This is a genomic window from Streptomyces sp. NPDC052036 (assembly GCF_040680495.1).
GTDB lineage: Bacteria > Actinomycetota > Actinomycetes > Streptomycetales > Streptomycetaceae > Streptomyces.
In genome coordinates, this window is record NZ_JBFAWW010000024.1 from 57,672 (window position 1) to 113,148 (window position 55,477).

The 55,477-nt window shown below is 70.4% G+C and carries 54 protein-coding genes and 1 pseudogene (1 of these 55 running past the window's edge); 27 read left to right on the plus strand and 28 right to left on the minus strand.

Features of this window, described 5'->3' with window-relative positions:
• Nucleotides 1-299, minus strand: the 5' portion of a protein-coding gene (locus tag AB0L95_RS28235) for an MFS transporter (protein ID WP_365166149.1). The gene continues 997 nt to the left of window position 1, outside the view; 299 of the gene's 1,296 nt are visible here — the first part of the coding sequence; it begins with the start codon at nt 297-299; the stop codon falls past the left edge of the window.
• Between the two features lie 243 nt (nt 300-542).
• Nucleotides 543-1,325, minus strand: coding sequence for an IclR family transcriptional regulator (locus AB0L95_RS28240; protein WP_365166029.1), 783 nt, complete (start codon nt 1,323-1,325; stop codon nt 543-545).
• A gap of 209 nt (nt 1,326-1,534) precedes the next feature.
• On the opposite strand from AB0L95_RS28240, the gene AB0L95_RS28245 reads away from it, so the two are divergent.
• Both AB0L95_RS28245 and AB0L95_RS28250 read left to right on the plus strand, forming a co-directional pair.
• Entirely contained in the window at nt 1,535-2,830 is a 1,296-nt protein-coding gene (locus AB0L95_RS28245) for a glucarate dehydratase family protein (protein WP_365166151.1), read from the plus strand.
• Nucleotides 2,831-3,075: 245 nt separating this feature from the next.
• Nucleotides 3,076-4,176: a PfkB family carbohydrate kinase gene (locus AB0L95_RS28250; protein ID WP_365166154.1), complete on the plus strand. Its 1,101-nt coding sequence runs from the start codon at nt 3,076-3,078 to the stop codon at nt 4,174-4,176.
• A 73-nt stretch (nt 4,177-4,249) separates the two neighbouring features.
• On the opposite strand, the gene era is transcribed toward AB0L95_RS28250, so the two are convergent.
• Nucleotides 4,250-5,209 carry a GTPase Era gene (gene era, locus AB0L95_RS28255; protein WP_365166031.1) on the minus strand — a complete coding sequence of 320 codons (960 nt, stop codon included), beginning with the start codon at nt 5,207-5,209 and terminating at the stop codon, nt 4,250-4,252.
• Nucleotides 5,210-5,377: 168 nt separating this feature from the next.
• Here era and AB0L95_RS28260 point away from each other — a divergent pair, with 168 nt between their 5' ends.
• Complete coding sequence (locus AB0L95_RS28260; protein WP_365166034.1) at nt 5,378-6,697, plus strand: ammonium transporter; 1,320 nt, start codon at nt 5,378-5,380, stop codon at nt 6,695-6,697.
• On the plus strand, nt 6,694-7,032 hold the full coding sequence (locus AB0L95_RS28265) for a P-II family nitrogen regulator (RefSeq protein ID WP_365166037.1): 339 nt from the start codon (nt 6,694-6,696) through the stop codon (nt 7,030-7,032). The genes AB0L95_RS28260 and AB0L95_RS28265 overlap by 4 nt, the downstream gene beginning before the upstream one ends.
• Nucleotides 7,033-7,075: 43 nt before the next feature.
• Here AB0L95_RS28265 and AB0L95_RS28270 read toward each other — a convergent pair whose 3' ends face one another.
• The 9 genes and pseudogenes from AB0L95_RS28270 to AB0L95_RS28310 form a co-directional block, all read right to left on the minus strand.
• The gene (locus AB0L95_RS28270) at nt 7,076-7,429 is read right to left on the minus strand and encodes a cytidine deaminase (protein ID WP_365166039.1); all 354 of its coding nucleotides are present in this window, start codon (nt 7,427-7,429) and stop codon (nt 7,076-7,078) included.
• Between the two features lie 103 nt (nt 7,430-7,532).
• Nucleotides 7,533-8,840, minus strand: coding sequence for a hemolysin family protein (locus AB0L95_RS28275; protein ID WP_365166042.1), 1,308 nt, complete (start codon nt 8,838-8,840; stop codon nt 7,533-7,535).
• Complete coding sequence (gene ybeY / locus AB0L95_RS28280) at nt 8,837-9,334, minus strand: rRNA maturation RNase YbeY (RefSeq protein WP_311698420.1); 498 nt, start codon at nt 9,332-9,334, stop codon at nt 8,837-8,839. Before ybeY ends, AB0L95_RS28275 begins: the two co-directional genes overlap by 4 nt.
• 12 nt (nt 9,335-9,346) lie before the next feature.
• Nucleotides 9,347-10,423: a PhoH family protein gene (locus AB0L95_RS28285; protein ID WP_365166044.1), complete on the minus strand. Its 1,077-nt coding sequence runs from the start codon at nt 10,421-10,423 to the stop codon at nt 9,347-9,349.
• Nucleotides 10,424-10,565: 142 nt separating this feature from the next.
• Nucleotides 10,566-10,965: pseudogene (locus tag AB0L95_RS28290) on the minus strand (DNA-binding protein).
• 109 nt (nt 10,966-11,074) lie between these two features.
• The gene (locus AB0L95_RS28295; RefSeq protein WP_365166046.1) at nt 11,075-12,373 is read right to left on the minus strand and encodes an MFS transporter; all 1,299 of its coding nucleotides are present in this window, start codon (nt 12,371-12,373) and stop codon (nt 11,075-11,077) included.
• The gene (locus tag AB0L95_RS28300; protein ID WP_365166049.1) at nt 12,370-13,683 is read right to left on the minus strand and encodes a GH1 family beta-glucosidase; all 1,314 of its coding nucleotides are present in this window, start codon (nt 13,681-13,683) and stop codon (nt 12,370-12,372) included. The genes AB0L95_RS28295 and AB0L95_RS28300 overlap by 4 nt, the downstream gene beginning before the upstream one ends.
• A 77-nt stretch (nt 13,684-13,760) precedes the next feature.
• On the minus strand, nt 13,761-14,027 hold the full coding sequence (locus AB0L95_RS28305; protein WP_365166051.1) for a protealysin inhibitor emfourin: 267 nt from the start codon (nt 14,025-14,027) through the stop codon (nt 13,761-13,763).
• 32 nt (nt 14,028-14,059) lie between these two features.
• Nucleotides 14,060-15,127, minus strand: coding sequence for a M4 family metallopeptidase (locus AB0L95_RS28310; RefSeq protein WP_365166053.1), 1,068 nt, complete (start codon nt 15,125-15,127; stop codon nt 14,060-14,062).
• A 354-nt stretch (nt 15,128-15,481) separates the two neighbouring features.
• Here AB0L95_RS28310 and leuA point away from each other — a divergent pair, with 354 nt between their 5' ends.
• From leuA to AB0L95_RS28325, 3 genes are all read left to right on the plus strand, one after another.
• Nucleotides 15,482-17,203 carry a 2-isopropylmalate synthase gene (gene leuA, locus AB0L95_RS28315; RefSeq protein WP_365166055.1) on the plus strand — a complete coding sequence of 574 codons (1,722 nt, stop codon included), beginning with the start codon at nt 15,482-15,484 and terminating at the stop codon, nt 17,201-17,203.
• Between the two features lie 182 nt (nt 17,204-17,385).
• A complete protein-coding gene (locus tag AB0L95_RS28320) occupies nt 17,386-18,090 on the plus strand; it encodes a TerB family tellurite resistance protein (protein ID WP_365166057.1) in 705 nt (234 codons plus the stop codon).
• A 196-nt stretch (nt 18,091-18,286) separates the two neighbouring features.
• Nucleotides 18,287-19,519: a sialidase family protein gene (locus AB0L95_RS28325; protein ID WP_365166059.1), complete on the plus strand. Its 1,233-nt coding sequence runs from the start codon at nt 18,287-18,289 to the stop codon at nt 19,517-19,519.
• A 3-nt stretch (nt 19,520-19,522) separates the two neighbouring features.
• On the opposite strand, the gene AB0L95_RS28330 is transcribed toward AB0L95_RS28325, so the two are convergent.
• The 5 genes from AB0L95_RS28330 to AB0L95_RS28350 are packed head-to-tail and all read right to left on the minus strand — an operon-like array spanning nt 19,523 to nt 26,153.
• Complete coding sequence (locus tag AB0L95_RS28330; RefSeq protein ID WP_365166061.1) at nt 19,523-20,458, minus strand: dihydrodipicolinate synthase family protein; 936 nt, start codon at nt 20,456-20,458, stop codon at nt 19,523-19,525.
• Nucleotides 20,458-21,570 (minus strand): ABC transporter ATP-binding protein, encoded by a 1,113-nt coding sequence (locus AB0L95_RS28335; RefSeq protein WP_365166063.1) that lies wholly within the window; start codon nt 21,568-21,570, stop codon nt 20,458-20,460. Before AB0L95_RS28335 ends, AB0L95_RS28330 begins: the two co-directional genes overlap by 1 nt.
• Complete coding sequence (locus AB0L95_RS28340) at nt 21,567-23,543, minus strand: dipeptide/oligopeptide/nickel ABC transporter permease/ATP-binding protein (protein WP_365166156.1); 1,977 nt, start codon at nt 23,541-23,543, stop codon at nt 21,567-21,569. The genes AB0L95_RS28335 and AB0L95_RS28340 overlap by 4 nt, the downstream gene beginning before the upstream one ends.
• Complete coding sequence (locus AB0L95_RS28345) at nt 23,543-24,505, minus strand: ABC transporter permease (protein ID WP_365166065.1); 963 nt, start codon at nt 24,503-24,505, stop codon at nt 23,543-23,545. Before AB0L95_RS28345 ends, AB0L95_RS28340 begins: the two co-directional genes overlap by 1 nt.
• A gap of 19 nt (nt 24,506-24,524) precedes the next feature.
• Nucleotides 24,525-26,153 carry an ABC transporter substrate-binding protein gene (locus AB0L95_RS28350; RefSeq protein WP_365166067.1) on the minus strand — a complete coding sequence of 543 codons (1,629 nt, stop codon included), beginning with the start codon at nt 26,151-26,153 and terminating at the stop codon, nt 24,525-24,527.
• Nucleotides 26,154-26,391: 238 nt separating this feature from the next.
• Here AB0L95_RS28350 and AB0L95_RS28355 point away from each other — a divergent pair, with 238 nt between their 5' ends.
• A complete protein-coding gene (locus tag AB0L95_RS28355; RefSeq protein ID WP_365166069.1) occupies nt 26,392-27,141 on the plus strand; it encodes a FadR/GntR family transcriptional regulator in 750 nt (249 codons plus the stop codon).
• A 131-nt stretch (nt 27,142-27,272) separates the two neighbouring features.
• On the opposite strand, the gene AB0L95_RS28360 is transcribed toward AB0L95_RS28355, so the two are convergent.
• On the minus strand, nt 27,273-27,809 hold the full coding sequence (locus AB0L95_RS28360) for a GNAT family N-acetyltransferase (RefSeq protein ID WP_365166071.1): 537 nt from the start codon (nt 27,807-27,809) through the stop codon (nt 27,273-27,275).
• Nucleotides 27,810-28,056: 247 nt separating this feature from the next.
• Here AB0L95_RS28360 and AB0L95_RS28365 point away from each other — a divergent pair, with 247 nt between their 5' ends.
• Genes AB0L95_RS28365 through AB0L95_RS28390 form a run of 6 tightly spaced genes read left to right on the plus strand, consistent with a single transcriptional unit; the run spans nt 28,057 to nt 34,674 of the window.
• Entirely contained in the window at nt 28,057-28,842 is a 786-nt protein-coding gene (locus AB0L95_RS28365) for an SCO2525 family SAM-dependent methyltransferase (protein WP_365166073.1), read from the plus strand.
• Nucleotides 28,843-28,891: 49 nt separating this feature from the next.
• Entirely contained in the window at nt 28,892-30,733 is a 1,842-nt protein-coding gene (locus AB0L95_RS28370) for an SCO2524 family protein (RefSeq protein ID WP_365166075.1), read from the plus strand.
• Between the two features lie 4 nt (nt 30,734-30,737).
• The gene (locus AB0L95_RS28375; protein WP_365166077.1) at nt 30,738-31,652 is read left to right on the plus strand and encodes an SCO2523 family variant P-loop protein; all 915 of its coding nucleotides are present in this window, start codon (nt 30,738-30,740) and stop codon (nt 31,650-31,652) included.
• Complete coding sequence (locus tag AB0L95_RS28380; RefSeq protein WP_365166079.1) at nt 31,649-32,632, plus strand: SCO2522 family protein; 984 nt, start codon at nt 31,649-31,651, stop codon at nt 32,630-32,632. The genes AB0L95_RS28375 and AB0L95_RS28380 overlap by 4 nt, the downstream gene beginning before the upstream one ends.
• A 1-nt stretch (nt 32,633) precedes the next feature.
• Nucleotides 32,634-33,599 carry an SCO2521 family protein gene (locus tag AB0L95_RS28385; RefSeq protein WP_365166081.1) on the plus strand — a complete coding sequence of 322 codons (966 nt, stop codon included), beginning with the start codon at nt 32,634-32,636 and terminating at the stop codon, nt 33,597-33,599.
• Nucleotides 33,600-33,657: 58 nt separating this feature from the next.
• Complete coding sequence (locus tag AB0L95_RS28390; RefSeq protein ID WP_365166083.1) at nt 33,658-34,674, plus strand: DUF6879 family protein; 1,017 nt, start codon at nt 33,658-33,660, stop codon at nt 34,672-34,674.
• Nucleotides 34,675-34,719: 45 nt separating this feature from the next.
• Here the strand turns inward: AB0L95_RS28390 and AB0L95_RS28395 are convergent, their stop codons facing one another.
• Together AB0L95_RS28395 and AB0L95_RS28400 are read right to left on the minus strand one after the other, a co-directional pair.
• The gene (locus AB0L95_RS28395) at nt 34,720-35,064 is read right to left on the minus strand and encodes an N-acetyltransferase (RefSeq protein ID WP_365166085.1); all 345 of its coding nucleotides are present in this window, start codon (nt 35,062-35,064) and stop codon (nt 34,720-34,722) included.
• Between the two features lie 268 nt (nt 35,065-35,332).
• Nucleotides 35,333-36,253 (minus strand): helix-turn-helix transcriptional regulator, encoded by a 921-nt coding sequence (locus tag AB0L95_RS28400; protein ID WP_365166087.1) that lies wholly within the window; start codon nt 36,251-36,253, stop codon nt 35,333-35,335.
• A gap of 145 nt (nt 36,254-36,398) precedes the next feature.
• Here AB0L95_RS28400 and AB0L95_RS28405 point away from each other — a divergent pair, with 145 nt between their 5' ends.
• The 6 genes from AB0L95_RS28405 to AB0L95_RS28430 all read left to right on the plus strand — a co-directional run bounded on the left by AB0L95_RS28405 (nt 36,399) and on the right by AB0L95_RS28430 (nt 42,090).
• Complete coding sequence (locus AB0L95_RS28405) at nt 36,399-36,686, plus strand: hypothetical protein (RefSeq protein ID WP_365166089.1); 288 nt, start codon at nt 36,399-36,401, stop codon at nt 36,684-36,686.
• Nucleotides 36,625-37,788: an aminotransferase class I/II-fold pyridoxal phosphate-dependent enzyme gene (locus AB0L95_RS28410; protein ID WP_365166091.1), complete on the plus strand. Its 1,164-nt coding sequence runs from the start codon at nt 36,625-36,627 to the stop codon at nt 37,786-37,788. Before AB0L95_RS28405 ends, AB0L95_RS28410 begins: the two co-directional genes overlap by 62 nt.
• Nucleotides 37,785-38,723: an NAD(P)-dependent oxidoreductase gene (locus AB0L95_RS28415; RefSeq protein WP_365166093.1), complete on the plus strand. Its 939-nt coding sequence runs from the start codon at nt 37,785-37,787 to the stop codon at nt 38,721-38,723. Before AB0L95_RS28410 ends, AB0L95_RS28415 begins: the two co-directional genes overlap by 4 nt.
• A 399-nt stretch (nt 38,724-39,122) precedes the next feature.
• Complete coding sequence (locus AB0L95_RS28420) at nt 39,123-39,659, plus strand: GTP cyclohydrolase I (protein ID WP_365166095.1); 537 nt, start codon at nt 39,123-39,125, stop codon at nt 39,657-39,659.
• A 113-nt stretch (nt 39,660-39,772) separates the two neighbouring features.
• Entirely contained in the window at nt 39,773-40,402 is a 630-nt protein-coding gene (locus AB0L95_RS28425; RefSeq protein WP_365166097.1) for an NUDIX hydrolase, read from the plus strand.
• Between the two features lie 5 nt (nt 40,403-40,407).
• Nucleotides 40,408-42,090 carry an MFS transporter gene (locus AB0L95_RS28430; protein ID WP_365166100.1) on the plus strand — a complete coding sequence of 561 codons (1,683 nt, stop codon included), beginning with the start codon at nt 40,408-40,410 and terminating at the stop codon, nt 42,088-42,090.
• A 205-nt stretch (nt 42,091-42,295) separates the two neighbouring features.
• Here AB0L95_RS28430 and AB0L95_RS28435 read toward each other — a convergent pair whose 3' ends face one another.
• Entirely contained in the window at nt 42,296-43,255 is a 960-nt protein-coding gene (locus AB0L95_RS28435) for a TIGR01777 family oxidoreductase (protein WP_365166103.1), read from the minus strand.
• A 569-nt stretch (nt 43,256-43,824) separates the two neighbouring features.
• Between AB0L95_RS28435 and AB0L95_RS28440 the strand changes: the two genes are divergently transcribed.
• The 4 genes from AB0L95_RS28440 (at nt 43,825) to AB0L95_RS28455 (ending at nt 46,712) form a co-directional block, all read left to right on the plus strand.
• A complete protein-coding gene (locus tag AB0L95_RS28440; protein WP_365166106.1) occupies nt 43,825-44,040 on the plus strand; it encodes a hypothetical protein in 216 nt (71 codons plus the stop codon).
• A gap of 71 nt (nt 44,041-44,111) precedes the next feature.
• Nucleotides 44,112-44,858: a DNA repair protein RecO gene (gene recO / locus AB0L95_RS28445; protein ID WP_365166108.1), complete on the plus strand. Its 747-nt coding sequence runs from the start codon at nt 44,112-44,114 to the stop codon at nt 44,856-44,858.
• Between the two features lie 38 nt (nt 44,859-44,896).
• Nucleotides 44,897-45,748, plus strand: a complete 852-nt coding sequence (locus AB0L95_RS28450) for an isoprenyl transferase (protein ID WP_365166111.1) — start codon at nt 44,897-44,899, stop codon at nt 45,746-45,748.
• A gap of 88 nt (nt 45,749-45,836) precedes the next feature.
• The gene (locus tag AB0L95_RS28455) at nt 45,837-46,712 is read left to right on the plus strand and encodes a glycosyltransferase (RefSeq protein WP_365166113.1); all 876 of its coding nucleotides are present in this window, start codon (nt 45,837-45,839) and stop codon (nt 46,710-46,712) included.
• 62 nt (nt 46,713-46,774) lie between these two features.
• On the opposite strand, the gene AB0L95_RS28460 is transcribed toward AB0L95_RS28455, so the two are convergent.
• The 4 genes from AB0L95_RS28460 to AB0L95_RS28475 form a co-directional block, all read right to left on the minus strand.
• Complete coding sequence (locus AB0L95_RS28460; RefSeq protein ID WP_365166115.1) at nt 46,775-47,185, minus strand: transcriptional repressor; 411 nt, start codon at nt 47,183-47,185, stop codon at nt 46,775-46,777.
• A gap of 131 nt (nt 47,186-47,316) precedes the next feature.
• Complete coding sequence (locus AB0L95_RS28465; protein ID WP_365166117.1) at nt 47,317-48,219, minus strand: metal ABC transporter permease; 903 nt, start codon at nt 48,217-48,219, stop codon at nt 47,317-47,319.
• Entirely contained in the window at nt 48,219-48,986 is a 768-nt protein-coding gene (locus tag AB0L95_RS28470; RefSeq protein WP_365166119.1) for a metal ABC transporter ATP-binding protein, read from the minus strand. Before AB0L95_RS28470 ends, AB0L95_RS28465 begins: the two co-directional genes overlap by 1 nt.
• A 17-nt stretch (nt 48,987-49,003) precedes the next feature.
• Entirely contained in the window at nt 49,004-49,960 is a 957-nt protein-coding gene (locus AB0L95_RS28475; protein ID WP_365166121.1) for a zinc ABC transporter substrate-binding protein, read from the minus strand.
• Nucleotides 49,961-50,156: 196 nt separating this feature from the next.
• On the opposite strand from AB0L95_RS28475, the gene AB0L95_RS28480 reads away from it, so the two are divergent.
• Nucleotides 50,157-51,539 (plus strand): glycine--tRNA ligase, encoded by a 1,383-nt coding sequence (locus AB0L95_RS28480; protein WP_365166124.1) that lies wholly within the window; start codon nt 50,157-50,159, stop codon nt 51,537-51,539.
• Between the two features lie 122 nt (nt 51,540-51,661).
• On the opposite strand, the gene AB0L95_RS28485 is transcribed toward AB0L95_RS28480, so the two are convergent.
• The gene (locus AB0L95_RS28485) at nt 51,662-52,714 is read right to left on the minus strand and encodes a chitinase (protein ID WP_365166126.1); all 1,053 of its coding nucleotides are present in this window, start codon (nt 52,712-52,714) and stop codon (nt 51,662-51,664) included.
• Between the two features lie 222 nt (nt 52,715-52,936).
• Here AB0L95_RS28485 and AB0L95_RS28490 point away from each other — a divergent pair, with 222 nt between their 5' ends.
• Entirely contained in the window at nt 52,937-53,980 is a 1,044-nt protein-coding gene (locus AB0L95_RS28490) for an aldo/keto reductase (protein ID WP_365166129.1), read from the plus strand.
• 26 nt (nt 53,981-54,006) lie between these two features.
• Complete coding sequence (locus tag AB0L95_RS28495) at nt 54,007-54,615, plus strand: TetR family transcriptional regulator (protein ID WP_365166132.1); 609 nt, start codon at nt 54,007-54,009, stop codon at nt 54,613-54,615.
• Between the two features lie 23 nt (nt 54,616-54,638).
• Here AB0L95_RS28495 and AB0L95_RS28500 read toward each other — a convergent pair whose 3' ends face one another.
• Together AB0L95_RS28500 and AB0L95_RS28505 are read right to left on the minus strand one after the other, a co-directional pair.
• Nucleotides 54,639-55,097, minus strand: a complete 459-nt coding sequence (locus AB0L95_RS28500; protein WP_365166135.1) for a VOC family protein — start codon at nt 55,095-55,097, stop codon at nt 54,639-54,641.
• A gap of 10 nt (nt 55,098-55,107) precedes the next feature.
• Nucleotides 55,108-55,308 (minus strand): hypothetical protein, encoded by a 201-nt coding sequence (locus tag AB0L95_RS28505; RefSeq protein WP_365166138.1) that lies wholly within the window; start codon nt 55,306-55,308, stop codon nt 55,108-55,110.
• Between the last annotated feature and the right edge of the window lie 169 nt (nt 55,309-55,477).

Sequence of the window (55,477 nt, forward strand, 5' to 3'; positions counted from 1 at the left end):
GCGACCGTGGTGGCCGTCCCCGACCCGAAGCCGCCGGCGACCGCTCCCGCGACGACCACGGGGATGCTGTGGCTGACGGCCGCCGTGCCGTATCCGGCGGCGGCGAGCAGCAGCCCGATGCGGGCCAGCCGCCGGGGGCCGACGCGATGGACGTGGGCGGCCAGCAGAAAGCCCGCGGCGGCCGAACTCAGCAGCAGGGCACTGCCGATGGAGCCGGCCTCGGTGGCGGAGAGCGGCAGACCCGCGTCGAGCCTGCCGACGGTGGTGGGCAGGAGGTACGCGGCGAGATACCCGGCCATGAAAAGGGCGACGAGGGGCCAGGGCGGGGCGGTGCGCGAGGACACGGGCGTTCCAGGGCGTGCGAAAGGACGGCTCAGAAAAAGGGGGTTGGGCGCCGCCCGTCGACCGACAGGAACGCGCGGGCAATTTGTATCAAGCACGCGGTTCGAGAAAAAGCTCGGGATGTGTGATCTGGGTCACTATAAGGTTTATGGCTGGTGAGCTCGGGTAAACGAGCGCTTTTCCGGTGGCTGGGCCGGGTTTCAGCGCCAGTGCGGCGCCCCCGCTAGGCCCGGCGCCGCCCCCTCGATCCCGGCCCGTACCTCCCGCATCACCGCCACGATCCGTTCCTCGTGCCCCGGTGTCAGCCGGGCCACCGGCACCGAGCAGCTGATCGCGTCCTGTGCCGGGGTGTCGTAGCGCAGGGCGAAGCCGAAGCCGACGATGCCGATGACGCTCTCCTCGCGGTCGACCGCGTGGCCGCGCTCGCGGGTCGCGGCCAGGTCCGCCGCCAGGGACGCCCGGGTCGTGCGGGTGTTCGGGGTGAGTGCCGCGTAGGGGCCCGGGGGCAGTGCCTCGCCGGGCCGTTCGGCCAGCAGCGCCTTGCCGAGCGCGCCCGCATGGGCGGGCAGCCGCCGGCCGACCCGGCTGATCGTACGCAGATAGGCGTGCGACTCACGGGTCGCCAGATAGGCCACGTCCATGCCGTCCAGGCGGCCCAGATGGATCGTCTCGCCCAGCGCCTCGGACGCCTGGTCCAGGAACGGGCGCACCGTGCGGACGCGCGGGTCGGAGTCCAGATAGCCCGTGCCCGTCAGCAGGGCGCTGATGCCGATCCCGTAGAGCGAGCCCGTGACGTCCGTGCGGACCCAGCCCCGCGAGATCAGGGTCTGCAGCAGGGCGTACATCGAACTGCGCGGCACCGAGAGCTGGTCGGCCAGCTCCTGCAGCCGTGCCGGACGGTCGCCGCGGGCCGCGAGCACCTCCAGCAGTTCGACCGTGCGCGCGGCCGACTTCACCTCGCGGACGCCCCCTGTGTCTGACATGCGCCGATCGTAATCCGGGCGCGGGAGGGCGCCGCCCGGCGCGCGTGGAGCCATTGACGGGTCCTGTTCACCTACCTAGGCTTCATCTTCATACATAGATACTGTCTCCATAGGGAGACGGCCGGAGGAGGGCAGTCAGGGGAAGACCGGCTCATGCCCCTGCTCACCGCCGCACCCGACCTCGTAGGAGCCGCCCCGTGACCGCCGCGATCCGCCCCGACCTCACCATCGACGAGGTGCGTCTGACGCCGATCCTGGTCGCCGACCCGCCGCTGCTCAACACCCAGGGCGTGCACCAGCCGTACACGCCCCGGCTGATCGTGGAGGTGGTGACCGCGGACGGGACCACGGGGGTCGGCGAGACCTACGGCGACACGAAGTACCTCGATCTCGCCCGGCCCTTCGCCCAGCGAGTGATCGGCCGCCAGGTGACCGACACCACCGGCCTGTTCGCCCTCGCCGACGAGATCGGCGTCGACGGCTCCCCGGCCGGCGACCGGCTCGACGTGGGCGGGCTGCGCGGGGTCCAGACCGCCGACAAACTCCGGCTGTCCGTCGTCTCCGCCTTCGAGGTCGCCTGCCTCGACGCCCTCGGCAAGGCATTCGGGCTGCCCGTGCACGCCCTGCTCGGCGGCAAGGTGCGGGACGAGGTCGAGTACAGCGCGTATCTGTTCTACCGATGGGCCGGCCACCCCGAGGGCGTGGCCGCCGAACAGGACGACTGGGGTGCCGCCCTCGACCCGGCGGGCGTGGTCGCCCAGGCCCGGACCTTCAAGGAGCGGTACGGCTTCGGCTCCTTCAAGCTCAAGGGCGGGGTGTTCCCGCCCGACGAGGAGGTCGCCGCGATCCGCGCCCTCGCCGAGGCGTTCCCCGGGCATCCGCTGCGCCTGGACCCCAACGGGGCCTGGACCGTCGCGACCTCGCTGAAGGTCGCCCGGGAGCTCGGCGGCCTGCTCGAGTACCTGGAGGACCCCGCCCTCGGGACGGACGCGATGGCCGAGGTCGCCGCGGGCACCGGCATACCGCTCGCCACCAATATGTGCGTGACCACCTTCCCGGAGATCGAGAAGGCGTTCACCCGCGGCGCCGTCCAGGTCCTGCTGTCCGACCACCACTACTGGGGCGGGCTGCGCAACACCCGGGAACTGGCCGCCGTCTGCAGGACGTTCGGGGTCGCGCTGTCCATGCACTCCAACACGCACCTCGGCATCTCCCTCGCCGCGATGACCCATGTCGCCTCGACCGTGCCCGACCTCCGCCACGCCTGCGACACCCACTACCCCTGGCAGTCCGAGGACGTCATCACCGAGCGCCTCACCTTCGAGGGCGGCAGGATCGCCGTACCGGACGCGCCCGGTCTCGGCGTCACGCTGGACCGCGACCGGCTGGCCGCCCTGCACGCGCGCTGGCTCGCCGACGACGGCACCCTGCGCGAGCGCGACGACGACGCGGCGATGCGCGTCGCGGATCCCGGCTGGGTCACTCCGGTGGTGCCCCGCTGGTAGGCGCACGGCCCCGCATGACGATCGCGGCTGACGGCTGACGGCTGACGGCTGACGGCTGTGGGGCATGGCCGTGGGTGTCGGCCGTGGGTATCGGCTGCGGCCAACCGCCGCCGCGCACTGTGACGATTGGTGCACACTGGCTGGATCCGCACCACGTCAGGGAGCCCACCGTGACCACCACCACCGGAGAGGGACCGCCGCACCGCCACCCCGGCACGCAGGAGAAGCCGCACCCCCATCCCCATATCGGGGACGGGCCGCACCACCCCTCCCAGGTCGACCCCCTGGCCGCCCTGCGCACGCCGGGGGACCCGCCCCGGGACGTGTACCTCACCGGGACGGTCTTCCTCGACATCATCTTCACCGGCCTGGAATCCGCCCCCGTGCGCGGCACCGAGTCCTGGGCGCGCGGGATGGGGTCGAGCCCCGGCGGTGTCGCCAACATGGCCACCGCGCTGGCCCGGCTCGGTCTGAAGACCTCCCTGGCCGCGGCCTTCGGCGACGACCACTACGGCGAGTACTGCTGGGATGAGCTGGAACAGGGCGAGGGCATCGACCTCTCGCCGTCCCGGCGGGTCCCCGGCTGGCACTCCCCGGTCACCGTCTCCATGGCGTACGAGGGCGAGCGGACCATGGTCTCCCACGGCCACGAGCCGCCGCCGGAACAGCCCGCACCCGCCTGCCCGCCCCGTGCCCGGGCCGCCGTCGCCGCGCTGACCCCGGGCCGGCGCGCCCCCTGGATCGCCGAGGCCGCGAAGCGGGGCACCCGTATCTTCGCCGACGTCGGCTGGGACGAGACCGGGGCCTGGGATCTCGCGGGCCTGGCCGACCTCGAACACTGCGAGGCGTTCCTGCCGAACGCCGAGGAGGCCATGCGGTACACGCGCACCGACTGCCCGCGCGCCGCCGCGCACGCGCTGAGCGCCCATGTGCCGCTGGCCGTGGTCACCCTCGGCGCGGAGGGCGCGTACGCCGTGGACGGGCGCACCGGCGACACGGCCGCCGTGCCCGCGATCGCCGTCGAGGCGCTGGACCCGACGGGCGCGGGGGATGTCTTCGTCGCGGGCTTCGTCACCGGCACGCTGGCCGAGTGGCCGCTCGCCGACCGCCTCGCCTTCGCGGGCCTGACGGCCGCGCTCTCGGTGCAGGAGTTCGGCGGATCGCTGTCGGCGCCCGGATGGTCCGAGGTCGCCGCGTGGTGGCGCCGGGTCCAGTCCTACGAGGACCAGGACCCGGCGGCCCTCACCCGGTACGCGTTCCTCGACCGGCTGGTCCCGGAGGGGCGTGTGGAGCCCTGGCCGCGGCGGCGCGCCGTACCGACGATCGGGTTCCGCCGATCGGCGTGAGCGCTTCCGGCGATCGACGTGCGCACGTTGGGCGATCGGCGTGCGCACGACCGCCGTCGCCGGGTGCGGGCCGCTAGAAGCCCAGCCGGCGCAGCTGCTTCGGGTCCCGCTGCCAGTCCTTGGCCACCTTCACATGGAGGTCCAGGAACACCGGGGTCCCGAGCAGCGCCTCGATGTGCTTGCGGGACTTGATGCCGACCTCCTTCAGCCGCTTGCCCTTGGGGCCGATGATGATCCCCTTCTGGCTGGGACGCTCGATGTAGACGTTCGCGTGGATGTCGAGGAGCGGCTTGTCCGCCGGACGGTCCTCGCGCGGCAGCATCTCCTCCACCACCACCGCGATGGAGTGCGGCAGTTCGTCCCGCACGCCCTCCAGCGCCGCCTCCCGGATCAGCTCGGCCACCATGACCTGCTCCGGCTCGTCCGTCAGATCGCCCTCGGGGTAGAGCGCGGGCCCCTCGGGCAGCAGCGGGATCAGCAGGTCGGCCAGCAGCTCCACCTGCTTGTCCCCGACCGCCGACACGGGCACGATCTCCGCCCACTCGATCCCCAGCTCCTTGCCCAGCTGGTCGATCGCGATCAGCTGCTCGGCCAGGGCCTTGGAGTCCACGAGGTCCGTCTTGGTGACGATCGCGACCTTCGGGGTCTTCCTGATCCCCGCCAGCTCCTTGGCGATGAAGCGGTCACCGGGACCGATCTTCTGGTCGGCGGGCAGACAGAAGCCGATCACGTCCACCTCGGCCCAGGTCGTCCGCACCACGTCGTTGAGCCGCTCGCCGAGCAGCGTCCGCGGCTTGTGCAGACCGGGGGTGTCGACCAGGATCAGCTGCGCGTCCGGCCGGTGCACGATGCCCCGTACCGTGTGCCGGGTCGTCTGCGGCCGGTTCGAGGTGATCGCCACCTTCTGCCCGACCAGAGCGTTCGTGAGGGTGGACTTGCCCGCGTTGGGACGGCCCACGAAACAGGCGAAGCCCGCCCGGTGGACGGCCTCGGTCGGCTCGGATGACTGACTGCGCACGCTCATGGCGCCCATTGTCCCTGATCCACGGAGCCCCACCGCACGCTCGTGCGCCCGCCGGGGTGCCGGTGAGGTCCCGGAAACACCGACGCAACACGAAACGTCACGGAAACACACCCGTACGCGACCGGAAACGCGCGGCGGTGACCCTCGGACGAGCCCGCACACCGAGGAGACCCGCCTGTGGAGATCGTCCGCCTGGCCGCCGGAAAGGCCCCCGCCCTCGACACCGGCGACACCGCCTGGCTGCTCGCCGCCACCGCCCTCGTCCTGCTGATGACCCCGGGTCTGGCCCTCTTCTACGGCGGCATGGTCCGCACGAAGAGCGTGCTCAACATGCTGATGATGAGCTTCGTGTCGATCGCCCTGGTCACCGTGGTGTGGCTGGCCGCCGGATACTCCCTGGCCTTCGGCGACGACAGCGCGGGCGGGCTGATCGGCGGCCTGGCGCACGCCGGCATGGCGGGCCTCGGCCCCCGGAGTCTGCACGGCAGCGTCCCCACGCTGCTCTTCGCCACCTTCCAGCTCACCTTCGCGATCATCACGGCGGCGCTCGTCAGCGGCGCGGTCGCGGACCGGGCGAAGTTCGGTGCGTGGCTGGTGTTCGTACCGGTGTGGGCCCTGCTCGTGTACGTCCCGGTCGCGCACTGGGTGTGGGGTCCGGGCGGCTGGATCCTCGCCCGCCTCGGGGCCCTCGACTTCGCCGGCGGACTGCCCGTGGAGATCACCTCCGGCGCCTCCGGGCTCGCCCTGTGCCTGGTCCTCGGTCCCCGCCTCGGCTTCAAGAGGGACGCCATGCGCCCGCACAACCTGCCGATGGTGGTGCTCGGGGCCGGGCTCCTGTGGTTCGGCTGGTTCGGCTTCAACGCGGGCTCGGCGCTCGGCGCCAACGGCCTCGCGGCGGCCGTCTTCCTCAACACCCTCGCCGCCGGGTGCACCGGCCTGCTCGGCTGGCTCTTCGTCGAGCAGAAGCGCGACGGCCACCCCACCACGCTCGGCGCGGCCTCCGGCGCGGTCGCGGGCCTGGTCGCCGTCACCCCGTCCTGCGGCACGGTGTCCCTGCTCGGCGCGCTGGTGGTGGGCCTCGCCGCCGGGGTCGTCTGCTCGTACGCCGTGAGCTGGAAGTTCAAACTGAACTACGACGACTCGCTCGACGTCGTCGGGGTCCACCTGGTCGGCGGTGTCATCGGCACCCTGCTCATCGGCCTGTTCGCGGCGCGGGAGATGACCGGCGGCACGAAGGGCCTGCTGTACGGAGGCGGGCCCGCCCTGCTCGGCAAGCAGCTGCTGGCCGTGGTCGTGGTGGCCGTCTACGCCTTCGCGGTGACGTACGCCCTCGGCAAGGCGATCGACAGGGTGCTGGGCTTCCGTGCGAGTGAGGAGCAGGAGCACACCGGCCTGGACCTTACGGTGCACGCCGAGACCGCCTACGATCACGGAGTCCTGGGGCATGGCGCCCCGGTCGCCCACTCCGCCGCCCAGAAGGTCACCTCCCAGGCATGAAGCTCATCACCGCGATCGTCAAGCCCTTCCGCCTCGACGCGGTCAAGACGGCTCTGCAGGAACTCGGTGTGCACGGCCTCACCGTGACCGAGGCCAGCGGCTACGGCCGCCAGCGCGGCCACACCGAGGTCTACCGCGGCGCCGAGTACCAGGTCGACCTCGTGCCCAAGGTCCGCATCGAGGTGGTGGTCGAGGACGCCGACGCCGACGCGGTGATCGACGCGGTGGTGAGCGCCGCGCAGACCGGGAAGATCGGCGACGGCAAGGTCTGGGCGGTGCCCGTGGACACGGTCGTACGGGTGCGGACGGGCGAGCGCGGCCCCGACGCCCTCTGACCCGAAGGGCCGCGCCCGTCCGGGGGAACGGCCCTACGCTTCCTCAGCCCGCCGTCACGCTCGCGCGGACCGTGCCGTCCGGGCCCGCCACCAGCACCGGCGTCTCGGGGCCGCCGAGGTCCCGCACCGCCGCCCGGTCCTTTGCCGACGCGGACTCGGCCTCCGTGACCACGGCCGCCGCCTCCAGCGACTGCGCGCCCGACGCCACCGCCATCGCCACCGCCGTCTGCAGGGCGCTCAGCTTCAGCGACTCCAGCGCGACGGTTCCGGCCACATACGTGCGCCCGGTCTCGTCGCGCACGGCGGCACCCTCCGGCACGCCGTTGCGGGCCCGCGCCGAGCGGGCCAGGGTGACGATCTTGCGGTCCTCGGGGTCGAGCGCGCTGTTGTCGGTCATGATCCGAGCATACGGATGCGACCGGACCGGACGGTCCGCAGGGGCGCACGTCCGGGCGGGCCGGGAGGCCGGGCTCCGCCCGCGCTTCCCGGCCGCCGAGGACTCACTCCGGCTGCGGCTCCCGCGCTGCGGGCCCGGTCCCGCCCACCGGCTCCACCAGCACGGTCACGATCTTGTTCCTGCGGCCCGCCGCGGCCTCCGCGGTCAGCCGCAGCTCCCGGCCGTCCGGGAGCTCGACCACGGACGACGCCCCGGCGATCGGCACCCGGCCGAGCGCCTTCGCGAGCAGTCCGCCGACCGTCTCCACGTCCTCGTCGTCGTACGCCTCCAGCCCGTACAGCTCGCCGAGGTCGCCGATGTCGAGACGGGCGGTGACGCGATAGCGGTCGTCGCCCAGGTTCGCCACCGGGGGCAGCTCACGGTCGTACTCGTCGGTGATCTCGCCGACGATCTCCTCCAGGATGTCCTCGATGGTGACGATCCCGGCCGTGCCGCCGTACTCGTCGATGACGACGGCGACGTGGTTGCGGTCCTTCTGCATCTCCCGCAGCAGGTCGCCCGCGTTCTTGGTGTCGGGCACGAACGTGGCCGGCCGCATGGCGGTGGACACCAGCTCCGACTCGGCGTCCCGGCTGATGTGCGTCTTGCGGGCCAGGTCCTTCAGATACACGATCCCGACGATGTCGTCCTCGCTCTCCCCGGTGACGGGGATCCGCGAGAAGCCCGACCGCAGGGCCAGGGTCAGCGCCTGGCGGATGGTCTTGTAACGCTCGATGACCACCAGGTCCGTCCGCGGGACCATCACCTCCCGCACCAGGGTGTCGCCCAGCTCGAACACCGAGTGCACCATGCGGCGCTCCTCGGCCTCGATCAGGGACTCCTTCTCCGCCAGGTCGACCAGGGCGCGCAGCTCCGCCTCGGAGGCGAAGGGGCCCCGACGGAAGCCCCTGCCGGGGGTGAGGGCGTTACCGATGAGGATCAGGAGGGAGGGGATCGGGCCCATGATCCGGGCCAGGGGCACCAGGACGTACGCTGCCGCCGTCGCCGTGTTCAGCGGGTGCTGGCGGCCGATCGTGCGCGGAGAGACGCCGACGGCGACGTAGGACACGAGGACCATGACCGCGATGGCGACCAGCAGGGCCTCGGCCGTCCCGGGGAACTCCCGCAGACAGGCGTAGGTGACCAGCGCGGCGGCGGCCATCTCACAGGTGACCCGGACGAGCAGCGCCACATTGAGATAGCGCGTCGGGTCCGCCGCGATCTGGGCGAGCCTGGCGCTGCCGCGCCGGCCGCTGCGCACGGCCTCCTCGGCGCGGAAGCTGGAGACGCGCGCGAGGCCCGCCTCCGCGCAGGCGGCGAGCCAGGCGACGACGACCAGTGCGACGGCGCCGACGACGAGCTGGGGGCTCATGACACGGTGGGGGCCGGGGACGGCCCGGTGAGGCCCTTCTCCGCACGCCAGCCGTCCACGATGGCGGCCTGCAGGCCGAACATCTCGGCCTTCTCGTCGGGCTCCTCGTGGTCGTAGCCGAGCAGGTGCAGCACTCCATGGACGGTCAGGAGCTGGAGCTCCTCGTCCATGGAGTGCTGCGTCGGTGCCTCGGCGCCCTGCCGGGCGGCGACCTCCGGGCAGAGCACGATGTCACCGAGCAGCCCCTGCGGGGGCTCGTCCTCGTCCTTGGCCGGGGGCCGCAGTTCGTCCATCGGGAAGGACATGACATCCGTCGGTCCCGGCAGGTCCATCCACTGGACGTGCAGCTGCTCCATGGCGTCGGCGTCCACGACGATCACCGAGAGCTCGGAGAGCGGGTGGATGCGCATCCGCGCGAGCGCATAGCGGGCGATGTCGAGGATCGCCTGCTCGTCGACCTCGGTGCCGGACTCGTTGTTGACGTCGATCGACATGGTGCTGCTGGTCTACTTCCCCTTGTGCGCGTGCCCGGCCTTGCCGCGGCCGGGCTTGTGCGTGCCGTTCTCGGTGTCGTTCTTGATGTCGTACTTCTCGTAGGCATCGACGATACGGCCGACGAGCTTGTGCCGTACGACATCGTGGGACGACAGACGGGAGAAGTGGACGTCCTCGACGCCTTCCAGGATGTCCTGGACCTGCCGCAGACCGCTCTTGGTTCCGTTGGGCAGGTCCACCTGGGTCACATCACCCGTGATCACGATCTTCGAGTCGAAGCCGAGGCGGGTGAGGAACATCTTCATCTGCTCGGGGCTCGTGTTCTGGGCCTCGTCCAGGATGATGAAGGCGTCGTTCAGGGTGCGGCCGCGCATGTACGCGAGCGGAGCGACCTCGATGGTCCCGGCGGCCATCAGCCGCGGAATGGAATCGGGGTCGAGCATGTCGTGCAGCGCGTCGTAGAGCGGGCGCAGATAGGGGTCGATCTTCTCGTACAGCGTGCCGGGCAGGAAGCCGAGGCGCTCGCCCGCCTCGACCGCCGGACGGGTCAGGATGATCCGGTTGACCTGCTTGGACTGCAGGGCCTGGACCGCCTTGGCCATGGCGAGATACGTCTTGCCGGTACCGGCGGGGCCGATGCCGAAGACGATCGTGTGCTTGTCGATCGCGTCGACGTACCGCTTCTGGTTGAGCGTCTTGGGGCGGATCGTCCGGCCGCGCGAGGACAGGATGTTCTGCGTCAGCACCTCGGCCGGGGTCTCCGGTCCGTCACCCTCGCCGTTCTCGCTCGCCCGGAGCATGGCGATCGAGCGTTCCACTGCGTCCTCCGTCATCGGCTGCCCGGTGCGGAGCACGAGCATCATCTCTGCGAACAGGCGCTGCAACAGGGCGACGTCCGCCGGGTCGCCCACTGCGCTGATCTCATTGCCCCGGACATGGATGTCGACCCCCGGGAAGGCCGTCTCGATCACGCGCAACAGGGAGTCACCGGAACCCAGCACCATCACCATCGGGTGCTGGGCAGGGACGGTGATCTGCGTTTTCGCCTGCCCCTGCGCGGGGGTGTGAGCTGTGGGTGTCTGCGTCATGGGCCGGCTCGTAGGCCTGCGATTCCTCCTCCGTACGGCCGCGTAGCTGAGGGCGGCCTCGCGGTTTCAAGAGTACGACGCGGCACTGACAGAGCCGTAGGACTTTTTTGTGCGCTTGTACGACACCAGGGCGGGACAGTACTCAGAGCGCGACGACCCTGACCCGGCTCCCGCACAGCTTCCGCATGTCGTCGGCATCGGAGGTGAGGACGGCCGCGGGGCCGGACTGACGGAGAGCGGCCTTACGCGACCGAGGCGCCGATCGCGTACTTGTGGCCGTGCAGGCCGGCTTCCTTGACGAGCTCGGCGGCGGTCTTCGCGGCCTGCTCGGTGACGGGTTCGACCTTCATGCGGGAAAGTGCCCAGTTCGGGCGGGGCATGCTGGTGCCTACGTGGGTGACTTCGATGATGGTGTTGGCCGAGACGACCAGGTTCGCCTCTGTGAGGGCCAGCGCCTTGAACAGTGCGACTGTCTTGCGGTCCTGAGCTATCCAGGCGGAGAGGCCTTCGCAGTCGAGGACGAGGGTGGCGATCGGTGTCACACGGCTTCCTGGTGCGAGGGGGCGGCGCCGTTCAGACGGGCGAAGGCTTCGGTCATCTCCTCCTCTGTGAACGCGCCATGCTCCTCTTCGTAACGCCGTGTCCGGGCTTTCACTCCACTCCCCGGATCCGCCCCACCAGCAGCGCCCCGGCCAGTCCGATCACCGCCGCGACCAGGTACAGCACCCGGTAGCCGCCCAGGTGCGTGACGATCGGAGCCGCCAGGACCGGGGCCGCGACCTGGGGGAGGGCGTTGGCGATGTTGATCACTCCCAGGTCCTTGCCGCGGTCCAGGGCCTTCGGCAGGACGTCCGTCATCAGCGCGAAGTCCACCGAGGTGAACACCCCGAAACCGACACCGAGGACCGCCGCCGCGACGACCGTGCCCGTCCAGGTCTGCCAGCCCGCCAGGGCCGCCGTCGCCACCGCCATCAGCACCCCCGACCAGACCACGAACGGCTTGCGGCGCCCCACCCGGTCCGACCAGAGCCCGCCGACGACGACCGTGGCGAGCAGGGTGACGCCGTTGACCGAGGTGAGGACGAGGACGCCCTGCTCGGGGTCGTGCACCGGAATCCCTCCTGACCCGGAGCCCCGGGGAAGGATGCGGTCCCGCAGGTAGTACAGGAGATACAGCAGCACCAGCGCGTTGCTGAGGTTGATCAGGAAGCGGGTCAGCCAGGCCCACCCGAGGTCGGGATGGCGCCGCGGACTGAGCCGGAACCCGGCCAGGAAGCCCCGCCACGACCAGGGCGGCCGGTCCGCCGCCGGCAGCCGCGGATCCGCGTGGCACAGGACGTACGGCGCCACGCCCACCACCGTGAACACCGCGCACGCCGCATAGCCCGCCCCGATGCCCCCGGCCGCCGTCGCCAGGCCCGTCCCGCCGACCACCCCGAGGATCTGCGCCGCCCCCAGCCAGCCGCCCACCGAGCCCCGCTGGAGCCTCGGCACCCGGTCCGGCACCGCCGCCGTCACCGCCGCGAAGGCCGCGTTCAGCGTCAGCTGCACCAGGCACCAGCCCAGCGCCATGGTCCAGGGACCGTCCGCCCCGGCCAGCAGCAGCAGCGACAGCGCCCCGCCTGCCGTCCCCGCCACGATCCACGGGGTGCGGCGGCCCCAGCGGCCCGTGGTGCGGTCCGAGAGCGCGCCGAAGAACGGGTTCGCGACCAGGGACACCACCGCGCCCGCGCCCGTGACCCAGGCCAGCATCGTCTCCTTGGACACCCCGGAGCCGGGCGCGAAGTCCTTCGCCTGCGAGGCCAGCAGGATCTGCAACGGGCCGTACCAGCCCACCCAGATCGCCCCGTTGGCCAGCGACAGGGCCGAGGTCCAGCCCCGGCCGACCCGCTCGACGGGCTCGGCGAGGGCGTCCACGGGCCGGCCGGCGGGCCGCTTCGCCGTCGTCATCCCCGCGCCCGCAGCAGCTCCCGCAGCCAGGCGTACGACGCCTTCGGGGTCCGCTGAAGCGTCGTGTAGTCCACATGCACGAGGCCGAAGCGGCGCGCGTACCCCTCGGCCCACTCGAAGTTGTCCAGCAGCGACCACACGAAGTAGCCGCGCACATCGACCCCGGCCTCCGTCGCCCGGTGCAGTGCCCGGATGTGACCGTCCAGATAGGCGATGCGCTCCTGGTCGTCGATGCCCTCGTAGGAGCAGCCGTTCTCGGTGATGACGACGGGCGGGAGCCGGTCGCCGTAGCGCTCGCGGAAGCCGGTCAGCAGCTCGGTCAGCGCCCCGGGGACCACCGGCCAGCCGAAGTCGGTGACCGGGTGGCCCTCGATCTCCCGGACGGAGAAGGGGAGTTCGGCGGGCAGGGAGACGCCGCCGAACTCGATGTCCTCGCCCTGCGGGGCGCCCACCCGCGCCGGCGCGTAGTAGTTGATCCCGTACCAGTCGAGAGGCTCGGAGATGACCTTCAGATCGGACTCCACGCCCTCGGGGCCTTCGGGCATCAACGCCTCGATGCCGTCCGGGTAGCTGCCGAGCAGCAGCGGGTCGGCGAACAGCCGGTTGAGCAGGATGTCGTAGAAGTCCGCGGCCGCCACGTCCTCCTGTCCTTCGGAGGCGGGCCGGACCGGACCGTGCGAGTTGGCGATCCCGATGTCGCCCGCCCCGGCCACGCGCAGCGCCCGTACCGCCAGGCCATGGGCCAGCAGCTGGTGGTGGGCCACCGGCAGCGCGTCGAACATCAGCCGTCTGCCCGGCGCGTGGACGCCGAGCGCATGGCCCAGCAGGGTGTGCTCGGCGGGCTCGTTGAGGGTGATCCACTTGGCCACGCGGTCGCCGAGCCGCTCGGCGACGACCGACACGTACTCGGCGAACCGGAACGCCGTGTCCCGCTTCAGCCAGTCCCGCGTGACCGGCAGATCCCAGTGGAAGAGGGTCACGACCGGGCGTACGCCTGCCGCGCACAGCTCGTCCACCAGCCGGTCGTAGAAGTCCAGTCCGCCGGGGGAGTTCACCCGGGGCCAGGAGACCGAGAAGCGGTACGCGTCCACGCCGAGGTCCGCGAGAAGGGCCACGTCCTCGCGGTAGCGGTGGTAGTGGTCGCAGGCCACCGCCGCGGTCGAGCCGTCCTTCACCCGGCCCGGCTCGGCGGTGAACACGTCCCACACGGAGGGTTCGCGCACATCGGCCGCGCCCTCGATCTGGTGGGCCGAGGTGGACACGCCCCACAGAAAGCCGGCGGGGAACGGGGGTATGGGGTTCGTCGCCATGCGCCGGATCATCCTTACCGACGGTAAGGCGCGTCAACGGGCAGGGACGAACTGCCCGTTGACGCATGGCTGACGGCTCACGCACCTTCCTTCAGCACCCGGGAGACCAGCGTCCGCTGGTCCTCTGTGAGCCGGGGATCCGCGCAGTACACGGTCCTGCCGTCCACGGTGATCTCGTAGCTGAAGCCGTCCGGTACACCGGCCGGCGGCGTGTCCCGGCCGGCGGCCAGCACACGCTCGGCCAGGGCGTGCCACTCCTGGGCGTCGGCCCGTCCCGAGGTCTCCACCTCGGCCCGGCGCTCGATGCCCGCGAACCCGCCCGTACGCCTCACCCGAATATGCATGGCACCTGTCTAGTGCAGGACGGGCGTCCGGGCTACGAGGTCTGGACCCCGACCTGCTCCCAGGCCTTGAGAACGGCCTCCTGCTCCGCGCCCTCGTGGTAGCGGGACACCGCCGCCGTCACCGTGAGCCTCGCGAAGTCCTCGAAGGTCGCCTGCGAGTCCAGCTCCCCGCCGGTCAGCACGTCGTACCAGATCTGTCCGGCCCGTTCCCAGGCGTGCCCGCCGAGTTCGGTGGCGACCAGGTAGAACGCGTGGTTGGGGATGCCGGAGTTGATGTGCACCCCGCCGTTGTCCTGACCGGTGCGCACATAGCCGTCCATGGTCCCCGGCTGCGGGTCCTTGCCGAGCACGTCGTCGTCGTACGCGCTGCCCGGCTCCTTCATCGAGCGCAGCGCCTTGCCGTTGACGCGCGGGGCGAGCAGCCCGGCGCCGATCAGCCAGTCGGCCGCGGCGGCGGTCTGGCCGAGCGTGTACTGCTTGATCAGCGAGCCGAACACGTCCGACATCGACTCGTTGAGGGCGCCCGACTGGCCGAAGTAGGCGAGGTTCGCGGTGTACTGGGTGACGCCGTGGGTGAGTTCGTGGCCGATGACGTCGACCGGGGTGGTGAAGTCGAGGAAGACCTCCCCGTCCCCGTCGCCGAACACCATCTGCTCGCCGTTCCAGAAGGCGTTGTCGTAGTTCTCGCCGAAGTGGACGCTCGCGTCCAGCGGCAGGCCCTTGCCGTCGATGGAGTCGCGGCCGTACGCCCGCAGATACAGCTCGAAGGTGGCGCCGAGGCCCGCGTACGCCCGGTTGACCGTGGCGTCCTCGCCGGGCTGGTCGCCCTCGCCGCGTACCTTGGTGCCGGGCAGGGTCTGCTGGTGCCCGGCGTCGTAGACCGTGCGCTGCGGTGTGCCGGTACCGGCGGCGGGCGGGGCGGCCGCGGGTGCGCCGATGACGGTGGTCAGCCGGCGGCGGGTGCGCTCCATGGCGTCCCGCTCCAGGGTGCGGCGGGCGGGAGTGGCGAGCGCGGCGTCCTCGTGCTGGGCGAGTTTGTCGAGGACATGCGGTGGCACGATGGTGCAGAAGACGGGCTCAGAGTCCCCGTTGGTGTTCATGTCGGGCACCATTGCACTGTGTGACCAATCTGTCACTACCCGCAACCATGATTGGTGAAAAGCCACGCCATGGAGCTATCCGCGCCACGGTGAGGTGACATGGGGCGGATGCGGGGGCGGTGCCCGGCTGTGAGGTGCCGCACTTTTTGTCCGAATTGTCGCCGCGGTCCCGCATACTGATACGGACCCTCGCATCCGGTGCGGCTGGACTAACATGCGGAGCATCATGCGTATCGGGCTGCTCCTCCTTAGCTGCCGCGGCGAGGGCCTGTAGTCGAGGCCGACCCCCTCCCCGCGGAGTTTGGCGTTGCGCCGTCGGCCGCCCTCCGGGACACCTTGAGGAGCCCACGCACCATGGCCAACCGCCAGCAGCCCACGTCCATGCCGGTCCACAAGTACCGCCCGTACGACCAGGTCGACATCCCCGACCGCACCTGGCCGGACCAGCGCATCAGCCGCGCCCCGCGCTGGCTCTCCACCGACCTGCGCGACGGCAACCAGGCCCTGATCGACCCGATGTCCCCGGCGCGCAAGCGGGCGATGTTCGACCTGCTGGTGAAGATGGGCTACAAGGAGATCGAGATCGGCTTCCCGGCCTCCGGCCAGACCGACTTCGACTTCGTGCGCTCGATCATCGAGGAAGAGGGCGCGATCCCGGACGACGTGACGATCTCCGTGCTGACCCAGGCCCGCGAGGACCTGATCGAGCGGACCGTCGAGTCCCTGAAGGGCGCGCGGCGGGCGAACGTCCACCTCTACAACGCGACCGCCCCCGTCTTCCGCCGGGTCGTCTTCCGCGGCTCCAAGGACGACATCAAGCAGATCGCCGTCGACGGCACGCGGCTGGTGATGGAGTACGCCGAGAAGCTGCTGGGCCCCGAAACCGAGTTCGGCTACCAGTACAGCCCCGAGATCTTCACCGACACCGAGCTGGACTTCGCCCTGGAGATCTGCGAGGCGGTCATGGACGTCTGGCAGCCCGGCCCGGGCCGCGAGATCATCCTCAACCTGCCCGCCACCGTGGAGCGCTCGGCCCCCTCCACCCACGCGGACCGCTTCGAGTGGATGCACCGCAACCTCTCCCGCCGCGAGTACGTCTGTCTGTCGGCCCACCCGCACAACGACCGCGGCACCGCCGTGGCCGCCGCCGAGCTGGCCGTGATGGCCGGCGCGGACCGCGTCGAGGGCTGCCTGTTCGGCCAGGGCGAGCGCACCGGCAACGTCGACCTGGTCACCCTGGGCATGAACCTCTTCTCCCAGGGCGTCGACCCGCAGATCGACTTCTCCCACATCGACGAGATCCGCCGTACCTGGGAGTACTGCAACCAGATGGAGGTCCACCCCCGCCACCCGTACATCGGGGACCTCGTCTACACCTCCTTCTCCGGCTCCCACCAGGACGCCATCAAGAAGGGCTTCGACGCCATGGAGGCCGATGCGGCCGCCCGGGGCAAGACCGTCGACGACATCGAGTGGGCGGTGCCGTACCTGCCGATCGACCCGAAGGACGTCGGCCGCTCCTACGAGGCGGTCATCCGGGTGAACTCGCAGTCCGGCAAGGGCGGCATCGCCTACGTCCTGAAGAACGACCACAAGCTGGACCTGCCGCGCCGGATGCAGATCGAGTTCTCGAGGATCATCCAGGCGAAGACGGACGCCGAGGGCGGCGAGGTCACGCCGACGGAGATCTGGAGCGTCTTCCGGGACGAGTACCTGCCGAACCCGGACAACCCCTGGGGCCGCATCCAGGTGAGGGCGGGCCAGACCACCACCGACAAGGACGGCGTCGACACCCTGACGGTCGAGGCCACGGTCGACGGCCGGGACACCGTCCTCACCGGCTCCGGCAACGGTCCGATCTCGGCCTTCTTCGACGCGCTGCAGTCCCTCGGCGTCGACGTGCGCCTGCTGGACTACCAGGAGCACACGATGAGCGAGGGAGCCTCCGCGCAGGCGGCCTCGTACATCGAGTGCGCGATCGACGGCAAGGTCCTGTGGGGCATCGGCATCGACGCGAATACGACACGTGCCTCGCTGAAGGCCGTCGTCTCCGCGGTCAACCGCGCCGACCGCTGACCCTCTGACCGGCACGTTTCCGGCCCCGTCCGCCCTTCAGGGCGGACGGGGCCGCGTCGTGGACCAGCCATTTCGGCCGAAGATCACGGAGAGGTCTCGTCCGGGGTACTGACTCCGCATCAACAATGTGGCTAACATCACGCCAGCGCGGCGATGTTGCCGTGGGGTTACGGAGGTGCGACGTGCTGCCAGGACGGGGACGCAACGGCCGTGGAGTCCGCAGGGCCCGTGCCGCGCAGGTTCTGGGCTTCCGTACCGCATGGACCGCCGTGGGCGACGGCGAGTTCTTCTGCCCCGGCTGCGGGGGCGACCGCAACTACCAGCGCCTCACCGGGCGCCGCCGCCTCGCCCTCGTGGGCATCCCGGTCCTGCCACGCGGTGAGACGGGCCCGGTCGTGGAGTGCGCGGCCTGCGGCCACCACTACGGCACGGACGTCCTGGACCACCCCACCACGACTCGCTTCTCCGCGATGCTCCGCGACGCCGTCCACACGGTGGCCCTCGCGGTCCTCGCCGCGGGCGGCACCTGCACCCGTACGGCCCTGGAGACGGCCGCCACCGCGGTCCGCTCCGCCGGCTTCGAGGACTGCACGGTGGACGGGCTCGGCGCCCTGGTCGAGGCCCTGATCGCCGACACCGGCCGGGTCTGCGGCGAACCGGGCGGCGCGAGCCTCGCCATAGAGCTCCACGAGGCGCTGGACCCCCTGGCCCCTCACCTCGCCTCCGCCGGCCGTGAGTCGATCCTGCTCCAGGGGGCCCGCATCGCCCTCGCGGACGGTCCCTACACCCCCGCCGAGCGCGAGGTGCTCACCACGGTCGGCGCGGCCCTGACGATCTGCTCGGACGACGTGACCCGGCTGCTGGCGGCGGCGCGCACACCGTCGTAGCCGACCCGGACCGGGGACACCGGCGTGGTCACCCGGACCGCCTGCGCCGTCGTAGTCACTCGTATCAGGGACACGCCACCGTCACCCGGACCGGTGAGACACCCGGGCTCCAGGGGTGACGGGTAGCGGCCATGGGGAGCATGAGACCGTCAGCGGTCACCGTCCCGCACAGGGACGACACCCCCAAGGGAGAGGGATGACACTCCTGACCCGCGCCCTTCTCACCGCCACGGCACTCCTCACCCCGCTCGCAGCCGCGATCCCCGCCTCGGTCAGTCCCGCGTCCCTCGGCTCCGCCTCCGCGACCCCCGCCCTGCCGGCCCGCGGCTGCCTCTCCTCCGAGCCGTACAAGGCCGGGCAGGGCGGCTACCACACCTACCGGATCCCGGCGGCGGTCGTCACGGGGAAGGGGACCGTGCTCGCCTTCGCCGAGGGGCGGCGGGGCAGCGCGGCGGACAGCGGCGACATAGACGTCGTCCTCAGACGCTCCCCGGACGGCGGCTGCACCTGGGGGCCGCTCACGGTCGTCGCCGCCGGCAAGGGGGACACCCGGGGCAACCCGGCGCCGGTGGTGGACCCGCGGACCGGGCGGGTCGTCCTCGTCACGTCCTACAACAGCGGTGCGGTGACCGAGGCGCAGATCATGCGCGGCGAGGTGACGCCCCGCGAGAGCCGCCGGGTCTTCGTCCAGACGAGCGGTGACGACGGGCGCCACTTCTCGGCCCCACGGGAGATCACCGCCGAGGTGAAGCGGACGGGCTGGCGGTGGTACGCGACCGGCCCCGGCCATGCGATCGCCCTCACCCGGGGCCCGCACGCCGGCCGTCTCGTCGTGCCCGCCGACCACTCCACCGCGCCGCCCCCCGGCTCCTCCGACACCGGACGGGAGGCCCGGTACTACGGCGGACACGCGATCTACTCGGACGACGGCGGCACCACCTGGCGCCTGGGCTTCAGCGACGACTCGCACGACGGCCACGACAACGCCAACGAGACCGGCGCGGCCCAACTCCCCGACGGACGGATCTACTTCAACGCACGGGACCAGAGCGGCAGCAGCGCCGGGAACCGCCTCGACAGCTACTCCGACGACGGGGGCAAGACCCTGGAGCACCCCTACACGGTGCAGCACTCCCTGGACGACGTCCCCGTCGTCCAGGGCAGCGTCCTCCAACTCCGCGGTGTCCACGCCCCGTTGCTCTTCTCCGGGCCCTCCGTGCCCACCGCGCGCCAGGCGATGGCGATCTGGCGCAGCACCGACGGCGGGAGGCGCTTCACCCAGGTGCTGACCCTGTCCCGGCGGATGGCGGCCTACAGCGATCTGGTCCAGCTGCCCGGCGGGCAGGCCGCGATCCTCTACGAGACCGGGGCGAAGGGACCGTACGAGACGATCGAGTTCCGACGGACCCTGCTCGGCGTCCCGCAGTGACGGCTACAGCAGCCCCGCCGCCGCCAGGTACTTGCCCACCTGCTCCGTCTCCGCCTCCGACAGCGCCACCTGCGGCTCGGCCGTCGCCGGACAGGCGATCACGCCCCGCAGGAACAGAGCCGCCTTGAACGCGCCGAGGCCCGACGAACTGCCGCCCATCCGCGCCGGGTCCCCGGCGCGCGTCATGCCGAACAGCGCGCACAGGCGCTCCTGCTCCGCCCGCGCCGCGGCCCAGTCGCCCGCCCGGCACAGCCGGTCCAGACGCACATATCCCTCGGGGTCCACATTGGCCAGCCCCGGCACCGCCCCGTCCGCACCCAGGGCCAGCGCCGAGTCCACGACCAGCTCGGAACCCGTCAGTACGCTGAAGCCCCTGATCCCGGGGTGCGTCCGGGCGCCCGTCACCACCGTGCGGAAGGCGGCCAGATCGCCGCTGGAGTCCTTCAGACCGGCCAGGGTCCCCTCCCCGGCCAGCTCCAGGACCAGCTCCGGGCTCAGCTTGGTGTGGACGGACACCGGGATGTCGTAGGCGAACACCGGCACGGGGGAGCGCTCGGCGACCAGGCGGTAGTGGCGGGCGACCTCCGCGGGATGCGTGCGCGTGTAGAAGGGCGCCGTCACCACCACCGCGTCCGCGCCCGCCGCGGTCGCGCACGCCACATGGTCCAGCACCCGGGGCGTGGTCATGTCGATCGCCCCGGCCAGCACCGGGACCCGGCCGGACACATGGGACACGACCGTCTCCACCACCAGCCGGCGCCGGCGGTCCGTCAGATACGCGGCCTCCGAGGACGACCCGAGCACGAACAGGGCGTCCACCCCGGCCGACAGCAGATGGTCCACCAGCCCGAGGAGCGAGGGGACGTCCACCTCGCGGTCCGGTGTCAGGGGGGTGCAGACGGGCGGGACGACACCGGTCAGCGGGGCGGGCAGGGTCATCAGGGCTCCCGGGCGTGTTTCTGGTCGGGCAGTACGTGGTCCGGCGCCCCCTCGGCCATGGCGGTGGCCGGGGAGGGCCGTGCGGCCTGGCGCACGAGGTCGCGCGTCGGCTCGCCCTCCTCCACAGGATGGTGGCAGCGGAAGCGGTGACCGGCGGACGACGCGCCCGAGAAACCCGGCATCGCCTCGGCGCACACCTCGTCCGCCTTCCAGCAGCGGGTACGGAACGGGCAGCCGCTCGGCGGCCGGGCGGCCGACGGCACGGGACCGGCCAGCGGGATGGGGTCGATCGGGTCCAGCAGACCGGGCGTCGCGGAGAACAGGGCCCGGGTGTACGGGTGCCGGGCGTGCTCGGTGACCCGCCCGGCCGGGGCCTCCTCCACGATCCGGCCCAGATACATGGTGATCACCCGGTCGCTCATCCGCCGTACCGTCTGGATGTCGTGCGAGACGAAGACGAGCGCCAGGCCCAGGCGTTCCCGCAGATCCAGCAGGAGGTTGAGGATCTGCGCACGGACCGACACGTCCAGCGCGCTCGTCGGCTCGTCGGCGACCACCAGCTCGGGGTCGAGGGCGAGGGCGCGGGCGATGGCCACGCGCTGCCGCTGACCGCCGGAGAGCTGCCCGGGCAGGGCGTCGGCGAGGGCCCGGGGCAGACCCACGAGCGACATCAACTCCCGTACTCGTTCCTCCCGTTGCGGAGGTGTACCGCGCCGGTGCACATCCAGCGGGTCGCGCAGGATCCGGCGCACGGTCAGCCGGCGGTTCAGTGCCGTCGAGGGGTCCTGGAAGACCATGCCGGTGTTCGCGCCGACGGCGGCCCGGCGTTCGGCGGGCGGCATCGACCACAGGTCGCGGCCCCGGAAGAGCACCGTGCCCGAGGTCGGCCGCTCCACACCCACCAGCACCTTCGCCAGCGTCGACTTGCCGCATCCCGACTCGCCGACCACACCGACCGTCTCGCCGGGCGCCACGGTCAGCTCGGCGCCGGTCAGGGCGTACACCCGGTCCCGTGTGAACAGGCCGCCGCTGCGCGCCTTGTGGACGACATGGGCGTCGGAGAGTTCCACGATCGCGCCGGGGGCGCCCGGGGGCTCGACGGTCCTGCTCATGTCACGGCCTCGCTCTCCTCGGTCGTCACCAGATCGACCGCCGGGTGGTGGCAGGCCGCCGTGTGCGTCGGGGTGCCCGCGAGGCCGGGCGCCGTCGTCCGGCACACCTCGCTCGCCCGTGGGCAGCGGTCCGCGAAGCGGCAGCCGGCCGGGAAGTCGGCGGGGGCGGGGACGACCCCCTTGATCTGCGTCATCCGCTCGGCGGCCGACTCCAGCGACAGCACGCTGCCGAGCAGCCCCCGGGTGTAGTGGTGGGCGGGTGTCTCCACCAGGTCGGCGGTCACCCCGGTTTCCACGATCTGCCCGCCGTACATCACCACCACCCGGTCCGTGACGTCCGCCACCAGTGCCAGGTCGTGCGAGACGAGGATCAGCGCGAACCCCAGTTCCGCCCGCAGCCCGAGCAGCAGTTCGATGATCTGCGCCTGAACGGTCACGTCCAGCGCGGTCGTCGGCTCGTCCGCGATGATCAGCCTGGGATCGCGGGAGAGTGCCAGAGCGATCAGAACCCGTTGCCGCTGGCCGCCGGAGAGTTCGTGCGGATAGCTGCGCAGGGTGCGTTCGGGGTCCAGGCCGACCATCGTCAGCAGTTCGGCGGGGCTCCGGCGGCCACCGCGCCGTACGACCTGCTTCAGCTGCGCCCGGATCGTCATCGCCGGGTTCAGGGAGGACAGCGCGTCCTGATAGACCATCGCCATCTCATGGCCGAGCAGCCTGCGCCGTACCCGCATCCGTTCGGCCAGCAACTCCCGTCGGCCGAACCGGACCTGGCCCCGCACCCTGGCCCCCTTCGGCTGGAGCCCCATGACCGCGAGCGCGGTCAGCGACTTCCCGCACCCCGACTCGCCCACCAGCCCGAGGACCTCCCCGGGATGCACCTCGAAGCTGATGCCGTCCACGATGTCCACGCCCCCGTGCCTGCCGGGGAAGCCGATGGCGAGGTCTTCCACCGCGAGCACCGGCGGCCCGCCCGGCAGGGGACGGGCCCGCGAGCGCAGCCGCCGCGCCGCCTCGGCCAGCCCCGGCAGCGCCACCACCTCGCCGCTGCCGGGCTGGGGCGCCTGGAGCCGGTCGCCCTCGTCCCGTACCTCGACGGCACGGGCCGCGGGCGCCGCCCACGCGTCCGAGACGCCCTCGGACAGGATGTTCAGCGACAGGACCGTGACCAGGATCAGCAGGCCCGGGAAGACCGTGGCCCACCAGCCGCCGGTGAGCACCATGTTCTTGCCGTCCGCGATCACGCTGCCCCACGAGGGGTCCGGGGGTCGTACGCCCGCCCCGATGAAGGACAGCGACGCCTCGAACACGATGGCCTCGGCGACCTGCACCGTGCAGAAGACCAGCACAGGCGCGGCGCAGTTGACCGCCACGTGCCGCAGCACGATATGGGGAGTGCGGGCGCCGATCACGCGTTCGGCGGTGACATAGTCCTCGCCGTACTGGTCCAGCACGTTCGCGCGGACCACCCTGGCGACCGGCGGGGTGAACAGGAACGCGATCGCGCAGATCAGCACGGTGATGCCGCCGCCGAAGACGGAGATGAGGACGGCCGCGAGCGCGATGCCGGGGAACGCCATCACCACGTCCAGACAGCGCATCAGCGTCTCGTCGACGGCCTTGCGGGAGGTCGCCGCGACCGCGCCGAGCAGGGCCCCCACGACCAGGGCCAGCGCGGTCGCCCCGAGCCCGATCGCGAGCGACCAGCGGGCCCCGTACATCAGCCGGCTGAGGATGTCCCGGCCGAGGCTGTCCTGGCCCATCCAGTGGCCGGCCGAGGGGTGCCCGGTGCCGTCGACCGGCTCCTGCTGGTCGAGCGGGTCGTGCGGGGCGACGACCGGCGCGAGCAGCGCGACGAGCACGACGACCGCCAGAAAGCAGACCGCGGCCTTCGACAGCGGCGGCAGCCGGCGCCAGCCGCGCAGCCGGACACCGGGACGGGTCAGGGCCCGGGCGAGACCCCTGCGTGTGGTGATCACCGGGCCGCATCCCTCAGTCGCGGGTTGACCAGCAGATACAGGATGTCGATGACGAGGTTGACGACCACGAATCCGGTCGCCGTGGTCAGTACGACACCCTGGACGACGGCCGGGTCGCCGTTGTTGACGGCGTCGATCATCAGCTTTCCCATCCCGGGCAGCGAGAAGATGGTCTCGATGACGACCGCCCCGCCCAGCAGATACCCGACCCGCAGGCCCAGCACCGTCAGCGGGTTCATGAGCGCGTTGCGCAGCACGTTCCGGCCGACCACCACCCGCGGCGGCAGTCCGCTGCCGATCGCCGTGCGCACATAGTCCTTGTCCAGCTCCTCCACCACGGCCGTGCGCACGATCCGGGTCAGCTGCGCCGCCACCGGCAGCGACAGCGCGAGCGCGGGCAGGGTCATCGTCCGCAGCCACCCGGTGAAGGAGTCCGCCGGGTTGATGTAGCCGCCGGCCGGGAACCAGCCCCGGTCGACCGCCAGATACTGGATCATCAGCAGCGCCAGCCAGAACCCGGGGGCGGCGACCCCGGTCAGGGACACCACCCGGATGATCTGGTCCGGCAGCCGGTCCCGGTGGATGGCGGCCGTCACCCCGCCGACGAGGGCCAGCACCACCGCGACACCCAGCCCGAGAAAAGTGAGCTGAAGGGTGAGCGGGAGCGCCGTGGTGACCTGGTCGACCACCGGCGCCCGGGTCAGGGCGCTGGTACCCATGTCACCGTGGAGCAGATCGCCCACGAAGTGGACGTAGCGCACCGGCAGCGGGTCGAGCAGCCCGTTGCGCTCCCGGAAGTCGTGCAGTTGCTGCGGTGTCGGGTTGGCGCCCTGGAAGAACGCGGACGCCGGGTCGACGTCCGAGAACCGCATCACGAGGAACACGAACAGCACGATGCCGAGCATCAGCGGCACCAGCAGCAGGACGCGGCGGACCAGGATCCTGGCGACGGCGGCCATGGACCAACTCCTGTCGTGGCTAGACCCACTTGGCCTGGAGGAGGTTGATGCCCGGGTAGGGCTGCGCCCTTATCCCGGTGAGTTCCCTGGGGTTCCAGGCGGTCATCAGCTCGTTGTGGACCACCGGGTAGAGCACGGCCTGCTCGGCGACGACGTCGATGTAGTCCTGGACCATCGCCGTCTTCCGCGCCGGGTCGGACTCCCGGGTCGCGCGGTCCATGTCCGTGAAGAGCTTCCTGGCGACGGGGTTGTCGGCCCAGCGGGCGTAACCCATCCACAGGTTCTGCGGGCCGTAGTTGTAGTGCATGATCAGATCGGCGTCGAGGCCGAACTGATTGGGGTTCGAGGCGGCGGCGACGACCTGGTAGTCCTGCTTCTGGTCCATCTTGGTGAAGACCGCCGTGGTCTCCTGCGGCGACAGCGTGGTCTGCACGCCGATCGCGTCCCAGGAGGACTTGATGGTGGGCAGGCAGTCGACGATCCAGCTCACGTTCACCGCGAGGACGTCGATCCTCAGCCCGCGGACCCCGGCCTCCTTCAGCAGCGCTTTCGCCTTGTCGGGGTCGTAGTCGTAGACGGTCTTCGCCCGTCGGTAGGCGCGGTTGCCCTCGTTGAGGAAGGAGGACGACGGCTTCCCGTGTCCTTTCAGGGCCACCTCCACCATCTTGCCGGTGTCGATGGCGTAGTGGAGGGCCTGCCGGACCCGGACGTCGTCGAAGGGCTTGTGCTTGGTGTTGAACATCAGGAACAGGTTGTTCATCCCGGCTCCGCCCCGGACCGCCAGCCCGCTCGCGGTGAGCTGCCGGATGTTGGCGTACGGGATGTTGTCCGCGATCTGCGCCCCCGCGTCCGCGCCGGAGATCCGCGCGACGCGCGGCGCGGCGTCGACGATCGTCAGCCAGTTCATCTTCTTGAACGCGGCCTTGCGCGGCCCGTTGTAGTCGGCGAACGCCTCGAAGGTGGTGTTGGACTTCGGATGGTGCGCGGTCTGCCGGTACGGTCCCGAGCCCACGGCCAGCCCCTTGATCGCGTCGTCCCAGGCACCGGGCCGGGAGAAGACGTGCCGGGGCATGACCTTCGCCAGCGTCAGCCGTGAGAGGCCGTCCGGGAAGGGGAACTTGAGCACCAGCTCGACGGTTCGCGCGTCGACCTTGCGGACCTCGCTCAGCCAGCTCGCGAAGAACCCCTTGGCGAGGGTCTGGGTCTTCGGGTCCAGGATCCGGTCGAAGACGAACACCACGTCGTCAGCCGTGACCGGCTGCCCGTCGTGGAACTTCGCACCCTCCCGCAGGGTGAACCGCCAGGACGTGGAGCCGGTGTCCTTCGGTACCTCGGTGGCGAGCGCCGCGTACGGCTCGCGTGTGATGGGGTCGGTGTCGAGCAGGCCCTCGTAGATGTGGTTGTTGGCGGCCATGCAGAAGGCCGAGGCGGTCTGGGTGGGATCCCAGCTGCCGTCATTGCCGTAGCCGATGACCGCCGTCAGCGTCCGGTTCCTGCCGCCCTCGCTGCCGGTGTCGTTGGTGGACTCCGGGCCCGAGGAGCAGGCGGCCAGCGACGAGGACAGGGCGGCGGCCGCGCCCAGCGCGCCGGTGTACTTCAGGAACGCCCGGCGGTCCGGCGCCGGTACGTCGGGAATCACGTCGCGCACGGTTCCTCCAGCAAAGGGTGGTCTGGATGAGGGCTGTGGGGAGAGGCTCGAGGATGGAGAGATACGACGTCCTACGTCATGGCGGCAGCGTGACCATAGGTGGGGCCGTGGGGGCGGTCAAGGGGAGACACACGAATGGCCGAGCCGTCACAGGTGCGACCAATGAAGGCTTGAAATGCGGGTAGTTGACGTATTCATACCCTCCGGGGGCGGGACGCCCGAGAGGCACGCGCGTACGATGCGGCGCATGTCCGATGCCCCCGGGAACCGACGCAGGACCGAGCGGCGTGTCAGCAGCCGGATCCAGCGCGAGGTCATGCAGCTCATCCTCGATCGCAAACTCCGGCCCGGTGCGCCACTGCCCACGGAGTCGGAGCTGATGGAGGACCTCGGGGTGAGCCGCAACTCGGTGCGGGAGGCGCTCAAGGCCCTTCAGGCACTCGACATCGTGGAGATCCGGCACGGCTACGGGACCTATGTCGGGCAGGCGTCGCTGACCCCGTTCGTCGACGGTCTCACCTTCCGCACGCTCACCCGGCCCGACGACGAGATGGACGCCCTGAACGAGATTCTCCAGGTCCGTGAGGTCCTGGAGGAGGGGCTGATCAGACGGGTCGCCATGACGCTGTCCGAACCGGAGCTGGACCGTCTGGAGGCGGTGGTGTCCCGGATGGAGGCGGCGGGCCGGGAGGACCGGCCCTTCGCCGAACTGGACCGGGAGTTCCACGAGTTGCTCTACGGCTCGCTGGGCAACGCGCTGGTGCCGCAGCTGCTGAGCGCGTTCTGGACGGTGTTCCGGCGGGTCGCCCGGGCCCGGGACTGGTCGGACGGCAGCACCCCGCACCTCACGGCGCGCCGCCATCGCGACATCGTCACGGCTCTGCGGTCCCGGGACGTCGAGGGCGCGGAACGGGCGATGGCGGACCATTTCCGTGGCATCGAGGACCGCACGGCCCGGGAGTACGGCGAACCGTCCGGCGGCTTCTGAGGACCGCCCGGGCCCCGTCCGCCCGACGGCCGCTGCTCGCCGGGGCCCGGTCCCGGACCGCCCGCGTCGAGATCGCCTGGTAGCGGCCCTGTGCGGAGCGCTTCACCGGCTGAGCCCTCCTCGCCCGCCGGTCACAGGCTCAGCCCCAGCACGAGGCGGTGCTCGCCCGGCCCGAAGTAGTTCCTGCGAAGGCCGCCCTCGGGCGCCGCGGGGGCGAATCCGGAGGACTTGTAGAGGGCGATCGCCGCCGCGTTGGTGGGGTCGACGGTCAGTCTGACCTCCCGTATGCCGTCGTTGCGCAGCCGCCCCAGAATCTCCAGCATCAGCCGCCGCCCGAGGCCCTCCCCGCGGCGCTCCCGGGCGACGCCCAGGCCCAGCACCCAGCCGAGCCCGGAGTCGTCCCCGGTGCCGGCCAGGACATAGCCCTGGAGGGCCTCGCCGTCGTCCAGGACCAGGAGGTGATCGGCGTACATGTCGAACAGCTGACGGAGCATGAAGTACGGGTACGCCACCTCCTGGAAGACCTCCCGGTCGAGGCGGTGCACCTCGGGCAGGTCCGCCTCGGTGACCCCTCTCATCCGCACGGGCCGTTGCCGGGCGGGACGGAACACCTGGCCGGTGAGCGAGGCGAAAGGATCTCCTGAGTGTTCCGCCGGATAAGCGGCCATGCCACCCCCTGGTCAAAGGGCAGGGGCGCACGGCCCCATATGGGTGAATAAGACTCGGATGGCGCACACCCCGCCGTCAGGGTTGCTTTCGACAGGGTTCGGACCAGCATCACCCGTCAGTGTCCGGCCGCTCAAGGAGGGTTCAGGACCAAGGGCCGATTCTTCGCGACCCCGTCCCCCCGTCATGGGTTCGGGGCATCGCGGCAAAGGGGATCCGTGCTGTCACACCCGTTGGTACCGTGAGCCAATGGACCTGGAAGCCCCGCCGCGGGCGCCTAAACTCAACGCTGATGCCCCGTGGGACGCATTCGACCCTCACGCGTACATCGATCGTAATTACCGTGAGCTGCTCGATGTGGACGCGGAGATCATCGCGTATGTACGCGATCACTTCAGCGATCATTTCCACAAGCGTTTCGAACGGCCGGTTCTCGGTGTTGACGTCGGCGCAGGTGCCAACCTCTATCCCGCGCTGTCCATGCTCCCGTGGTGCAAAGAGATCACCCAGCTGGAGCTTTCGAGTGCGAACGTGGAGTATCTGAGGGAGCAGCGGGTCAACTTCGGTACGGGGTGGGAGAGTTTCTGGGAGGTGCTGCGCAAGGATCCCGCCTACGAAGAGATCCACGAAAACCGGAGGGCGAGATTCACTGACACCGTCCGCGTCGAACCCGGCAACCTGTTCGATCTGGTGCGCCGCCCCGCGCACTGGGCCATCGGAACGATGTTCTTCGTCGCCGAGTCGATGTCCGACTCCCACGCGGAGTTCCACAGCGCTGTCGCGTGTTTCCTGCGGGCCCTGGCGCCCGGCGCTCCCTTCGCCGCCGCGTTCATGGCCGGCTCCACGGGGTATGACGTGGGCGACGAGTATTACCCGGCGTGCGATGTCGACGAGGCGCAGGTGCACGAGGCTCTGAGGCCATTTGCCGAAAACCCCAGGGTTCTCAGACTGGACAAGCCGACGGACATGGTGCGCCCGGGACACGAGGGAATGATCCTGGCCCTCGGCCACCGGAATTTCACGGTTCATTTCTGACCTGGCGCACGGAATACAGGGCAGTGCGACCTGTGTGAGGGGCATGGGGATGCAGATCAAGCCACGTCAGCACCTGCTGGACATCTGGCAGGCCATGGCCCGCCACTCGTTCGACGGCGGCAAGTGGTCCTGGGGGGAGTGGGGCGGTCTCAGCAGTGTGGCGGACGCCGAACGACTGCTGTGCCTCATGTACCCCGCCACCGAGATCCCCGCCTTCCGCCTCGACGAGCCCGACACCACCCAGACGGACGTGGAGAAGGCGCTGCGGCGGGTGGGCGGGCGTACCGAGATCCCCGCCGCGCTCGTGGCGGTCCTCGACCAGTTCATGCGCACGCACACCGACCCGGACGCCGCCCCCACCTTCGCCGGCGGCTACTACTTCACCTCCCAGGACCCCAAACAGGAGGTCACCCGGGAGCAGCGGGAACTGGGCGTGGTCGACTCCTTCTCCATGTCGGTCACGCTGTGCCTCGCCACGCTCGGCTTCCTCAAGGTCTACGAGGACCGCACCTCCCGCAGCGATGTGAAGAAGGCCATCGGGCAGCTGAGGGAGGCGACCAGCACCCGGCTGACCGCCGCGATGGTCAGTCTGCTGCGCTCCTTCACCGTCAACGTCTTCGACCCCGACTCCGGCCAGGGCCGGCGACTGCGCCGACTGGTCGGCCAGGGGCAGCTGTCGGAGCGTGCCGTACTCCAGCAGTTCCAGCGCAGATTCAAGCCGCTGCGCGCCACCATCACGGAGAGCTTCGTCCTCGGTGTCGACGTCGAGGAACGCCTCAAGGACGACAACCAGCTCTTCGAGTGCGGCTGGGCCTGGAGCCTGGTCAAGGACGCACCCAAGGTGGAGACCAGCGACCCGATCGGCGCCCAGCCCGACGGCATCGCCGACGCCGTGCCCTACCTCTACTTCACCGTGGTCGCCCTCGACGGTATCCAGGACCTCTTCTCCGACCGCACCCTCACCCTCGGCCTGCTCAACCCCGAACAGCAGAAGCTCGCCGAGGCGCTGCGGCTGCGCTGGGAGATCACCCAGCAGTACTGGTCGGGCATCGCCCGCTTCGACCCCGAGCGCTGGCCGCTGGAGGACCTGCCCTGGCGTACCACCGGCCAGTTGCTGGAGTCCGAGTACTTCTCGCTCTCCGTCGCCGCCATCCTGGTCCACGACCTGGTACGCCGGAGGGCCACCGACGAGGACCTCACCCGCACCGTCACGGTCATGGAGCGCCTCGCCGAACGCGGCCGTATCACCAGCCGGATGACCCGCGACGACCCGAACGTACGGCTGCACAGCCCCGGTGTCACCCTGCCCCTTCAGGGCAGCGACGACGCGGGCGGCGCGGCCCTGCAGTGGACCATGACCGACTTCTCGGCCCAGCTGCTCAAGCGCACCATCCAGCTCAGCGAGCTCTCCCGCAACATCACCGCCCAGGACCGCCTGCTCCGGCTCGCCGAGGAGATCTTCGGCCATCTGTGGCAACGCCGTATCCAGGAGGGCGAGGGCATCGGGCTCTGGGACAACGTCCGCGCCGTGTACCCCGGTTCGCCCGAGGGCGCGGGCCAGGTGTCCTGGAGCGTCACCGAGCGGGTCACCGAATGCATGGTGGCCGCCCGCAAGCTGTATGTGCAGCGGCCGATCCGCAGCGCCGAACTGGCCGTCCTGGCCCGCGCGTTGCTCAGCGAGTCCACCCATCTGTTCGGCTACGAGCAGATGGAGCCCACCCTCGCCGCCGACGGCGAACGCGCGAAGTCGCTGCGGAGCATAGAGATCAGGCTGCGCCGGGCCCGCCGGATCCTCGACGAACAGCCCGGCACGGCCTGTGCCCTGACCCTGTCCGTGCTCGGCGAACTCGACGTCCTGGCCCAGGCCCGGGACGCGGCCCGGGAGGTGTGACACCGTGCTCGTCTTCGCCGCCTCCGACAAGGGAGGCACGGGCCGCTCCGTGACCAGCGCGAACCTCGCCTACCAACGCGCACTCGCCGGTGACGACGTGTGCTACGTCGACTTCGACTTCGGCTCGCCCACGGCCGCCGCCGTCTTCGACGTCCCCGGAGAGCTCGGCGTCGACCAGGGCGGTCTGCACACCTATCTGGAGGCCGGCACGGCCGAACCCGCCCGGGTCGACATCTGGGCCCACACCCTGCACCCGGTGCTGCGCAACCGGCCCAACGGCTCCGGCCGGCTGGTCCTGCTGCCGGGCGACGCGAGCGGCGGAGAGTTCGCCACGGACCAGGACACCCTGCGCCGCTGTGTCGATCTGCTGCTCCGCCTCAACAGCGAGTTCGACATCATCGTCGTGGACCTGAGCGCCGGACGCAGCTACGCCATGGACATGGTGCTGGAGGCGACGGCGCAGCCCGAACTGCGCGGCGTCCAGGCCCGCTGGCTGGTCTTCCACCGCTGGACCCGGCAGCATGTGCTCGCCGCGTCGGGACTGGTCTTCGGCGAACACGGCATCCTCAACGGCGCGGCGGCCGGCCTGCACGACAAGGAGGCGCTGCGCCGGTCGATCCGATTCGTCCGGGCCGCGGTGCCCGACCCCGAGTCCGCGCTGTGGTCCCAGGTGTCGCCCGCCCAGTCCGTGTGGATGCAGCGGTGCGACGACTATCTGCGACAGCTCGCCTCCGACCGGAAGATCGGGGACAGTGTCGTCCTCGCGACCATCCCGCTGGAACCCGTCCTGCAATGGCGTGAGCAGCTGATCACCGAGGAGGACGTGCTGTCCACCCAGATCGCCAACAAGGAGACGCTGGAGGCGCTGGAACAGCTCGCCCGCAGGCTGACCGACGACACCCACTGGGAGGTGTTGTGACGGAGTCCGGGTTCCGGGAGACCACCGCCGAGCCGCTCACCCGCTCCCTGGCGTTGTCCCATCTCTCCCTGGAGCTGGGGCATCTGTACATGGAGGACTTCGAGGGCGGCCCCACACGGCTGCGGCAGCACTTCGAGCGGGTGAAACCCTGGGCGGACGCGGCCCGTGCCGACGTCGCCGCCCGTGGCGAGGCCGCGGCCACCGGCCGACGGGGCGGCTCCCGTCCCCGTATCAGCACCTGCTTCCTCATCGACGACTACTTCACGCGCTTCTCCACCCCCGCCGAGGTCGTGCCGGTCCTGCTCGCCGAGGCCGAGCGCGCGGGGCTGGTCATCGACTATCTGGCCAGGGAGTCCGGCTGTGCCGTGGCGGACAAGGTGCCGCTCGCGGAATCGGTGGCCGGGCGGCTGGTCGAGTCCCCGCCGCCCGGCAGCTACGGCCTGCGCCCGCCCGTCGGCCAGACCGGCTGGCTCGCCAACGGGGTGCGCACCCCCGCCCAGCGCACCCAGGCGATGAAGCGGTCCGGAGCCTGGCAGCCTCCCCAGGAGACCGCCGCCCACCGGCACTCCGTGTTCCTGGACGTCGAACTGTGGGACGACCAGGACGGGCACCGCACCTGGTCCTGCCCGTTCCTCGCCGCGGTCTGGCAGCTGACCCGCCTCGGCCTGCTGCGCAACGAGGGCGAGCCCGTGTTCGTCCCGCGCGCCCGCACCACGGGCGGCTTCCCCACCGAGTGGGACCAGCTGGCGCCGCTGCTCCAGCTCAACCCCTCCGCCGCCCCCTTCAACGCCTACCGCACCTGCTCCGTACTGCCGTCGCGGTTCCTCCCCATCGAACACGCCGTGCGCGTCATCCTCGACCAGACCGAGGTGGACGTGGGCGCGCTGGGGAAGGTCGCGTCGCGCTCGGCCGACGAGGGCATCGCGGTGCCCGACTCCGTGGCGGACCGGGTCTCCTACGTCTTCTACCCGGGGTGGTGACATGGGGATCCCGGGGGAGGCGAGGTCCACGACACTCGCCTGCGGCGAAGTACGTACCTGCCTGCTGCCGACGTCCCAGGCACTGGACCTCCGGGCGGCCGGTCATGTGCTGCGGTTGAGGGCCGACGAACGTGTCCTCGTCTCCGAACGCCCCAATCTGTACGCCCTCTCACCGGACACCCTCATGGGTGTCGACTGCCCGCTGCCCGCCGCGGGCGGCGCCAAGGTGCGCGCCGTCGGCACGGCGGTGGCCCGGGCGGCGCTCACCGAGGGCCGGGTCCTGCAGGCCGGCTCGTCCTTCCGCGTCCCCGCGACGGGACCCGACCAGCGGCAGCCCTGGGGCTACTACCTGGTGCGCCCGGGGATGGTGGAACCCCTCGGGAAGCTGCCCGCGCGGGCGGTCGCCGACGGGCTCCTCAAGGGCGGCCGGCCCGGGGAACTCGACCCCGGTCTGATCGCCGAGGGGCTGCTGACCAGGTTGTTGCGGCACCCGCTGCTGGACCAGAAGAGCCCGTTCAAGAGCCGCCGCACCCGGCTGCGCTGGGCGGCCCTGCCCGTTCCCGACGGCCAGGACCCCTTTATCCACTTCACGGTCGTCGACGACGAGCTGCGCACGGTGCGGCTCGGGATCCCCGAGGACACAGAGCCGACCGCCGTCGTACGCCTGTGCGAGGACCTCGCGCTGCACGACTGGCTGCTCACCACGCTCGTACGGATGCTCGACGGCAGCCGTTTCGGATCGACGGACGGGCCGCTGGCCGTCCTGGCGCTGCGCCCCGCCGTCGACCATCTGCTGCATCTGTGGATGCCCCGGGCCCGGGTGGACCGGAAGCTGACCGCGCTGTGGGAGGTGCTGGAGGAGCAGCCGGGATTCAGCCGCCAGTGGCAGGCGCTGGTGCAACGCATCCGGGACCAGATGGCGTTGCAGGCCATCCCGCTGCTCAGGGAGGCACTCACCGCACGCTGAGTACACCGCGAGCCGCCGCGGCCCGCGTTCTTGAAGGATCCGACGGGGGAGGAAGGGAATGTCCGCTACGCAAGGTACGACGAACACGCCACGGCCGGAGGGCCTGCGCGTACCACCGCTCCTGCTGAAGACGCTCGTCACGGTGGTGGTGTCGATCATCGCCTACGTCCTCACCAACGCGCTCAACCAGAAGCAGGACGAGGTCTGGAAGCTGACGATCTCCATCGTGATCGGCGGATCCGCGCTGATCGTCCAGTACATGGTCGACTTCGAGCGGCGGCTGGAGACGATGGAGAGCGGACAGCGCGCCCGCATCCGGGAGATGAAGGACAGTCTGTCGGAGCACCACCGCGAGGTGCGCGGTCATCTCGGCGATCACCGCAGGGAGTTGACGGACCTGGTCGACGACCGCTTCGCCCGTATCAGCGAGGCGACCGAACTCTTCAGCCAGGTGGACCGTTCGGTACTGCGTTCCGACGGGGTGACCAAGCTCGCCCGCAGCGCCACCAAGGCGGGACTGCTGAACAACGAGCTGGTGAAGACCTTCGCCAGCGAGGAGATCGACCGGCTCGCCCAGCTGCTGGAGAACCTGAGCAACAACATCGCCGACTGCCTGGGGGAGAACCAGGACTGGCTCATCGACCTCACCCGGTGCATCAAGAAGTCCCTCGACGCCACCAGCACCTCCGTCGACCGGGACTTCTGGAACAGCGAGCCCGCGAGCCGCTATCTGGAGGCGCAGAGCGACGCGATCCTGCGCGGGGTGAAGATCAGGCGGCTGTTCATCGTCGAGACCGAGCGGGAGATCGACGACAGGCTGACAGAGCTGTGCGAGAGCCAGCGGTCGCTGGGCATCGACGCCCGTGTGGTGGCCCTGTCCCAGCTGCCGCACCGGGTGCAGCTGGGCACGCACAGTGACTTCATCATCTTCGACAACGAACTCACCTACGAGATCGACCAGGACACGAAGAGGGTCAACGCCAAGACCACCCTCAACGCCCGGGCCGCCCTCGTCGAACACCGGATGAAGCGCTTCAACCGGCTGTGGGAGGCCACTCAGGACCTCTCCGGCTGACCCGAGGCGGTCCGGTGAACCCTTCGCGGACCGGGAGACGAGCCGTCAGCGGGCGGCGAAGTCGTGCTCCTTGGTCCGCGGGGAGTAGCTGACGCCGCGGAACGGCCAGCTCTGCCGCAGCCATGCGCTGACCAGCTCGTACAGCGGCTCGTCCAGCTCGGCGTGATCCTCGCGCACCCATGAGCGGACGGCGGCGTGGCCGGGCCGGCCGGCCGGATAGATGTAGACGCAGCCGATGACGTCCTCGCCGATCAGGACGGAGTAGGTGAAGCCGACACGGTGCTCGAAGTCCTCGCGGTGTCTGAGCAGATCCCGCAGATTCTCCTCGGGCGTCATCGGCACGGGCCAGCCGTACCGTTCGAAGCCCGGGGTCCGCTGAATGTGATCCATGCTCGACGTCCAGGCCCGGTAGTCACGGTCATTGTGCTCAGGGCCGAGAGGAACCAAATGGAAGGTCGTATCCCTGAAACCAGGGGGGACGGTGAAGTCGGCCGGTACGAATGGGGCGTCGGATTCCCCGGCGCGGCCGCTTCCGTTGGGCAGGGTGTCCCTCGGCTCGTCTGCTGCCTGACTCATCTGGTGTCCACTCAGTCCACGTCGACCTGGGCCTTCCTGAGCGCGTCACTATACCAACACCGAGGTGTGCGGTCCGGGTGACTCATATGGGTTTCGCGACCGCCCAGTCCCGGCTGAATTGACGAAGGGTCGAGCGCAGGTAGACGGGCTCGATGGTCACCCCGCCCTGGGCGTCGGGACGCTCGATCGACAAATAGGCCCAGATACCCTCGGGTGAGATGTTGTCCTGGTGCCGTTCCCACAGGATGGGTTCCTGGCGTTTGATCAGAGGGAGATCCAGGTCGAGGATGCAGACGGAACTGACCAGTTCCCGGGACAGCCAGCGGAACTGCAGATTCTCGCGTGACAGTTCGACGGGTACTCCGCTACGGGTGACGAGTTCCCGGAATTTCTCGACCGATGGCCGCCAGGAGTCGGCCTCTCCGTAGAGCAGATACTGATACGGACGGCCCAGCTTCAGATTGTGGATCACCACATCCATGAACGCGCCCGGTTCACCCTCGTTGACATCGGACTGGAACAGACGCGTCATGATGCGCATGCCGCGCACACAGGCCTCCATGCCGATCGCCTCCGCGTCCGTGACAAAGCCGACCGGGCCCTGGTTCTCGCCCTGCTCGATGAGCGCCCGGGCCGTTTCGTCGATCTTCGCCTGCAACCGGCGGCTGATCCGCGTGACCATGTCCAGATGGCGCCCGCTGGCGTCACTGGCCTCCACGACCGCCCTGCGGATCTGCGCCCGCACACCGGCCGGGTCGTCCTCCGCCTGAGCCCGGGGGCGCTCGCCGAACACCAGATAGTCCAGGCTGACATTGAAGTGGTCGGCGATACGCACGAGAGTCTCGAAGCTGGGCCTGATGCGGCCGTTGAGATAGTGGGAGATCGTCGCCTCGTTCACGCCGAGCGCGCGCGCCAACTTTTTTCTGCCTCCGGATATCGCCGGGCTGTCGAGCAGGTCCCGGAGAACTGTCTCGAACTCAATACGGCGCTGGCTTGAGACCATGATCGCTACCTCAGCGCATCCGGCGAACGCGATGACCGCGCCCGGGAGTTACCCAGACTATCGAGCGCTGCTCCGTCGGTACAGACGGCCATTGCTGCACCGTGCCCGCCTCCGTATCGTGGAGGCAACGGGAGGAGGAGCGGCCATGACAGTCGTGAAGTTCCGGTTGTTCAGGTCGCGGAAAAGGCGACGCCAACTCATCACCGGAACACTCGCTCTCGGCCTGTCCACGGTACTCATCGCACGGCCGGATCTCTGGCAATTCCTCACCGCGGCCCTCGTGGTGCACGATCTGCTCATTCGGCTGCGCGGCACCGAGAAGGGCGACAGCGGACAAGAAACGGTGGCTGTTGAGAACGGAGGGGGAAACCATGACGCAACCGACCCGGCTGCCGAATCTGACACAGTACGAGCGGATCGCATTCGGTCGTGAAATCAATCTCGCCGACGGTCACGCCCATCAACGCGGGGACGCGGCACAGCGTGAGATCACCCGGCGTCTGCCGGACCTCTACGAGAAAAGCGAACTGAGCCGGCAACAGGACGTCGAGGACGTCTTCAAGGAGACGTTCTACCGGCTGGCCGGACAGCACTCCGCGATCCGCCACTCCCATGCGCTGCTGTGCTACTCCGCCTCCCTCTCGACCGACCTGGTCGGGGCCTTCCTCGCGAACGCGGGAATCGGGGCGGGCCTGCTCCAGCCGTGCTTCGACAACCTGGCCGCCCTCCTCGTACGCCGAGGCGTCGCGCTCACTCCGGTCTCCGAGGAGTCGGTGACCGGACCGCACCTCGCTCGGCTGCTGGCGGGCGCCGACGCGCCCGGAGCGCTCTTCCTCACGCTGCCCAACAACCCCACCGGCTTCACCCTGGACGCCGCGGACTTCCGGCGGGTCGTGGACGTCTGCGCCGCCACCGGCACCCTGCTGGTGATCGACTGGACGTTCCGCTTCTTCGACCGGAGCGAACTCTGGGACCAGTACGCGGTGCTGGACCGCTCCGGGGTGAGCTACTTCTGCATCGAGGACACCGGCAAGACCTGGCCCACCCTCGACGTCAAGTGCAGCATCCTCGCCATGAGCGCCGACGTCCACGAGGGCCTCGTAGAACTCCACAACGACGTGCTGCTGAACGTCAGTCCGTTCGTCCTCACCTTCCTCACCGCGTATCTCGACGACTCGGCGCGGCGTGGTCTGGACGCCTCGGTGCGCAGGCTGATCCGGACCAACCGCAGGGCCCTCCACCGGGCCCTCGACGGCTCTGTGCTGGAGCCCGGCGCACCGGAGCGCACCATCAGCGTCGAGTGGATCCGTATCGCGGCCGAGTCGCCGAGCAGCCTGGAGGTCGTCGAACTGCTCGGGGGCCTCGGCATAGCCGTGGTGCCCGGCGACCACTTCTACTGGCACGACCGCGACCTCGGGTCCCGCTACATCCGCATCGCCCTCGCCCGCGACCCCGTCCTGTTCGCCAGGGCCTGCGCGGGTCTGCGCGACGCGGTGCGGACGCTGCCGCAGCTGCGGGGGAGTGATGTCCGATGAAGATCGTCTACCTTGACGAGCCGACCTATCTGCCCGAGTCGTGGCGGGTCAGGTTCGCCACGCTCGGGGACTTCGAGGTCTTCACCGACCGCCCGGGGCCCGAGACCGCCCTGCACCGGCTGTGCAAGGCCGACCTCGCCGTCGTGGAATGGACCCGGCTGCCCGCCGACCTGCTGGGCAGGATCACCCGGCTGCGCTATCTGACGGTGGTCTCCACGAGTTTCGACGGGGTGGACCTCGATGCCGCCGCCCGTGCCGGGCTCACCGTCGCGCACTGCCCGATGTACTCCCGGCAGGCCGTGGCCGAGCATGTCTTCGCCTCGCTGCTGGCCCTGATCCGCCGGCTGCTCGCCGCGGACCGGGCGACGCGGGCCGGAGCCGGCCATCTGTACCGGCCGTTCCTCGGGCTGGAGCTGCACGGCAGGACCCTCGGACTCGTGGGCACCGGCCGGATCGCCACGGCCGCCGCCCGGATCGCGGCCGGGTTCGGGATGGAGGTGATCGGCGCCAACCGTACGGGCCGGGCGGCGCCCGGCATCACCGTGCTGCCGCTCGACGAGGTGCTGCGCCGCAGCGACGTCCTCTCGCTGCACGTCCCCCTCGACGCAACCACACGCGGACTGCTGAGCGCCGAGCGCCTCGGCACCCTCAAGCCCTCCGCGGTCCTCGTCAACACCAGCCGGGGCGCGCTCCTCGACCAGGCCGCGCTCGTCCGGATGCTCACCACCGGGCGGCTCGCGGGCGCCGCCCTGGACGACATGACCTCACAGGACGCCGAACTGCTGCGCACGCTGGACAACGTGATCCTCACCCCGGGCACCGCCTGGTACACGGACACGGCCCGGTCGGACAACCTCCAGGAGGTGTACGACAACCTCGCGAGCTATCTCGCCGGACGCCCGCGCAACGTACTCACCGGACCGGGCGTGCGGTGATGTCCGCCGGGACGACGCCGGGGGCGCGTGACGGCCACGGCGTCGCCGACGGGGTCGGCGCCGCTGCGCCCGGATGAGGCATCACCCGGACAACTCAGACAAGTTGCGGGTCCGGGTGCCCGGCGGGCAGCATGACAGCGTCAGCGCGAAGCTGCTGTTCACGGCATGTGCGTACGTGCTCGCGGCTCCTGGGAGGCATACCCGGGCAGGCCCGCGAGCGGCAGGAGCACCCGTGGGAACGGCCGCGGCCCGAAGAGCCGCGTGGTCGGACAGGAGCGACCACTTCCGCCGGAACGGCGTGACCGAGTTCCTCGAGCAGCCGCATGTGCGGAACCGGCAGCAGACCGACCCGAGACAGCAGCCGTAGGGGCGCCGCAAGCGTCCATCAGGAGGTGTTTGATGAGCACCATCGCCGAGTGGCTCGAAGAGAACGTCACGACCGACAAACGCGCGCTCGACTGGTACCGGGAACCGGAATGCGAACCCCGTATCGTCCGCGCCTACCGCCAGTTGCTGAGCGGCTATGAGATCGACACATCGACGATCCTCAAGACCACGGTCGAGGTCGAGGGCGAACACACCGGTGTGGTCCGCGTACACGACATCAACTACTACTCCATCTGCGCCCACCACTTCCTGCCCTTCTACGGCAAGGTGGCGATCTCCTACGTGCCCGGCAACCGGATCCTGGGCCTGGGCAAGTTCCCCCGGCTCGTCCAGGCGTTCAGCCGCAGGTTCCAGATCCAGGAGCACCTGGTGAAGGACATCGCCGAGGAGATCATGTCCTCGGGCGGCGCCCGCGCGGCGCGCGTGGTCTCCACCGGCCGCCACATGTGCATGTGCAGCCGGGGCCCGTCGGACCAGACGGCGATCACCGACACGTCGTACGTCACGGGCGACAAGGAACTGTTCACCCGGTTCGGCCTGGACACCTGAGGGTTCCGTCAGCACTGACGCACCCGTTCCGTCAGCTCTGACGACCTCGACTTGCGCGGCGGACACCTGGCTGTCTGCCGCGCGAAACGTGGATCCCGTACCGGGAGTGGGCCGTGAAACTGGACTTCCTTCCGCCCGGAGCGCTGCAGGACGGCGCCGTACGCCACTACTGCCTGCGTTGCCGTGGTGCGTCGGTGCAGTGGCGCACCACGGGCGCCCGCCGCCACAGCGTGTGCCTCGCCTGCGGCCATGTCGCCGACCGGGCGCTGGTGCTGGATCCCGCGATCCGTTGGTGGACGGACGCCGAGGGCGAGTACTGGCACGAGACGGCGGGCGTGTTCGTCCGGGACGTACGCGGCCGTCTCCTCTTCTTCGACCGCACCGCGTTCCCCTTCGGCCTGACGATCCCCGCCGGGCACGTCGAGCGCGACGAGGACCCCGACGAGGCGGCGGTACGCGAACTCCTGGAGGAGACCGGAATCGCCGGTGCACGGCTCGAACACCTGGCCAGGACCCCGGTCCCCGGTGACGGCTGCCGTCGCGGCGCCGACGCCCATCTCTGGCACGTCTACCGGACGGCCGACGCGGTGGACGCGGACCTCGCGGTGGAACTCGGCCCGGAGGGCACCTCGGCGCTGTGGCTCACACCCGACGAGGCGCTGCACCACCCGCTGACCTACGCCGTACGCCACCTGCTCGGGCAGTACCGGGCCGGCCCGGCCCCCTCCCGTGCCGCCGGATGACTCCGATGCGGGCCGGACGACGGGAATGGACGGGGCTGGCGGTCCTCGCGCTGCCGACCATGCTCATCGGCCTCGACATGAGCGTGCTGCATCTGGCAGCACCCGTGCTCAGCGAACGACTGCACCCGAGCGGCACGGAACTGCTCTGGATCGTCGACATCTACGGGTTCATGGTGGCCGGATTCCTCGCCACGATGGGGACTCTCGGTGACCGGATCGGCCGCCGCAGACTGCTTCTGACAGGGGCCGCCGCCTTCGCGGCGGCCTCCTTGCTCGCCGCCGGCTCGTCCAGCGTCGGGATGCTCATCACCTCGCGCGCGTTGCTCGGGGTCGCGGGGGCGACGCTGATGCCGTCGACCCTCTCCCTGATCAGCAACATGTTCCGTGACCCCGGGCAGCGGCGGTTGGCGGTCGCGGTGTGGATGACCAACTTCAGCATCGGCGCCATGGCCGGGCCGCTGGTCGGCGGGGTGCTTCTGGAGCACTTCTGGTACGGCTCGGTGTTCCTGCTCGGCGTGCCGGTGGGCGTCGTCCTGCTGATCGCCGGTCCGCTGCTGCTGCCCGAATACCGCGATCCGGAGGCCGGCCGCCTGGACCCGGCCAGCGTCGCGCTGTCCGTCACCACGGTGTTGCCGGTGGTCTACGGCTTCAAGGAGATCGCCCAGCACGGCCTGCACACCCTGCCGTTGCTGAGCCTCGCCGCCGGACTCTGCCTCGGTGCCGCCTTCGTACGCAGACAGCTGAGACTCCCCGACCCCATGCTCGACCTCCGGCTGTTCTCCCGCCCCGCGTTCGGGGTGTCGCTGGGCGGGCTGACCCTGGGGCTCTTCGCGGTGACCGGGACGCAGTTCCTGCTCCTGCAGTACTTCCAGCTCGTGCTGGGACTGACCCCGCCGGTGGCCGGGCTGTGGGCGCTGCCCGCGGTGGCGGCGGGCGTCGTGGGCGCGCTGCTGGCCCCGGCCGTGGCCGCCCGCACGGGCCCGCTACGGGTGATGGCGGGCGGCTTCCTGCTGTCCGTACCGGGGCTGGTACTGCTCACCCAGGTGGGCACCGCATCCGGGCCGTACCGCGCGGTCGTCGGCTTCGCCGTCATGTCCTTCGGCGTCCAGGCGGCCCTCGCCCTCACCAACGACGTGATCATCAGCAGCGCCCCACCCGCACGCGCGGGAAACGCCTCGGGCATCGGCGAGACCGGCGCGAACCTGGGCGAGGCACTGGGCGTGGCCGTCGCCGGTTCCGTCGCCGCCGCCGTGTACCGCGCGAAACTGGACGGCAGTTCCCTGCCGGACGGCATAGGACCCGATCGCACCGAGGCCGCCCGGGCGACGCTCGGCGGCGCCGCCGAGGTCGCCGGACAGCTGCCCGAACGCCTCGGCGCCGAACTCCTCGCACCCGCCCGAACGGCGTTCACGGACGGACTGCACGTGGCGGCGCTGCTCGACGTCGGTGTCGTGATGATGCTCGCAGCGGGCCACATGGCGCTTTTGCGCCGGGACGGGGCGCGGCGGGACCGGGGGGCGGCGGGAGCTCGAGGTTCTGCGGGGTGCGGGGATTCAGCGGGGTGTGGGGATTCCGCGGGGCTTGATCGGCAACTTCGGGAGGGGGAGGGGGAGATGGAGGTGGGGACAGGGGCGGGGACGGGGATGGAGATGGAAGGCGCTGGAAACCGTCCACGCCCAGTTCGGTGATGCCTGCGCAGAACCAGCTCCACACCATGCCGCTGGGCGTCTTCGGGGCGAGCAGGCCTGGGGCCAGCTCGTCCATCTCGTCCAGGAACACCCGCGCCACTGCCTCCTGGTCCTCCTCCACCGGACAGGGGTGCCAGCAGGCGTTGCCGTAGCGGTGGACGGCCTCAAGGATGCGCGTGCAGAGGATCGACGCGCGTGGTCGTCGTCATGTTCGCGCGCGGTTGCCGCGCCCGCGTACGCGGTGGACGAGGTCGGCGGCGGCTTCCGGCCAGTGGGGGTGGTCGAAGGTGAAGCCCGCCTTGAGCAGGCGGCCCGGGACGACACGGCGGCTCTTGAGCAGCAGTTCGGTGTCCGTGCGCAGTGCGAAGGCACCGAGTTCGGCCATCCGCTTCGTTGCGGGCAGGCCCACCGGGACACCCCAGGCGGTGCGCATCGAGCGCATGAGCAGGCGCTGCGGCACCGGGGCGGGCGCGGCGAGATTCACCGGCCCGTCCATGTCGTCCCGGTCGACCAGGAACTCCACCGCGCGGACGAAGTCATGGTCGTGGATCCACGACACGTACTGAGCACCGCCCGCCACCGGGCCGCCGAGGCCGAGCCGTGCCAGCCACAGCAGGACGTCGAAGACCCCTCCTCGATCGGGGCTCATCACCATCGCGGAGCGCAGGGCGACCTTGCGGGTGCCCGGGGTGACGGCCTTCTCCTGTTCCCGCTCCCAGGCCTTGGCGATGTCGATGCTGAAGGCCCAGTAGCCCGGTACGCCGGGTTCGGCTCCTCCGATGGCACCGGTCTCCTCGTCGTTGGGTGCGTCGAAGCGGTGGGCGTAGATCGTGGCCGTGCTCATCTGCAGCCAGACGCGGGGAGGGCGGGTGGCCGCGGCGATCGCCTCGCCCACGATCCGGGCGGAGTCCACGCGCGAGTCCATCATGGCCTGCAGATTGTCGGTGGTGTAGCGGCAGCTGACGCTGCGACCGGCCAGGTTCACCACGACGTCACTGCCGTCGAGTGTCTCGGCCCACGGGCCCAGGGTCTTTCCGTCCCACGGGACTTCACCCTGGTGCGCCGGCCGCCTGCTCAGCACCACGACCTCGTGTCCGGCGGCGGTCAGCGCGCGGTTCAGGATCGTACCCACCTGCCCGGTTCCCCCGGGTATCACGATCTTCATCCGACCTCTCCCCCTCAGTGGTGGAGACGAGCCTAGCCCAAATTTGAACACGTTCAAAACGATGGGCTGGGTTGGCTTCTGCTTGCCGGTGGCCGCGATGTGGCCCTACCGCGCGGATGGACCCCGTTCGCGTTGTCGAGCCGGGGCTTTTGCTCCGCTTGGTGTGGGAGCTGGTGGCCTCCGGTTCGACATGGCTCCGGGCGGAGCGCCCCTTGCCCGGCCCGCGGATGTGTGGTGCCGGTGGAGGAGGGGGCGGCCTCTGTCATGCGGAGGGGGTTCCTCCGGGGGCCGAGTCGAAGAGGTTTCCGTTTCGTTCGGCGTGGGTTGGCGGCCACCGTTCAACAAACCCCCGTTTGCCCGCACTTGTAGGGCGCAGACACCTGTCGAGTGTAGATGCGGAGCGTCACCATGGAGATGCGAAGGGTAAAACTCGGAGGGAGCGGGGAGCACGGTGGCTGCAGTACACGTATCACTCGGGGGACGACACTCGGCGCGCGCGTCGAAGAGGCGGAGGACACGGTGAAACAAGTGCCGGCGGCCCCACCGGCCCAGTGGGCTCCGGGGTCGGGATGAAGCCGCCGATCGGTTCGTACGCTGTCGACGTCCAGAGCGGGAGGGTGGGCGTGGTGATGGGGCACGAGGGACCGTACGTCCAGTTGCGACCGTACGGCGGGGGCAAGGAGTGGGACGTGGAGCCGGAGGCGGTGCGCCCCGCGACCCCGGCGGAGCGTCTGCGCGCCGCGACCGCGTACGCCAATGCCCGCAGCCGTGGCGAGGTGCCGTGACGGGCGGGTGCCCTGTCCGGAAACGGACCGGGGAGCCCGGGGCCCGTCCCCCGTAGGCGAGAATGGGGCCCATGAGTCTGTTCCGCGACGACGGCATCGTGCTGCGCACCCAGAAGCTGGGTGAGGCGGACCGGATCATCACGCTGCTCACGCGCGGTCACGGACGGGTACGGGCTGTGGCTCGCGGCGTGCGCCGTACCAAGTCGAAGTTCGGGGCCCGGCTGGAGCCCTTCTCGCATGTGGACGTGCAGTTCTTCGCGCGCGGCAGTGAGCTGGTGGGGCGCGGACTGCCGCTGTGCACGCAGAGCGAGACCATCGCTCCGTACGGGAGCGGGATCGTCGCGGACTACGCGCGCTACACCGCCGGGACCGCGATGCTGGAGACCGCCGAGCGGTTCACCGATCACGAGGGGGAGCCGGCGGTCCAGCAGTATCTGCTGCTCGTCGGGGGCCTGCGCACCCTCGCCCGGGGTGAGCACGCCCCGCATCTCGTCCTGGACGCCTTCCTGCTGCGCTCCCTCGCCGTCAACGGCTACGCGCCCAGCTTCAGCGGCTGCGCGAAGTGCGGTCTGCCCGGTCCGAACCGTTTCTTCTCGGTGGCCTCGGGTGGTGTCGTGTGCGTCGACTGCCGGGTGCCCGGCAGCGTCGTACCCTCACCCGGTGCCCTCGAACTGCTCGGCGCGCTGCTGACGGGAGACTGGGAGACCGCGGACGCGTGCGAGCCGCGGTACGTCCGGGAGGGCAGCGGACTGGTGTCGGCGTATCTGCACTGGCACCTGGAGCGCGGACTGCGCTCCCTTCGATACGTGGAACAGTAGACAGTCACAGCGACAGCAGATCGAGGAGCGAGAAGCACATGGCCGTACGCGGGTTCCTGGGGCGTCAGCGCCGCGAGTACATGACGCCGGAGCCGCACCCGTCCGGGGCTCGTCCGCCGAAGCTTCCGGGCGAGCTGGTCCCGGACCATGTGGCGATCGTGATGGACGGGAACGGCCGGTGGGCCAAGGAGCGCGGGCTGCCGCGCACCGAGGGGCACAAGGTCGGCGCCGAGCGGGTGCTGGACGTGCTGCAGGGCGCGATCGAGATGGGCGTCGGGAACATCTCGCTGTACGCGTTCTCCACCGAGAACTGGAAGCGCTCGCCGGAGGAGGTGCGCTTCCTCATGAACTTCAACCGTGACTTCATCCGCAAGACCCGCGACCAGCTCGACGAACTCGGCATCCGGGTGCGCTGGGTGGGCCGGATGCCCAAGCTGTGGAAGTCGGTGGCCAAGGAACTCCAGATCGCGCAGGAGCAGACCAAGGGCAACGACCGGCTCACGCTGTACTTCTGCATGAACTACGGCGGCCGTGCCGAGATCGCGGACGCGGCGCAGGCCATGGCCGAGGATGTGAAGGCGGGCCGGCTCGACCCCGCGAAGATCACGGAGAAGACCCTCGCGAAGTACCTCTACTATCCGGACATGCCGGATGTGGACCTGTTCCTGCGGCCGAGCGGCGAGCAGCGCACCTCCAACTATCTGATCTGGCAGAGCGCGTACGCCGAGATGGTCTTCCAGGACGTGCTGTGGCCGGATTTCGATCGCCGTGACCTGTGGCGTGCGTGCTTGGAGTTCGCCTCCCGCGACCGCCGCTTCGGCGGGGCGGTCCCGAACGAGGAACTGGTGGCCATGGAGCGGGACATGCGGGGCCGGCCGACCTCCTCGTAGCGCGACGGGGGCGGGCCGTCGACGGCGTCGGAGCGCTTCCTCGGGCGGGGAGCCCGAGAATGGGCCGTGCGCGTGTGCGATTAAGATCGTGAGCGACCGCTCGATCCTACGGGAGTTCCGTGTGTTCGCTTTCGTGATTCCTGCGCACAACGAGGAGGCCACGGTCGCCACGATCGTCGGCCAGGCCCTGGCGGCCGCGCAGCCCGGCGACCGTGTGCTGGTCGTGGACAGCGGGTCGACCGACGACACGGCCCGGCAGGCACGCGAGGCCGGTGCGGAGGTGCTCAGCGGCCCGCTCGGCAAGGGCGCGGCCATGCAACTGGCCGTGTCGGCGGTGGACAGCGAGTGGACGTGCTTCCTCGACGCCGACCTCGTCTCGTCGGACCGGAACGTCGCCGCGGTGCTCCGCGAGACCGCGGCCGGTGGCACGGCGGACCATGTGGTCGGCGACTACGAGTACGACTATCCGGGCACTATCCTGGCGTCCACGTTCACCATCTACGAACCGCTCACCGCCCGGTTCTTCCCGGAGGTCGGCTTCCACGGGGCCAACGCCCTCACGGGGTACCGCGCCGTCCGCACCCGTCTCCTGCGCGCTGCCCCGCTGCCGCGGGACTTCGGTGTCGAGACCTTCCTCAACATCTCTCTCGCTCTGGCCGGCGGGCAGGTGAACGTGTGTCATCTCGGTGTCATCGGCAGCCGCTTCCGCTTCCACGGGGGCTCGATGGCGACCGAGATAGGCACCCGGATCCTGGACATGGCCGAGACCCATGGACGCCTGGACCCGGCCGACCGGCCGGAGTGGGAGGAGTGGCTCCACGTCGGGGTCGCCGCCATCGCGCCGAACACGGGGGACCAGGGCCGTTCGGCCGTGCTGGCCCGGCTGTTCAGCACGGTCCGCAGGCCGATGCCGAAGGACGGCCCGTCGGTGCCGGTTCACCTCACCAGCCGGTCCGGGGTCTGAGAACCGGCGGCCGTGACGACCGGGAGCCGGGGCCCCGCGGCACCAGGCCCCGGCGTCGCGGCTCAGTCCGTGCAGCAGTCCGCGCAGGTGCCGAAGATCTCCACCGTGTGGGCGACGTTGACATAGCCGTGCTCCGCGGCGATGGCCTCCGCCCACTTCTCCACCGCCGGGCCCTCGACCTCGACGGCCTTGCCGCAGACGCGGCAGACGAGATGGTGGTGGTGCTCGCCCATCGAGCAGCGGCGGTAGACCGACTCGCCGTCGGAGGTGCGCAGGACGTCGACCTCGCCGGCGTCCGCGAGGGACTGCAGGGTGCGGTAGACCGTGGTGAGTCCGACGGAGTCACCCTTGTGCTTGAGCATGTCGTGGAGTTCCTGCGCGCTGCGGAACTCCTCGACCTCGTCGAGTGCCGCAGCCACGGCGGCACGCTGGCGGGTGGATCGTCCCCGTACAGGCTGGCCGGCGGTCGTCACCGTTGCCTCCTTCTTGATGGCTCGCTCGCCTGCGGGGCGCTTCGAGCCGGTACCGGCGCGCCCCTTCGGCTCTCTCACGGCTCACGTCTGCGCCCTGCCGGGCCCATTGTGCCAGCCCGGGCCGTGAGCGGTCAGACTCCGACCTCGTCGGTCGCCTCCCGGTTGGCCGGAATTGCACACTCCAGTGGGTCCGAGGCGGACCGCGCGGCGGCGAGTTCCCGCGCGCGTCGCCGGGCGAGCGGAGTCGCCACAGCGGTGAGCGCGATGAACGCGGCGATCGTCAGCAGCACGATCGTCGCGCCGGGCGGCACGTCCTGGTAGTACGAGGTGATCGTGCCGCCGAGCGTCACGGTCACACCGATGGCGATCGCGATCGCGAAGGTCGCCGCGAAGCTGCGGCCGAGCTGCTGTGCCGCCGCCACCGGGACCACCATCAGGGCGGACACCAGCAGCAGACCGACCACGCGCATCGCGACCGTCACGGTCACCGCCGCCGTGATCGCCGTCAGCAGGTTCAGCGCCCGCACCGGCAGGCCCGTCACCCGGGCGAACTCCTCGTCCTGGCTGACCGCGAAGAGCTGGCGGCGCAGACCGAGGGTGACCAGGACGACGAAGGCGGCGAGCAGGCAGATCGCGACGACGTCCGAGGAGGAGACCGTGGACAGCGATCCGAACAGGTACGACGTCAGGTTGGCGTTGGAGCCGCCCGGCGCGAGGTTGATGAACATCACGCCGCCGGCCATGCCGCCGTAGAACAGCATCGCGAGGGCGATGTCGCCACGCGTCCTGCCGTACCAGCGGATCAGCTCCATCAGGACCGAGCCGAGGACCGAGACGGCGGTCGCCATCCACACCGGGGACGTGGACAGCAGGAAGCCGAGGCCGACGCCGGTCATGGCCACATGGCCGATGCCGTCGCCCATCAGGGCCTGGCGGCGCTGCACGAGGTAGATCCCGACGGCCGGCGCGGTGATGCCGACCAGGACGGCCGCGAGCAGGGCCCGCTGCATGAAGGCGTAGTTCAGGAAGTCCATCAGCTCAGCAGTCCCGTACGGATCGGTTCGGCGCCCGCCGCGTCGTGCGGGTGTACATGGTCGTGGCCGGGCAGAGCGTGCTGGCCCACGGCCCTCGGGGGCGGCCCGTCGTGCAGGACGCAGCCGTCGCGCAGGACGACCGCCCGGTCGATCAGGGGCTCCAGGGGCCCGAGTTCGTGCAGCACCAGCAGCACGGTCGCGCCGGAGGCCACCTGTCCCTCCAGGGTCCGCGCGAGCACCTCCTGGCTCGCCAGGTCGACGCCCGCCATCGGCTCGTCCATGATCAGCAGTTCGGGCTCGGAGGCGAGGGCGCGGGCGATCAGCACCCGCTGGTGCTGGCCGCCGGAGAGCGCGTCGACGGAGTCCTTGGCCCGGTCCGCCATGCCGACCAGTTCCAGGGCGCGTCGCACGGCCTCGTGGTCGGCCCGGCGCAGGACGCCGAAGCGGGCCCGGGAGAGCCGGCCGGAGGAGACCACCTCGGTCACCGTGGCGGGCACGCCGCCCGCGGCCGTGGTGCGCTGCGGCACGTAGCCGATGCGCCGCCAGTCGCGGAAGGCGCGGCGCGGGGTGCCGAACAGCTCGATCTCGCCGGCGCTCGGCGGCACCTGGCCGATGATGCTGCGCACCGCCGTCGACTTGCCCGATCCGTTCGCGCCGAGCAGCGCGACGACCTCACCGCGCTGCACGGTCAGGTCGATGCCGCGCAGGACGGGGCGTGAACCCAGGTCGGCGCGCACGCCGCGCAGGCGTATGACGGGCTCGCTCATTGCCGCACCCTCCGGTGTCACTTGGCCTCCAGGGCTGTCTGCAGGGCTTTGAGGTTGGACTGCATGACCTGGAAGTAGTCGTTGCCGCGGGACTTGGCGGTGATGCCCTCGAGCGGGTCGAGGACGTCCGTCTTCAGGTTCGCGTCCTGGGCGACGGTCTTCGCGGTCTTGTCGCTGACGAGCGTCTCGTAGAAGACCGTGGAGACGCCGTCGGCCTTCGCGATGCTCTCGAGTTGCCGCACCCGCGCGGCGCTGGGCTCGGACTCGGGGTCCAGGCCGTTGATGGCCTCCTCGGTGAGGCCGTAGCGCTCGGCGAGGTAGCCGAAGGCGGCGTGGGTGGTGATGAAGACCTTGCTCTTGGTGTTCTTCAGACCTGTCGCGTACTGCTGGTCGAGGTCGTCGAGCCTCTTGACCAGGGCCGCCGTGTTCTTCGCGTAGTCCGCCGCGTGCTTGGGGTCGGCCTTCTCGAAGGCCTTGCCGACGCCCTGGGCGACCTGGGCGTAGCGCACCGGGTCGAGCCAGATGTGGGGGTCCTTGCCGCCGGATTCCTCGCCCTGGTGCGTGTCGTGCGCGGCCGCGTGGCCGCCGACCTCGTTGCCGTGCTCCTCCTCCGTGGTCAGGGAGGCGGCGTCGATCTTCGTCTTGATCTCGGACTGGGCGATCGCGTCGTCGACGGAGGGCTGGAGGTTCTTGAGGTAGAGCACCGCGTCGGACTCCTGGAGCTGCGCGGTCTGCCGGGCGCTGATCTCCAGGTCGTGCGGCTCCTGGCCGGGCTGGGTGAGACTGGTGACGTGGACGTGCTTCCCGCCGATCTGCTCGGCGAGGAAGGCCATCGGATAGAACGACGCGACGACGTCGAATTTCCCGGTGTTGCCGGCGGCACTGGTGGAGGAGCAGGCGGAGAGGGCTCCGAGGCCCAGTGCGGTGACGGCGGCGACCGCGGTCCCGGGTATGAGGCGTCGACCTATGTTCATGACAGTCATTTTCAACAAATATGGAAACCGTTGTCAACAATCGTCGGGTAACGGCTCGGTACACCCGGGGACCCGCTCCAGGTGCCCTACCGATTTGATTGGAGGGGAGCCCCCGCCGGTAACCTGAAGCATTCGCTCTGAAGCAATGCTCTGAAGCAGTCGCTTCGTCGCCCGTCGTCGTAATGAAGAGAGCACCGTGGCCGCCGACAAGATCGACACCATCGTCAGCCTGAGCAAGCGCCGTGGCTTCGTATTCCCTTGCAGCGAGATCTACGGCGGTCAGCGTGCCGCCTGGGACTACGGACCGCTGGGTGTCGAGCTCAAGGAGAACATCAAGCGCCAGTGGTGGCGCTACATGGTCACGTCCCGCGAGGACGTCGTCGGTATCGACTCGTCGGTGATCCTGGCGACCGAGGTCTGGGTGGCCTCCGGTCACGTCGCCACCTTCACCGACCCGCTCACCGAGTGCACCTCCTGTCACAAGCGCTTTCGCGCCGACCACCTGGAGGAGGCATACGAGGCCAAGCACGGCCGCCTGCCGGAGAACGGCCTCTCGGACATCAACTGCCCGAACTGCGGCAACAAGGGCATGTTCACCGAGCCCAAGCAGTTCTCGGGTCTGCTCTCCACCCACCTCGGCCCGACGCAGGACAGCGGCTCGATCGCCTACCTGCGCCCGGAGACCGCGCAGGGCATCTTCACCAACTTCGCCCAGGTCCAGCAGACCTCGCGCCGCAAGCCGCCGTTCGGCATCGCGCAGATGGGCAAGTCGTTCCGCAACGAGATCACGCCGGGCAACTTCATCTTCCGCACCCGTGAGTTCGAGCAGATGGAGATGGAGTTCTTCGTCAAGCCGGGCGAGGACGAGAAGTGGCAGGAGTACTGGATGGAGCAGCGCTGGAGCTGGTACACCGGCCTGGGTCTCCGTGAGGAGAACATGCGCTGGTACGAGCACCCGAAGGAGAAGCTCTCCCACTACTCCAAGCGCACCGCCGACATCGAGTACCGCTTCCAGTTCGGCGGCAACGAGTGGGGCGAGCTGGAGGGTGTCGCCAACCGCACCGACTACGACCTCGGCGCCCACGCCAAGGCCTCGGGCCAGGACCTGTCGTACTTCGACCAGGAGGCCGGCGAGCGCTGGACCCCGTACGTCATCGAGCCCGCGGCGGGTGTCGGCCGCACCATGCTGGCGTTCCTGCTGGACGCCTACGTCGAGGACGAGGCCCCGAACGCCAAGGGCAAGATGGAGAAGCGCACGGTGCTGCGCCTGGACCACCGCCTGGCGCCGGTGAAGGTCGCGGTCCTGCCGCTGTCCCGCAACCCGGAGCTGTCCCCGAAGGCCAAGGGGCTCGCCCAGGCGCTGCGCGCGCACTGGAACATCGAGTTCGACGACGCGGGCGCCATCGGCCGCCGCTACCGCCGCCAGGACGAGATCGGCACGCCGTACTGCGTCACGGTCGACTTCGACACGCTCGAGGACAACGCGGTGACGGTGCGTGAGCGGGACTCGATGAAGCAGGAGCGCGTCTCGCTGGACCAGATCGAGGGCTACCTCGCGAGCCGTCTGATCGGCTGCTGAGCGCGGGCCCGCACGGGCCGGCCAGCGCTCCGCGCCGGGCCGCGGACGTCAAGCCCCCGGTTCCCCTGTGCGGGAACCGGGGGCTTCGTCGTCCCTTTTCGAGGCGTCCGGGCCCGGCGGAGTCAGCGGCCCTGGAGCGCCTTGACGTTGTCGCCGAACGTCCAGTTCTTCGAGCCGTCCCAGTTGATCGACCAGGTCATCAGGCCCTTCAGGCCCGTGCCGTAGTGCTTCCACGCCTGGGAGACCAGGGACGGTGACATATAGCCGCCGCCCGCTCCGGACTGGGCGGGCAGACCCGGGACCTGCTTGTCGTACGGCACCTTGACCGTCGTGCCCTGGATGGTCAGGCCCTTGTTCAGGCAGTCCGTCTGCGCCACGAAGCCCGCCACCGTGCCCGCCGCGTAGGAGTCGCCGGAGCAGCCGTACATGCTGCCGTTGTAGTACTGCATGTTGAGCCACCACAGCCGGCCGTTGTCCGCGTACTTCTTGATGATCGGCAGGTACGCGCCCCAGATCGAGCCGTAGGTGATGCTGCCGCCGGTGACGTACGCCGTCTCCGGGGCCATCGTCAGGCCGAAGTTCGACGGCATCCGGGCCAGTATCCCGTCGATGATGCGGATCAGGTTGGCCTGGGACGCGGACGGCTGGCCGATGTTCCCGCTGCCGACCAGGCCCGTCTCGATGTCGATGTCGATGCCGTCGAAGTTGTACGTCTTCAGGATCGGGACGATCGTCGAGACGAACCGGTCCGCGACGGCCGTCGAGCTGAGATCGATGCCGGCCGTCGCCCCGCCGATGGACAGCAGGATCGTCTGCCCGGCCGCCTTGGCCGCGCACATCTCCGCCGGGGTCGCCACCTTCACCCCCGTGTCCATGCCGTCCTCCCACAGCGCGGTGCCGTCGGAGCGGATGACCGGGAACGCCGCGTTGATCACGTTGTAGCCGTGGGCGGCGATACGGGAGTCGGTGATCGGGGTCCAGCCGAAGGGCGGGTGGACCCCGTTCGAGGAGCCGTCCCAGTTCTCCCAGTAGCCCTGCAGGACCTTGCCGGAGGGGCGGGACTTCAGGGCGCAGGTGTCGGCCGCAGACGCGGCGGGGGCGGTCGCGACCGAGAGCGGGGCGAGGACCGCCGCCGTCAGGGCGGCGGCGAGCAGGCGAAGCCTGTTGCGGATCATGCGGGCCTCCCGGTGGGGGTGCGGTGAGGTGTCGTAGGCATGACAGTGCGTTGGTCCAGACCTCTCGTCAATAGGTCTGGACCAGATTGGGGGGCCGTGACGGGCGGTGAGTAAAGGGCGGCGGGTGGCGGATAGCGCGTGACGGTCGACGCCTGGCAGACGGGTGACAGATGACAGCTGACAGATATTGAAAACTGTCAGCTGTCATGCCATGCTGGACGCATGCTCGACGAGAACCAGGGAGATTTCATGCACACCCTTCAGCTCGGGACCAGCGGCCCCGAGGTCTCCGCCCTCGGCCTCGGCTGCATGGGCATGTCCGCCCTCTACGGCGACGCCGACCGGGCCGAGTCCATCGCCACCGTCCACGCGGCCCTGGAAGCGGGTGTCACCCTGCTGGACACCGGCGACTTCTACGCCATGGGCCACAACGAGATGCTCATCGGCGAGGCCCTGCGCGCCGCCCCCGCCGCGCGCCGCGAACAGGCGCTGGTCAGCGTCAAGTTCGGCGCCCTCCGCGACCCCGACGGAGGCTGGACCGGGTACGACGGCCGCCCCGCCGCCGTCAAGAACTTCGCGGCGTACTCGCTCCAGCGCCTCGGCGTCGACCACATCGACGTCTACCGCATCGCCCGCCTCGACCCCGACGTCCCGATCGAGGAGACGGTCGGCGCGATCGCCGAACTTGTCGAGAAGGGGTACGTCCGCCACATCGGTCTCAGCGAGGTCGGCGCCGACACCGTCCGCCGGGCCGCCGCCACCGCCCCGATCGCGGACCTCCAGATCGAGTACTCGCTGATCTCGCGCGGCATCGAGGACCGCATCCTGCCCACCGCCGGCGAGCTGGGCATCGGCATCACCGCCTACGGAGTGCTCTCCCGCGGCCTGATCTCCGGCCACTTCACCCGCGACCGGCAGCTCGGCACCAACGACTTCCGCGCCTTCTCGCCCCGCTTCCAGGGCGCGAACCTCGACCACAACCTCGGTCTGGTCGAGGCGCTGCGCAAGATCGCCGAGCAGAAGGGCGTGAGCGTCGCACAGCTCGCGATCGCCTGGGTGCTCTCGCGGGGCCCGCGGCACGGCGCGACCATCGTGCCGCTGATCGGCGCCCGCACCCGGGACCGGCTGGCCGAGGCGCTCGGCGCCCTCGACGTGACCCTGGACGAGACGGACCTGGCCGCCATCGAAGCGGCCGTGCCGGCGGACGCGGCGGCCGGCGCCCGCTACCCCGAGATGCAGATGTCGCACCTCGACAGCGAGCGCTGACCATGCCGCCGGGTACGGTCTGAGTCATGTCACCGACCACCGAGACCCTGACCGCCGAGCGCATCCTCGAAGCGACCGAGGAGGTGCTGCGCCGCCATGGTCCGGCCAAGGCCACCGTGGTGGACGTGGCCCGCGCGCTCGGGGTCAGCCACGGCAGCGTGTACCGCCACTTCCGTACCAAGGCGGCGCTGCGTGAGGCGGTCACCCAGCGGTGGCTGGACCGCGCGTCCGGCAGGCTCGCCGGCATCGCCGCGCGGGACAGCGATCCGGAGGCGCGGCTGCGCGACTGGCTGTCGGCCCTGTTCGAGGCCAAGCGGCACAAGGCGGGCGACGACCCGGAACTGTTCGCCACGTTCTCCGTGCTGACCGAGGAGAACAGCCGGGTGGTGGACCAGCACATCGCGGACCTGCTCGCCCAGCTCACGGAGATCCTCCGGGACGGTGCCGCCCGCGGCGTGTTCACGACGGCCCACGACCCGGCGGTCACGGCCCGGGCGGTCTTCGACGCGACGGGACGCTTCCACGACCCCTACTACGCGGGGGAGTGGGGGCGTCCCGGGATCCAGACGGAGTTCGACGCGGTGGTGGACCTGCTGCTGCGCGGGCTGCGTGCGGCGGGCCCTTCGCAGCTCTAAGAGCTGCGAACATGGGCGCAGCTCTAAGCCACGCAGAACTCATTGCCCTCCGGGTCCCGCATCACCCACCAGTGGCCGGCCGGCCCCTTGTCCCGCTCCTCGACGCGGGTGGCGCCCAGCGACTCCAGGCGCGCCACCGTGGCGTCACGGGCCTGTGGACCCGCGTGCACATCCAGGTGCAGGCGGTTCTTCGTCGCCTTGGGCTCGGGGACGTCCTGGAAGAGGATGCGCCGGCCTCGGCCGATGCCCGTCTCCTCGTCGTAGGGGTCATCGGGGTGCCGGATCGCCGCGAAGCCCCTGAAGACGCGGACGCCGTTGTGCTCGGCGACCGCCGCCGCCGGCAGCCCGCCCGCCGCCAGCAGGCGGTCGATCAGCGCGCTGTTGTCCTCCACCGTGTATCCCAGCGCCGCCGCCCAGAAGTCGGCCAGGGCGGGGGCGTTGCTCGTGTCGACGACCAGTTTCCAGTCCAGTGTCGTTGCCATAGGAGCAGTTCTACTGTGGATCCAGCGTCGCCTGGTGGGCTTCCGTGAGATGTTCCTCGGCCTTCAGCCATGGCAGGAACTGCGCGTTCCTGCGCCAGCCGCAGGTGTCGCAGCTGATGGTGCGCTGCATCCCGGCCCGTTGCACCCGCACCACGTGCTCGCGTCCGTGCCGGTCCCAGCGGCTGACCTTGCTCGTGTTGATCTGCAACATGACGCCTCCAGGGAGTACCTGTCCGCTCGCGCAGCAAGGAGTGTGCAGCAATCGGAAGATCAACGGTTGCGGATGGGCGCTTTCATACGGCGAGTTGGCGGGCCGGCCGCCTGCCGGTCACCGCCCGGACGGGACGGAGACCACGACGCGCTCACGCGCATGCGGCACG

Coding starts and splice junctions, on each gene's coding strand:
- AB0L95_RS28485 (WP_365166126.1), bottom strand. CDS start 52,714: ATGATCCGCAACAGGCTTCGCCTGCTCGCCGCCGCCCTGACGGCGGCG.
- AB0L95_RS28465 (WP_365166117.1), bottom strand. CDS start 48,219: ATGGACTTCCTGAACTACGCCTTCATGCAGCGGGCCCTGCTCGCGGCC.
- AB0L95_RS28410 (WP_365166091.1), top strand. CDS start 36,625: ATGACGCAACCGACCCGGCTGCCGAATCTGACACAGTACGAGCGGATC.
- AB0L95_RS28370 (WP_365166075.1), top strand. CDS start 28,892: ATGCAGATCAAGCCACGTCAGCACCTGCTGGACATCTGGCAGGCCATG.
- AB0L95_RS28415 (WP_365166093.1), top strand. CDS start 37,785: ATGAAGATCGTCTACCTTGACGAGCCGACCTATCTGCCCGAGTCGTGG.
- AB0L95_RS28300 (WP_365166049.1), bottom strand. CDS start 13,683: ATGGCGACGAACCCCATACCCCCGTTCCCCGCCGGCTTTCTGTGGGGC.
- AB0L95_RS28335 (WP_365166063.1), bottom strand. CDS start 21,570: ATGAGCAGGACCGTCGAGCCCCCGGGCGCCCCCGGCGCGATCGTGGAA.
- AB0L95_RS28500 (WP_365166135.1), bottom strand. CDS start 55,097: ATGGCAACGACACTGGACTGGAAACTGGTCGTCGACACGAGCAACGCC.
- AB0L95_RS28330 (WP_365166061.1), bottom strand. CDS start 20,458: ATGACCCTGCCCGCCCCGCTGACCGGTGTCGTCCCGCCCGTCTGCACC.
- AB0L95_RS28495 (WP_365166132.1), top strand. CDS start 54,007: ATGTCACCGACCACCGAGACCCTGACCGCCGAGCGCATCCTCGAAGCG.
- AB0L95_RS28505 (WP_365166138.1), bottom strand. CDS start 55,308: ATGTTGCAGATCAACACGAGCAAGGTCAGCCGCTGGGACCGGCACGGA.
- AB0L95_RS28240 (WP_365166029.1), bottom strand. CDS start 1,325: ATGTCAGACACAGGGGGCGTCCGCGAGGTGAAGTCGGCCGCGCGCACG.
- AB0L95_RS28285 (WP_365166044.1), bottom strand. CDS start 10,423: ATGACGCAGACACCCACAGCTCACACCCCCGCGCAGGGGCAGGCGAAA.
- AB0L95_RS28295 (WP_365166046.1), bottom strand. CDS start 12,373: ATGACGACGGCGAAGCGGCCCGCCGGCCGGCCCGTGGACGCCCTCGCC.
- recO (WP_365166108.1), top strand. CDS start 44,112: ATGAGTCTGTTCCGCGACGACGGCATCGTGCTGCGCACCCAGAAGCTG.
- AB0L95_RS28325 (WP_365166059.1), top strand. CDS start 18,287: ATGACACTCCTGACCCGCGCCCTTCTCACCGCCACGGCACTCCTCACC.
- AB0L95_RS28275 (WP_365166042.1), bottom strand. CDS start 8,840: ATGAGCCCCCAGCTCGTCGTCGGCGCCGTCGCACTGGTCGTCGTCGCC.
- AB0L95_RS28475 (WP_365166121.1), bottom strand. CDS start 49,960: ATGAACATAGGTCGACGCCTCATACCCGGGACCGCGGTCGCCGCCGTC.
- AB0L95_RS28450 (WP_365166111.1), top strand. CDS start 44,897: ATGGCCGTACGCGGGTTCCTGGGGCGTCAGCGCCGCGAGTACATGACG.
- AB0L95_RS28430 (WP_365166100.1), top strand. CDS start 40,408: ATGCGGGCCGGACGACGGGAATGGACGGGGCTGGCGGTCCTCGCGCTG.
- AB0L95_RS28435 (WP_365166103.1), bottom strand. CDS start 43,255: ATGAAGATCGTGATACCCGGGGGAACCGGGCAGGTGGGTACGATCCTG.
- leuA (WP_365166055.1), top strand. CDS start 15,482: ATGGCCAACCGCCAGCAGCCCACGTCCATGCCGGTCCACAAGTACCGC.
- AB0L95_RS28420 (WP_365166095.1), top strand. CDS start 39,123: ATGAGCACCATCGCCGAGTGGCTCGAAGAGAACGTCACGACCGACAAA.
- AB0L95_RS28270 (WP_365166039.1), bottom strand. CDS start 7,429: ATGACCGACAACAGCGCGCTCGACCCCGAGGACCGCAAGATCGTCACC.
- AB0L95_RS28265 (WP_365166037.1), top strand. CDS start 6,694: ATGAAGCTCATCACCGCGATCGTCAAGCCCTTCCGCCTCGACGCGGTC.
- ybeY (WP_311698420.1), bottom strand. CDS start 9,334: ATGTCGATCGACGTCAACAACGAGTCCGGCACCGAGGTCGACGAGCAG.
- AB0L95_RS28385 (WP_365166081.1), top strand. CDS start 32,634: ATGGGGATCCCGGGGGAGGCGAGGTCCACGACACTCGCCTGCGGCGAA.
- AB0L95_RS28405 (WP_365166089.1), top strand. CDS start 36,399: ATGACAGTCGTGAAGTTCCGGTTGTTCAGGTCGCGGAAAAGGCGACGC.
- AB0L95_RS28365 (WP_365166073.1), top strand. CDS start 28,057: ATGGACCTGGAAGCCCCGCCGCGGGCGCCTAAACTCAACGCTGATGCC.
- AB0L95_RS28440 (WP_365166106.1), top strand. CDS start 43,825: ATGAAGCCGCCGATCGGTTCGTACGCTGTCGACGTCCAGAGCGGGAGG.
- AB0L95_RS28390 (WP_365166083.1), top strand. CDS start 33,658: ATGTCCGCTACGCAAGGTACGACGAACACGCCACGGCCGGAGGGCCTG.
- AB0L95_RS28470 (WP_365166119.1), bottom strand. CDS start 48,986: ATGAGCGAGCCCGTCATACGCCTGCGCGGCGTGCGCGCCGACCTGGGT.
- AB0L95_RS28395 (WP_365166085.1), bottom strand. CDS start 35,064: ATGGATCACATTCAGCGGACCCCGGGCTTCGAACGGTACGGCTGGCCC.
- AB0L95_RS28355 (WP_365166069.1), top strand. CDS start 26,392: ATGCGGCGCATGTCCGATGCCCCCGGGAACCGACGCAGGACCGAGCGG.
- AB0L95_RS28400 (WP_365166087.1), bottom strand. CDS start 36,253: ATGGTCTCAAGCCAGCGCCGTATTGAGTTCGAGACAGTTCTCCGGGAC.
- AB0L95_RS28310 (WP_365166053.1), bottom strand. CDS start 15,127: ATGAACACCAACGGGGACTCTGAGCCCGTCTTCTGCACCATCGTGCCA.
- era (WP_365166031.1), bottom strand. CDS start 5,209: ATGGGCGCCATGAGCGTGCGCAGTCAGTCATCCGAGCCGACCGAGGCC.
- AB0L95_RS28345 (WP_365166065.1), bottom strand. CDS start 24,505: ATGGCCGCCGTCGCCAGGATCCTGGTCCGCCGCGTCCTGCTGCTGGTG.
- AB0L95_RS28490 (WP_365166129.1), top strand. CDS start 52,937: ATGCTCGACGAGAACCAGGGAGATTTCATGCACACCCTTCAGCTCGGG.
- AB0L95_RS28305 (WP_365166051.1), bottom strand. CDS start 14,027: ATGCATATTCGGGTGAGGCGTACGGGCGGGTTCGCGGGCATCGAGCGC.
- AB0L95_RS28360 (WP_365166071.1), bottom strand. CDS start 27,809: ATGGCCGCTTATCCGGCGGAACACTCAGGAGATCCTTTCGCCTCGCTC.